At 34.6% G+C, this 57671-nt stretch carries 45 protein-coding genes and 2 rRNA genes (2 of these 47 only partly in view); 24 read left to right on the forward strand and 23 right to left on the reverse strand.

Annotated features, from left to right (window positions below):
- From IPO86_04895 to IPO86_04915, 5 genes are all read left to right on the forward strand, one after another.
- Positions 1-2339 (forward strand): 23S ribosomal RNA (locus IPO86_04895); it begins 545 nt to the left of the window's first position.
- A 151-nt stretch (positions 2340-2490) separates the two neighbouring features.
- Positions 2491-2603, forward strand: a 5S ribosomal RNA gene (rrf, locus tag IPO86_04900).
- 307 nt (positions 2604-2910) lie between these two features.
- Entirely contained in the window at positions 2911-3951 is a 1041-nt protein-coding gene (locus tag IPO86_04905) for an alkane 1-monooxygenase (protein ID MBK9727440.1), read from the forward strand.
- A 235-nt stretch (positions 3952-4186) separates the two neighbouring features.
- Complete coding sequence (locus IPO86_04910; protein MBK9727441.1) at positions 4187-5500, forward strand: adenosylhomocysteinase; 1314 nt, start codon at positions 4187-4189, stop codon at positions 5498-5500.
- Positions 5501-5548: 48 nt separating this feature from the next.
- Complete coding sequence (locus IPO86_04915; protein ID MBK9727442.1) at positions 5549-6544, forward strand: DUF2279 domain-containing protein; 996 nt, start codon at positions 5549-5551, stop codon at positions 6542-6544.
- 137 nt (positions 6545-6681) lie between these two features.
- Here the strand turns inward: IPO86_04915 and IPO86_04920 are convergent, their stop codons facing one another.
- The 3 genes from IPO86_04920 to metF form a co-directional block, all read right to left on the reverse strand.
- A complete protein-coding gene (locus tag IPO86_04920; GenBank protein ID MBK9727443.1) occupies positions 6682-6969 on the reverse strand; it encodes a hypothetical protein in 288 nt (95 codons plus the stop codon).
- 112 nt (positions 6970-7081) lie between these two features.
- A complete protein-coding gene (gene fahA, locus IPO86_04925; protein ID MBK9727444.1) occupies positions 7082-8362 on the reverse strand; it encodes a fumarylacetoacetase in 1281 nt (426 codons plus the stop codon).
- A gap of 3 nt (positions 8363-8365) precedes the next feature.
- Entirely contained in the window at positions 8366-9322 is a 957-nt protein-coding gene (gene metF / locus IPO86_04930) for a methylenetetrahydrofolate reductase [NAD(P)H] (protein ID MBK9727445.1), read from the reverse strand.
- A 362-nt stretch (positions 9323-9684) separates the two neighbouring features.
- On the opposite strand from metF, the gene IPO86_04935 reads away from it, so the two are divergent.
- The gene (locus IPO86_04935) at positions 9685-11940 is read left to right on the forward strand and encodes a CotH kinase family protein (GenBank protein MBK9727446.1); all 2256 of its coding nucleotides are present in this window, start codon (positions 9685-9687) and stop codon (positions 11938-11940) included.
- A gap of 198 nt (positions 11941-12138) precedes the next feature.
- Here IPO86_04935 and IPO86_04940 read toward each other — a convergent pair whose 3' ends face one another.
- A complete protein-coding gene (locus tag IPO86_04940; GenBank protein ID MBK9727447.1) occupies positions 12139-12720 on the reverse strand; it encodes a carboxypeptidase-like regulatory domain-containing protein in 582 nt (193 codons plus the stop codon).
- Between the two features lie 218 nt (positions 12721-12938).
- Here IPO86_04940 and IPO86_04945 point away from each other — a divergent pair, with 218 nt between their 5' ends.
- Positions 12939-14291, forward strand: a complete 1353-nt coding sequence (locus tag IPO86_04945) for an alkaline phosphatase family protein (protein ID MBK9727448.1) — start codon at positions 12939-12941, stop codon at positions 14289-14291.
- A gap of 49 nt (positions 14292-14340) precedes the next feature.
- Here the strand turns inward: IPO86_04945 and IPO86_04950 are convergent, their stop codons facing one another.
- From IPO86_04950 to IPO86_04960, 3 genes are all read right to left on the reverse strand, one after another.
- Positions 14341-16230, reverse strand: a complete 1890-nt coding sequence (locus IPO86_04950) for a type IIA DNA topoisomerase subunit B (GenBank protein MBK9727449.1) — start codon at positions 16228-16230, stop codon at positions 14341-14343.
- A gap of 458 nt (positions 16231-16688) precedes the next feature.
- Positions 16689-17318 (reverse strand): hypothetical protein, encoded by a 630-nt coding sequence (locus tag IPO86_04955; GenBank protein ID MBK9727450.1) that lies wholly within the window; start codon positions 17316-17318, stop codon positions 16689-16691.
- Positions 17308-17730: a BrxA/BrxB family bacilliredoxin gene (locus tag IPO86_04960; GenBank protein ID MBK9727451.1), complete on the reverse strand. Its 423-nt coding sequence runs from the start codon at positions 17728-17730 to the stop codon at positions 17308-17310. The genes IPO86_04955 and IPO86_04960 overlap by 11 nt, the downstream gene beginning before the upstream one ends.
- 272 nt (positions 17731-18002) lie before the next feature.
- Between IPO86_04960 and arsM the strand changes: the two genes are divergently transcribed.
- The 4 genes from arsM (at position 18003) to IPO86_04980 (ending at position 23449) form a co-directional block, all read left to right on the forward strand.
- Positions 18003-18977, forward strand: coding sequence for an arsenosugar biosynthesis arsenite methyltransferase ArsM (arsM, locus tag IPO86_04965; protein ID MBK9727452.1), 975 nt, complete (start codon positions 18003-18005; stop codon positions 18975-18977).
- Between the two features lie 13 nt (positions 18978-18990).
- Complete coding sequence (locus IPO86_04970; GenBank protein ID MBK9727453.1) at positions 18991-20286, forward strand: DUF5103 domain-containing protein; 1296 nt, start codon at positions 18991-18993, stop codon at positions 20284-20286.
- 112 nt (positions 20287-20398) lie between these two features.
- Positions 20399-21823 carry a TolC family protein gene (locus IPO86_04975; protein ID MBK9727454.1) on the forward strand — a complete coding sequence of 475 codons (1425 nt, stop codon included), beginning with the start codon at positions 20399-20401 and terminating at the stop codon, positions 21821-21823.
- Between the two features lie 195 nt (positions 21824-22018).
- A complete protein-coding gene (locus tag IPO86_04980) occupies positions 22019-23449 on the forward strand; it encodes an efflux RND transporter periplasmic adaptor subunit (GenBank protein ID MBK9727455.1) in 1431 nt (476 codons plus the stop codon).
- A gap of 19 nt (positions 23450-23468) precedes the next feature.
- Here the strand turns inward: IPO86_04980 and IPO86_04985 are convergent, their stop codons facing one another.
- The 5 genes from IPO86_04985 to IPO86_05005 all read right to left on the reverse strand — a co-directional run bounded on the left by IPO86_04985 (position 23469) and on the right by IPO86_05005 (position 30086).
- Positions 23469-25007, reverse strand: coding sequence for a GH3 auxin-responsive promoter family protein (locus IPO86_04985; GenBank protein ID MBK9727456.1), 1539 nt, complete (start codon positions 25005-25007; stop codon positions 23469-23471).
- Between the two features lie 187 nt (positions 25008-25194).
- The gene (locus IPO86_04990; protein ID MBK9727457.1) at positions 25195-26091 is read right to left on the reverse strand and encodes a lytic transglycosylase domain-containing protein; all 897 of its coding nucleotides are present in this window, start codon (positions 26089-26091) and stop codon (positions 25195-25197) included.
- A 147-nt stretch (positions 26092-26238) separates the two neighbouring features.
- A complete protein-coding gene (locus IPO86_04995) occupies positions 26239-28059 on the reverse strand; it encodes a M2 family metallopeptidase (protein MBK9727458.1) in 1821 nt (606 codons plus the stop codon).
- 269 nt (positions 28060-28328) lie between these two features.
- Positions 28329-28568: an ATP synthase F1 subunit epsilon gene (gene atpC, locus IPO86_05000; GenBank protein MBK9727459.1), complete on the reverse strand. Its 240-nt coding sequence runs from the start codon at positions 28566-28568 to the stop codon at positions 28329-28331.
- A 3-nt stretch (positions 28569-28571) separates the two neighbouring features.
- The gene (locus IPO86_05005) at positions 28572-30086 is read right to left on the reverse strand and encodes a F0F1 ATP synthase subunit beta (GenBank protein ID MBK9727460.1); all 1515 of its coding nucleotides are present in this window, start codon (positions 30084-30086) and stop codon (positions 28572-28574) included.
- A 52-nt stretch (positions 30087-30138) separates the two neighbouring features.
- On the opposite strand from IPO86_05005, the gene IPO86_05010 reads away from it, so the two are divergent.
- From IPO86_05010 to IPO86_05025, 4 genes are all read left to right on the forward strand, one after another.
- A complete protein-coding gene (locus IPO86_05010) occupies positions 30139-31545 on the forward strand; it encodes a hypothetical protein (GenBank protein ID MBK9727461.1) in 1407 nt (468 codons plus the stop codon).
- 244 nt (positions 31546-31789) lie between these two features.
- Positions 31790-33088 carry a hypothetical protein gene (locus IPO86_05015; protein MBK9727462.1) on the forward strand — a complete coding sequence of 433 codons (1299 nt, stop codon included), beginning with the start codon at positions 31790-31792 and terminating at the stop codon, positions 33086-33088.
- Positions 33089-33310: 222 nt separating this feature from the next.
- On the forward strand, positions 33311-34417 hold the full coding sequence (locus tag IPO86_05020; GenBank protein ID MBK9727463.1) for an AAA family ATPase: 1107 nt from the start codon (positions 33311-33313) through the stop codon (positions 34415-34417).
- A 32-nt stretch (positions 34418-34449) separates the two neighbouring features.
- A complete protein-coding gene (locus IPO86_05025) occupies positions 34450-36669 on the forward strand; it encodes a hypothetical protein (GenBank protein MBK9727464.1) in 2220 nt (739 codons plus the stop codon).
- Positions 36670-36740: 71 nt separating this feature from the next.
- Here IPO86_05025 and IPO86_05030 read toward each other — a convergent pair whose 3' ends face one another.
- Positions 36741-37502: a segregation/condensation protein A gene (locus IPO86_05030; GenBank protein MBK9727465.1), complete on the reverse strand. Its 762-nt coding sequence runs from the start codon at positions 37500-37502 to the stop codon at positions 36741-36743.
- Positions 37503-37829: 327 nt separating this feature from the next.
- Between IPO86_05030 and IPO86_05035 the strand changes: the two genes are divergently transcribed.
- Both IPO86_05035 and IPO86_05040 read left to right on the forward strand, forming a co-directional pair.
- Positions 37830-38537 carry an SAM-dependent methyltransferase gene (locus tag IPO86_05035; protein ID MBK9727466.1) on the forward strand — a complete coding sequence of 236 codons (708 nt, stop codon included), beginning with the start codon at positions 37830-37832 and terminating at the stop codon, positions 38535-38537.
- A 7-nt stretch (positions 38538-38544) separates the two neighbouring features.
- A complete protein-coding gene (locus IPO86_05040; GenBank protein MBK9727467.1) occupies positions 38545-39435 on the forward strand; it encodes a glycoside hydrolase family 16 protein in 891 nt (296 codons plus the stop codon).
- On the opposite strand, the gene IPO86_05045 is transcribed toward IPO86_05040, so the two are convergent.
- Complete coding sequence (locus IPO86_05045) at positions 39414-40079, reverse strand: polysaccharide deacetylase family protein (protein ID MBK9727468.1); 666 nt, start codon at positions 40077-40079, stop codon at positions 39414-39416. The genes IPO86_05040 and IPO86_05045 overlap by 22 nt on opposite strands.
- Before the next feature lie 133 nt (positions 40080-40212).
- On the opposite strand from IPO86_05045, the gene IPO86_05050 reads away from it, so the two are divergent.
- Both IPO86_05050 and IPO86_05055 read left to right on the forward strand, forming a co-directional pair.
- On the forward strand, positions 40213-41742 hold the full coding sequence (locus tag IPO86_05050) for a glutamate--tRNA ligase (GenBank protein ID MBK9727469.1): 1530 nt from the start codon (positions 40213-40215) through the stop codon (positions 41740-41742).
- Positions 41739-43157, forward strand: a complete 1419-nt coding sequence (locus tag IPO86_05055; protein ID MBK9727470.1) for an MBL fold metallo-hydrolase — start codon at positions 41739-41741, stop codon at positions 43155-43157. Before IPO86_05050 ends, IPO86_05055 begins: the two co-directional genes overlap by 4 nt.
- Before the next feature lie 8 nt (positions 43158-43165).
- Here the strand turns inward: IPO86_05055 and IPO86_05060 are convergent, their stop codons facing one another.
- Genes IPO86_05060 through IPO86_05070 form a run of 3 tightly spaced genes read right to left on the reverse strand, consistent with a single transcriptional unit; the run spans position 43166 to position 45573 of the window.
- Complete coding sequence (locus IPO86_05060) at positions 43166-43915, reverse strand: metal ABC transporter ATP-binding protein (protein ID MBK9727471.1); 750 nt, start codon at positions 43913-43915, stop codon at positions 43166-43168.
- A complete protein-coding gene (locus IPO86_05065) occupies positions 43912-44898 on the reverse strand; it encodes a zinc ABC transporter substrate-binding protein (protein ID MBK9727472.1) in 987 nt (328 codons plus the stop codon). The genes IPO86_05060 and IPO86_05065 overlap by 4 nt, the downstream gene beginning before the upstream one ends.
- A 12-nt stretch (positions 44899-44910) precedes the next feature.
- Positions 44911-45573 carry a metal-dependent transcriptional regulator gene (locus IPO86_05070; GenBank protein MBK9727473.1) on the reverse strand — a complete coding sequence of 221 codons (663 nt, stop codon included), beginning with the start codon at positions 45571-45573 and terminating at the stop codon, positions 44911-44913.
- Between the two features lie 58 nt (positions 45574-45631).
- Here IPO86_05070 and IPO86_05075 point away from each other — a divergent pair, with 58 nt between their 5' ends.
- Together IPO86_05075 and IPO86_05080 are read left to right on the forward strand one after the other, a co-directional pair.
- Entirely contained in the window at positions 45632-46210 is a 579-nt protein-coding gene (locus IPO86_05075; GenBank protein MBK9727474.1) for a nitroreductase, read from the forward strand.
- 146 nt (positions 46211-46356) lie between these two features.
- Positions 46357-48654 (forward strand): CotH kinase family protein, encoded by a 2298-nt coding sequence (locus IPO86_05080; GenBank protein MBK9727475.1) that lies wholly within the window; start codon positions 46357-46359, stop codon positions 48652-48654.
- Positions 48655-48677: 23 nt separating this feature from the next.
- On the opposite strand, the gene IPO86_05085 is transcribed toward IPO86_05080, so the two are convergent.
- The 5 genes from IPO86_05085 to pssA all read right to left on the reverse strand — a co-directional run bounded on the left by IPO86_05085 (position 48678) and on the right by pssA (position 53190).
- Positions 48678-49982, reverse strand: coding sequence for a hypothetical protein (locus tag IPO86_05085; GenBank protein MBK9727476.1), 1305 nt, complete (start codon positions 49980-49982; stop codon positions 48678-48680).
- A gap of 2 nt (positions 49983-49984) precedes the next feature.
- Positions 49985-51406 (reverse strand): MBOAT family protein, encoded by a 1422-nt coding sequence (locus tag IPO86_05090; GenBank protein ID MBK9727477.1) that lies wholly within the window; start codon positions 51404-51406, stop codon positions 49985-49987.
- Between the two features lie 92 nt (positions 51407-51498).
- On the reverse strand, positions 51499-52212 hold the full coding sequence (gene rsmI, locus IPO86_05095; protein MBK9727478.1) for a 16S rRNA (cytidine(1402)-2'-O)-methyltransferase: 714 nt from the start codon (positions 52210-52212) through the stop codon (positions 51499-51501).
- 23 nt (positions 52213-52235) lie between these two features.
- The gene (gene purS / locus IPO86_05100) at positions 52236-52493 is read right to left on the reverse strand and encodes a phosphoribosylformylglycinamidine synthase subunit PurS (protein MBK9727479.1); all 258 of its coding nucleotides are present in this window, start codon (positions 52491-52493) and stop codon (positions 52236-52238) included.
- A complete protein-coding gene (gene pssA, locus IPO86_05105; protein MBK9727480.1) occupies positions 52480-53190 on the reverse strand; it encodes a CDP-diacylglycerol--serine O-phosphatidyltransferase in 711 nt (236 codons plus the stop codon). Before pssA ends, purS begins: the two co-directional genes overlap by 14 nt.
- A 186-nt stretch (positions 53191-53376) precedes the next feature.
- Here pssA and IPO86_05110 point away from each other — a divergent pair, with 186 nt between their 5' ends.
- The 3 genes from IPO86_05110 (at position 53377) to IPO86_05120 (ending at position 57503) form a co-directional block, all read left to right on the forward strand.
- Positions 53377-55479: a gliding motility-associated C-terminal domain-containing protein gene (locus tag IPO86_05110; protein ID MBK9727481.1), complete on the forward strand. Its 2103-nt coding sequence runs from the start codon at positions 53377-53379 to the stop codon at positions 55477-55479.
- Positions 55476-56042 carry an LPS export ABC transporter periplasmic protein LptC gene (gene lptC / locus IPO86_05115; protein MBK9727482.1) on the forward strand — a complete coding sequence of 189 codons (567 nt, stop codon included), beginning with the start codon at positions 55476-55478 and terminating at the stop codon, positions 56040-56042. Before IPO86_05110 ends, lptC begins: the two co-directional genes overlap by 4 nt.
- Before the next feature lie 225 nt (positions 56043-56267).
- Positions 56268-57503 (forward strand): HlyC/CorC family transporter, encoded by a 1236-nt coding sequence (locus tag IPO86_05120; GenBank protein ID MBK9727483.1) that lies wholly within the window; start codon positions 56268-56270, stop codon positions 57501-57503.
- Positions 57504-57593: 90 nt separating this feature from the next.
- On the opposite strand, the gene IPO86_05125 is transcribed toward IPO86_05120, so the two are convergent.
- A protein-coding gene (locus IPO86_05125; GenBank protein MBK9727484.1) for an SET domain-containing protein-lysine N-methyltransferase crosses the window boundary here: on the reverse strand, positions 57594-57671 show its 3' portion. Its footprint extends 345 nt past the window's final position; 78 of the gene's 423 nt are visible here — the last part of the coding sequence; its start codon lies beyond the right edge, outside the window; the stop codon is at positions 57594-57596.

Below are 57671 nucleotides of genomic sequence, written 5' to 3' on the forward strand. Positions count from 1 at the left end.
AGCGGTAGGAGTCCTCTATATGGGGATGACTGCGTGCCTTTTGCATAATGAGCCTACGAGTTGCTCCTCACTAGCAAGTTTAAGCTCCTCAGGAGCGGAGGCGTAGCGAAAGCGAGTCTTAACAGGGCAAATAGCTAGTGGGGGCAGACGCGAAACCGTGTGATCTACCCATGAGCAGGTTGAAGGGGCGATAATCTCGCCCTGGAGGACCGAACTAGTTGACGTTGAAAAGTCTTTGGATGACTTGTGGGTAGGGGTGAAAGGCTAATCAAACTCGGAGATAGCTCGTACTCCCCGAAATGCATTTAGGTGCAGCGTTGGAGTGGAGTGTCACGGAGGTAGAGCTACCGATAGGGCTAGGGGGTTTCACCACCTACCAACCCCTGACGAACTCCGAATGCCGTGACATATATCCAGCAGTGAGGCGGTGGGTGCTAAGGTCCATCGCCGAGAGGGGAACAACCCAGACCATCAGCTAAGGTCCCTAAATATACGTTAAGTTGAATTAAACGAAGTGGAGATGCTATGACAGCTAGGATGTTGGCTTGGAAGCAGCCATTCATTTAAAGAGTGCGTAACAGCTCACTAGTCGAGCGTTTCTGCGCGGAAAATGATCGGGCATCAAACGTATTACCGAAGCTATGGATTGATACCGTAAGGTACCACTGGTAGGGGAGCATTCCAGCGACTGTGAAGCTATATCGTGAGATGTGGTGGAGTTTCTGGAAAAGAAAATGTAGGCATAAGTAACGATTAATACTGCGAAAAACAGTATCGCCGTAAGAATAAGGTTTCCTCGATCTATGCTAATCAGATCAGGGTTAGTCGGGTCCTAAGGTATAGCTGAAAGGCGAAGCCGATGGAAAGCCGGTTAATATTCCGGCACCTATACATATTGCGATGGGGTGACGAAGGAGCGTAAAATCCGCCAACTTACGGAATAGTTGGTTGAAGTGCGTAGGTGTTGATCCGGTAGGCAAATCCGCCGGTGAACTGAAACACGATAGTACACTGATCCTTTCGGGGTGATGTGATAGTGATTCCAAGCATACTTCCAAGAAAAACCTCTAAGCTTCAGATATGTACAGCCCGTACCGCAAACCGACACAGGTATTCGAGGAGAGTATCCTCAGGCGCTCGAGTGAGTCATGGCTAAGGAACTAGGCAAATTAGTCTCGTAACTTCGGGAAAAGAGACCCCCTGAGCAATCAGGGGCGCAGAGAAATGGCCCAGGCGACTGTTTAACAAAAACACAGGACTCTGCAAAATCGAAAGATGACGTATAGGGTCTGACACCTGCCCGGTGCTGGAAGGTTAAGGAAGGAGCTCAGCGCAAGCAAAGGTTCTGACTGAAGCCCCAGTAAACGGCGGCCGTAACTATAACGGTCCTAAGGTAGCGAAATTCCTTGTCGGGTAAGTTCCGACCTGCACGAATGGTGTAACGATCTGGGCACTGTCTCAGCCATGAGCTCGGTGAAATTGAAGTATCGGTGAAGATGCCGGTTACCCGCCACGGGACGAAAAGACCCCGTGCACCTTTACTACAACTTCACATTGTGCTTGAATATAAAATGTGTAGGATAGGTGGGAGACTTTGAAGCGGTCACGCTAGTGATCGTGGAGTCGTCCTTGAAATACCACCCTTTTTATATTTAGGTTCTAACCCTATACCCATAGGGGACAGTGTGTGGTGGGTAGTTTGACTGGGGTGGTCGCCTCCTAAAGAGTAACGGAGGCTTGCAAAGGTGCCCTCAGCATGGTCGGTAATCATGCGAAGAGCGTATTAGTATAAGGGCGCTTGACTGAGAGACGGACAGGTCGACCAGGTACGAAAGTAGGCTAAAGTGATCCGGTGGTTCCGCATGGAAGGGCCATCGCTCAAAGGATAAAAGGTACGCCGGGGATAACAGGCTGATCTCCCCCAAGAGCTCATATCGACGGGGAGGTTTGGCACCTCGATGTCGGTTCGTCACATCCTGGGGCTGGAGAAGGTCCCAAGGGTTCGGCTGTTCGCCGATTAAAGTGGCACGTGAACTGGGTTCAGAACGTCGCAAGACAGTTCGGTCTCTATCTGTGGTGGGCGTTGTAACATTGAAGGGAACTGACTCTAGTACGAGAGGACCGAGTCGGACGTACCGCTAGTGTATCTGTTGTGCCGCCAGGTGCAGCGCAGAGTAGCTATGTACGGACTAGATAAGCGCTGAAAGCATCTAAGCGCGAAGCTATCCTTAAGATGAGTGTTACTGGGGTCGTAGAAGACGACTACGTTGATAGGCTATAGGTGAAATCATAGTAATATGTTCAGCCGAGTAGTACTAATTACCCCTAAACTTCCTTTTTTTTTATCTTCTGCTCTTTTTCTCATCCAACCTTTTTTTTTTAAAAAACCTTAATTCATTTTAAGGCCAATTGACAACGGTCAATTAATTTTGCTATGCTAAATACACTTTTAGTATTCCTAAAGAAATACGAGTCTTGTACTCAAAAGAATTAGGTGGCTATAGCGAGGGGGTTCCACCTCTTCCCATTCCGAACAGAGAAGTTAAGCCCTTCTGCGCCGATGGTACTGGACGCAAATCCGGGAGAGTAGGTCGCTGCCGTTTTTTTTCTAAAAGCCCTGCACGTAAGTGACAGGGCTTTTTTTATTTGCAAAATTTCAATATCAAAAATTCAAATAGAGAAATCTTTCTACTACATTTCTGTAATAACCCTTCGCCCATAATTAAAAAATAAGAGAATAACTAGTCGCCAATCCGGGAGTCCTGCAAAAAGGCAGGATAAAATCCGGTCGCTGCCGCTTTTCCTAACAAAAATTATACATGCAAATTTGCTCATCGTTTCAATTGAGAAATTAGAGTTTTGCAAACTACTATTTCATTTTTCTTATATTTGACTATCAAATTGCCTCCAATGCATCGCACCGATCTCAAATATTTACTCGTATGGTTGGTACCAATATTTGGCTTTGCAGGCTTCTATTTCCAATCCTGGATGTCCCCTGGAAGTTTTTATCTTGCATTTATAGGCATCCCAATTCTAGAATCCTTCCTGCCTGTTGCACATCTTAATTTTAAGGAAAACGATAAAGTCATCAGAGCGCAATCTAAGCTGTTTGATGTGCTGCTTTATCTAAACCTTCCAATCCTTTATGCCCTACTATGCTATTTCGTTTATATTTTGACTACACAGTCAATCCATGTTAGCACCTGGATATTTTTAGTATTAAATATGGGTATTTTAATTGGCGTTATCGGGATCAATGTAGCACACGAATTAGGCCATCGCAAACATTGGTTCGACCAACTCATTGCACAATTATTGTTAACGCCTGCACTCTACATGCATTTTACACAAGAACATAATTATTGGCATCATAAATATGTTTCTACACCAGATGATCCATCGTCAGCTCGTAAAAACGAAACCGTTTATGTATTTTGGATTCGAAGTATTTTTGGCGTTCTAAAAAATGCTTTCAAACTCGAAAATAGACGATTAAAAAGTAAAGGATTTCATTTTTTTCATTGGAGTAATAAGTTATTTATTCAAATTTTAATTCAATCAACGTATTTAATCCTGGTTCTCTACTTTGCAGGTATTACCCCTTTAATTTCAGTTATACTCGCAGCATTCATAGGAATTCTTCTTTTGGAAACTATTAATTATATTGAACATTATGGCCTTGTACGCCACAAGCAAATAAATGGATTATACCAAATCCCAGATAATAGCCATTCCTGGAATTCCGACCATACGCTTGGAAGAATATTCTTGTATGAACTGACTCGCCATGCTCATCATCATGAAAAAGCAGATGTAAAATATCAAAATCTGGATAGTTTGAAAAGGAGTCCGCAATTGCCGTATGGCTACCCTGCTTGTTTATTGATATCATTGATTCCGCCCTTTTGGTTTAAACTAATGAACCCGCGAATTACCAGTACTAAATAATGCTATTGAATCCTGTTTTTATGCTTTGATGAGCTACTCTTTGGAGATGTAAATACATTCAAAATTTACTGTGGTAAGCACTCGAATTCTAACTGTTTGGTAATGAAAATAAAATCTTTGTAAGTCTGCAAACTATTTTTTGTTTTTTTCGTTTATTATCTCGTTAAGAAGCTTGTAATCAACAGCTTATTTTATATAAATTATTTAAATACCTTTGCAAAAAAATTTTAAAAATATGGAGCAAGTAGCAATGCATCTAAAGTATAGAGTGAAAGATATCAGTTTGGCTGATTGGGGACGTAAAGAAATCGAATTGGCAGAAGCAGAAATGCCTGGATTAATGTCATTAAGAGAAGAGTTTGGCAAGACGAAACCTTTACAAGGAGCTAGAATTGCAGGCTGTCTTCACATGACAATTCAAACAGCCGTTTTAATAGAAACCTTAATAGAATTAGGGGCTGAAGTAAGTTGGTCATCTTGTAATATATTTTCAACGCAAGATCACGCGGCCGCAGCAATAGCAGCTAAAAATATTCCTGTATTCGCTTGGAAAGGAATGAATGAAGAAGAATTTAATTGGTGTATCGAGCAAACAATTTTTGCATTTAAAGACGGACAGCCATTAAATATGATTTTAGATGATGGCGGGGACTTGACCAATATGGTTTTAGATCAATATCCTGAGTTAATTTCAGGTATTAAAGGTATTTCAGAAGAAACGACCACAGGAGTTCTTAGGCTCTATGAGAGAATGCGCAATGGAAGTTTGCCTTTGCCATGTATCAATGTGAATGATTCTGTTACAAAATCAAAGTTTGATAATAAATACGGGTGCAAAGAATCTTGTGTGGATGCAATTCGTAGAGCTACGGATATTATGATGGCTGGAAAAGTTGCCGTGGTAGCTGGATATGGGGATGTTGGTAAAGGTTCAGCAGCTTCCTTGCGGGGTGCTGGTTGCAGAGTAATTATTACAGAAATTGATCCAATTTGCGCCTTACAAGCTGCAATGGACGGTTTCCAGGTGATGAAAATGGAAGATGCTGTTAAATTGGCAAATATCATTGTGACTGCAACAGGAAATTGTGATATTCTAACAGAAAAACATTTCCGTAAAATGAAAGATAAAGCAATCGTTTGCAATATTGGCCATTTTGATAATGAAATAGATGTTGCCTGGTTAAATAAAAATTATGGTCAACAAAAAATAGAAATTAAACCGCAGGTAGATAAATACACAATTGACGATAAGGATATTCTGCTCTTAGCAGAAGGTAGACTCGTAAATTTAGGTTGTGCAACCGGTCACCCATCTTTTGTTATGAGCAATTCATTTACCAACCAATGTTTAGCTCAATTGGAATTGTGGCATCATGCAGAGCGATATGAAAATAAGGTTTACACTTTACCAAAAAGTCTGGATGAGAAAGTAGCCAGACTTCACTTAGCTAAAATTGGCGTTGAACTTGAAGAGCTAAATACAAAACAAGCAGATTATATTGGGGTACAAAAAGAAGGTCCTTATAAACCTGAGTATTATAGATATTAATCAAATAGATTTTTTTGTGGAAGGATTTCACCGAACGAATTATTTTAAATGATTTTACAGCAAAGATTTAATAAAATTTTATTAAGTCTTGTTGTTTCATTTAGTCTTTCTGCTACGGCATATTTGCAATCCAAGGTTCAATCCTTTTTAACACCAGCGGATTCCTTTAATTCAAAACGCGCTTGGTTAGCTGGCAGCTTTGGTGCAGCAACGTATACTGGTTTTTCATTTGGACTCTATAATGCGTGGTATAAAAAATCTAAATTAACAACATTCCATTTTTTTAATGATTTTGGTGAATGGAATCATCTCGATAAAGTAGCGCATAGTTATAATAGTTATATTCAAGCATCCAATAGTTTTGATGGCGCAAGGTGGTGTGGATATTCAGAAAAAAATGCGCTGGTTTGGGCCGGTACAATTTCTTTTCTTTTCCAATCCACCCTCGAATTTATGGATGGACTAAGTCCCGATTACGGCTTTAGCTGGGCAGATATGAGCTTTAATTTATTAGGTTCTGGTATGTTTGCAGGACAACAATTGCTATGGCATGATCAAAAATTAAAACTTAAAATATCCGCATTTCCAAAATCTTATCCAACACAACAAATTATAGGTGATTTGGGTACTCAAATTTCAATTAAGGATCGTGTAAAAGATCTTTATGGTGAAAATTATTTTAGTCAATTTTTAAAAGATTATAACGCACAAACATTTTGGCTTTCCTTTAATCCTCGTTTATTGTATCCAAAATTAACTTCGAAATGGCCGCTATTTTTAAATTTGGCTATTGGTTATGGTTCCGATGGATTATACGGAGGTTTTAAAAATGAATGGATAACAAATGGCGAACGATTTCAATTACATTCGATCTCTCGGGTTCATCAATATTATCTTTCTTTAGACCTGGACTTAAAAAAGATTCGCACAAAATACAATTGGCTAAATACAGCTCTTGGAATTTTAAATATAATTAAAATTCCGGCTCCAACTATAGAATTTAATTCAAGAGGTCATATAAAAGGCCACTGGTTGTTCTTCTGAAACAGCGAAAGAAAAGTTTATTGTATGCAAAATGAATGCATTTTTGTTCAATATAAAATATCCCAAGTAAAATTATTTACAGGAATTGGGTTCTGTTAGGATTTAATAACAGGAAAGTTTTAATCCCCAATATAAAGCTAATTTACAGTAGCAAATTTTGATCTAACACATCCATTTCCATCTGTAACGGTGACGCTGTATTTGCCGGGTTTAATGACATCAATTGAATTACCACCGGACCCCGTAGACCAAACAATTTTAAATGGTCCCAAGCCATTAAAGGTTTGGACAGTTAATAGATTGTCCTGGGTATCATGTGTTAATTCAATATAGAAATGAGCACATAATGGACTTTCTTCTTTTTTACAAGTAAATGAACTTATACAAAAGTAAATAAGCATTGCAGAGATTATTTTAATTTTCATAGCCCAGATTTTGAAAGGAAGATTTAAAATTATTCATAAATTTCGGTGCGACTTGATCGCCAATCAAATATAGTGAGTATTTAAATAAAAACAAAATGCAGGAATTACAAAGTTAGGCTACTATCCGTCCTGAAACTTCTCCAAAGCCAATGCGATATTGATCATGTTGTGCAAATCCCTTAATGAGCACGGTATCTCCATCCTGTAAAAAACTACGGGTAGTGCCGTCTTTCATCAATAGAGGTTTTGTGCCTTTCCAGGCAAGTTCCAACATAGATCCAAAAGAATCTGGAGTCGGACCGGAAATCGTGCCAGATGCACAAATATCCCCAATTTGCATATTGCAACCATTACTCGTATGGTGTGCCAACTGTTGAGAAATACTCCAATACAAATACTTCGTATTGGATTTGCAAATCAAATTTTCAAGGCCATCTGATGTAATTAAATAAACTTCAAGTTCTATATTAAAATTAGCTGCTTTTTCGATTTTTAAATAATCCAATAGGGGTACTATAGGCTCAGGTCCTTTAATTCTAAAAGGTTCTAATGCATCCATATCAACAAGCCATGCAGAAACACTGGATGCAAAATTTTTGCCTAAAAAAGGTCCCAGTGGAACATATTCCCATTTTTGAATATCACGGGCAGACCAATCATTAAAAATAAGCAATCCTTGAATATGATCTTCCGCATTTTCAATTGGAATTGGATGCCCCAATTTATTTTCTTTTCCAATTACAAAAGCCATTTCAAGTTCTATATCCAATTGCTTTGTAAGTCCAAAAATGGGTGCTTCCCCTTCCTTTAATTGCATTTGTCCATGCGGTCGTTTGATATCTGTTCCAGAAACTACGATAGACGAAGCGCGACCATGATATCCAACAGGCAAATGCAACCAATTTGGAAGTAGCGCATTTGCTGGATCGCGAAACATGATGCCAACATTCGTCGCATGTTCCCGGCTACTATAAAAATCCGTATAATCACCGGCCTTAACAGGCAAATGAAGTTGGACATTTTCCAAAGGGTATAAATGATTTTGGATATTGGTACGATCAATACTATGATTACTTTCAGAAAATACGTTTGCAAGATCTTTGCGAATTTCTCTAATTGTAGACTTACCTCTTGCCAATAAGGTATTCAAATATTCTGCTCTCAAATCAGATATTTCTAAATCCTGACAATAAATAAAACCATCTGAATACATACCAAATAAATCAATCACCTGATTGCCAATAATCGAACAAACTTTTTTTAATCCATCTTTATAAGTGAAAATTCCTAATGGAAGATTTTGGATTGGAAAATCACAATCAGCTGAATATTGGATCCAGGATTTTAATTGTGGATCTATGATGAGCGGTTTATTCAATTTATTTAGATTCATTTTTTAAAGCACTTTTTCAACAATCTTTCGAATGGAATGACTATCCCCCATAGTATAAAAATGAAGACAAGGTACACCTTGCTTTACAAGTTCCCGACATTGAGCAATACACCATTCAATACCTATTTCTTTTACCGCCAAATCAGTTTGCGCTTTTTGAATTTCTTTTACTAGTTCTTCTGGTATATTGATGTAAAAATGTCTTGGTATGGAAGCTAACTGATATCTTTTTGTCAGGGGCTTAATACCAGGAATTATAGGCACATGAATTCCTTCTTTTCTGCATTGATGGACATATTCAAAATACTTATTATTATCAAAAAACATTTGTGTGACGATGTAATCAGCACCAGCTTCCATCTTTTTGCGCGTAAACTTTAAATCGGATTTCATATTGGGCGCTTCAAAATGCTTTTCAGGATATCCAGCCATTCCCACACAAAAATCTGTCCGGCTACCATTTTCTATCGAAGGGTCTAAGTACACTCCTTGATTCATTCTGCCGATTTGTTGCACAAGGTCTAATGCATATTCATTACCTCCTGGTTCAGCAATGAATTTTTCATCAAATTTTCGGGCATCTCCGCGCAAAGCCAATACATTTTTTATATTTAGAAAATGAAGTTCGATTAAAGCATTTTCAGTGTCTTCCTTGGTAAAACCTCCGCAAATTAAATGAGGAACCGCTTCGACTCCGTAATGATGCATAATCGCAGAACAAATTCCAACGGTACCTGGCCGCTTACGGATTGCTATTTTCTGGTAATATCCACTTGGCTGTATATTATATAAAAACTCCTCTCTGTGATAGGTTACATCCACAAATGGTGGTTTAAATTCCATTAATGGATCCAAACTTTGAAAAATAGCATTGATACTCCCACCTTTTAATGGGGGTAATACTTCAAAGGATATGAGGGTTTTCCCCTGGGTCTGTTGGAGGTGGTCAGTGACTTTCATTCAAAACGATGATGATTGCAAAAATAACAAATAATGGACATTTACTTCAAATAAGTATTTAAGATGTAAATGCCTATTTTTCAATTGCTTGACTAAGATTATTTGAAGTATCTTTCGATCCAGATAAAGTGTGATGCCCAGAGGAATGAAATGGCTGATTTAACTGCAAATTGAATTCATCCTAGATTTCAAAATTTGCTTAAAAAAGCTTTACAATAATTTAATCATGAGTTAACTATTCATCTCAGATTTCGTATAGTGAATTATATTTGTTGTTGTCAATATGTATTTAGAATACCTTTATTTCAGTCTGATTTCATTTTTAGAGCATTTTTTAACCGCATCCTTAATATTTTTTGATTATGCAAAAAGCAATCTTTAGGTTCCTGTTTCTAATCCTTTCTTTAAATGTAATAGCCCAGGATGATTTTTATAAAATAGATAAAGTTCAGGAAATTAAAATTGTATTCGGATATAATGACTGGGATTATCGATTGGATACTGCGAAAGCTGGGAAAGAAAATTATATCATTGCAGCCTATTGCACTGTGAATGGTGTCCGATTTGATAGTGTCGGCGTAAAATATAAAGGGAATAGTTCATATCGTGCTTCAAATGTTAAAAATCCATTGCATATTAAATTGGATTTTGTCAAAAACCAGGACTATAATAAAATTACAAGTATAAAACTTGGAAATAATTTTGCCGATCCATCTGCAGTCAGAGAAGTTTTATCTTATAAAATTTTATCAAATTATATGGATTGCTCGCGCGCGAATAATGCAATCGTTTATATTAATGGAAGCAAGATAGGATTGTATACGAATGTTGAATCTGTAAATAAGAAATTCTGCAGTGATCATTTTGGTTCATCAGATCATGTTTTTGTAAAAGGAAATCCAGATCGTCCGGGCACAAATTCTACTAGCAATCTTAAATTTATAAGTTATGATAGTACGAAGTATTATACTTATTATGGTATGGAAAATACCTATGGATGGTGGAAATTGATTGCGCTTATAGACAGCTTGAGAACAAAGCCAGATGCAATTCCAAAGATGGTGGATGTGGATCGGAGTCTTTGGATGCATGCTTATAATAATGTATTGGATAATTATGATAGTTACACGGGTTCGTTTTCACAAAATTATTATTTATATGAAGATAATTATGGTAGATTCTTACCTATTGTTTGGGATTTAAATATGTCTTTTGGTGCTTTTCCTGGGATTTCTGGAGGTGCCACATTAGATAAAATTCCAATCTTATATCAGTCCACAAATTTAGACAGACCACTTATTTCAAGTTTATTGAATAATGCCACTTATAAGAGAATGTATCTCGCACATTTAAAAACAATAGCGGAAGAAAATTTTGTGAATAATCAATATGAAACAGATGCAAAGGAGATGCAAAAAATCGTGGATACTTTAGTTAAAAATGATCTTAATAGTTTAACAACTTATGCTGCTTTTCAAACCTCTTTAACAGCAGCTATTTCTGGTGGCGGTGGAGGTTCTACACCAGGTATAGTAACTTTAATGAAAGCACGTTTAGCGTTTTTTAATACAACCAATGAATATAAAGCAGTTTCGCCGAATATCGGTAATTATGTTTTATTTCCGGAAAAGCCCAGTGTTAACGATAGTGTTTGGGTTCAAGTTTCAATTTCAAATAGTAATTCTGCATTTGTCGGATATCGTAAGAATAAATATGCAATATTTGAGAAAAGAATTTTATTTGATGATGGAAATCATCATGATAATTTAGCAGGTGATGGAATCTTTGGTGCCTATATTATTGCCGACACCCGGAAAACTCAATTTTATATATATGCAGAAAATAATAATGCCGGTTTGTTTTCACCACGCCGCGCAGAATTTGAATATCATGTGATTGAAGCAAGTGATTTGATTGCAGATATTCAAGCTGGCGAATTGGTATTGAATGAATTTATGAGTTCTAATCAGTCGACTGTGAAAGATCCAAGCGATGATAAATATGAAGATTGGTTGGAAATCTATAATAACAGCAACAGAACCTTGGATTTAAGCGGACTGAATTTAACAGATGATATTCATAATATTCAAAAGTATGAATTTCCAGCGGGTATTACCTTAGCATCTAAAAATAGAATGATGCTTTGGTTGGATGAAGATAGTAAGACACCCACAGAACTTCATGCTAATTTTAAGCTTTCTGCATCCGGAGAAACTTTAATACTTTCTAGACAAGATGGGCTGGTTTTGGATAGTTTAACGTTTGGGGCAATTCCAACAGACAAGGCTATGGAGCGCTGTCCAGATGGTACAGGATCATTTAAAATTACAGCAAAGCCAACTTATAATTTACCAAATTGCGGGATCGTACAGAATACAGATGTGGTATTACAATCTCATTTTAAACTAAATCCAAATCCGGCAAGAAATTTTGTTGAACTGATATCAGAGGTTCATTCAGAAATACAAAATATTAAAATTATAAATCAATTGGGTAGTATCGTGATGAAAAATCAGAATGCAATCATGAATATATCCAACTTGCAAAATGGTTTGTATTTTGTCCTAGTTCAGGATGGAACGAATACAACGCATATATTAAAACTGTTAAAACAATAATTTGAAAATTTTATTTAGAACTATCCATTTACGGGAATCATAAAGGTTTGCTATTTTTTATTTTAAATAAGTGCAAATCCGATTTTTTTTTGAAAAATAGTTTAATTAAATTGGGAGCATGGGATTTACATTTTCAACGACCAATATAGATTGCGCTGTTAAATTGCAAAAAAAGATTGTTGTTACAAATAGCGTAGCTTATTTTTTCTCTGGCTCTTTCTTTTTCTTCTTTTTAAAGTCACCTCTTTTTAAAGCTTTAAAAAATTCAATCCAGGCGATAGGACTAAATATCAATTGCGGTTTAATTTGTCCATCATAATAGGCTTTTTGCGCTTCTTGAGCAAAATACAAGCTTACCGCTGATCGGCCATCGGAAGGCACACCAGGAGCAATTCTAGCCAACACATCTGCTGCCAGATTTTCATTAGCAATTTCATTCATTTTATTGCGAACGTCCATTTGTAAAAACTCCTGTTTGAAATGTTCTTTAGAGGGTATGGGGTAGACGATAGCACGCTCCAGTGTAAAGGTGTCTTGCTGTAAAGTAAGTTCGATAAAATAATTTTCAGAAGGCAGCTGAATAGGTATTGCATGGTACTTTAATTTGTATCCAAGTGCATTGATAAGAACCGTATCCCCGGTTTGGCTAGCCATGGAGAAAAAACCATTTTCATCTGAAAAACTACCGCGATGTGTTCTTAAAATGCGGATACCGGCATAAGGGACAGGTGTTTTTATTCCTTTGGATTCTGAGTATACAAAACCGGAGAATTGAATCATTGTTTTTTCCTGTGCATTTACCAAAGACACTATACACAGAGCGTAAAAGATCCATAAGATTCGTACCAGACTATTCAGATTTTGACGATTAGTTAATTTCACTATTGTTTAACGATAAGCGAAGATAAATGAATACCTATTTATAATTTAATTATTAAATCTTCCAAATCCGATTTTCCATTCTAAATTAGGAGCTACCTTTGAATAAAGATTGAAAGATGTTAAAAAAGTTGCATGCAAGTTTGGTTTTGTTGTTATTTGGAGCCATCGTATTTGGACAGTTAAAAAGTGGGCCGATGCTGGGTGCCATTGAGTTGAGAACCGCTTATATATGGTGTGAATTGAATGCAGCATCTCAAATCAAATTAGAGTATTGGAAATTGGGTGATCGCAGAAAAGTCTTCCATTTAATACCAAGCAATTTTGATCGGTTTAATTTTAAAATAAGAGAATTTTTCCTTACTGAATTAGAGCCTGGTACAAGTTATGAATATCAAATTGTGGTAGATGGAAAATTTAGACCCAATCATGCCGCCGGTACATTCACCACTCAAAAACTTTGGAAATGGAGAGAAGATGCTCCGGATTTCAGCTTTTTAGCAGGTAGTTGTGCATATTTCAACGATTCGATTTTTGATCGGCCCGGAAGAGCTTATGGAGGAGATTCTAATATTTTTTTATCGATGGCAAAGGAAAATGCTGCAATGATGCTTTGGTTAGGGGATAATTGGTATTACCGTGAGGTTGATTTTGATAGCGAATGGGGTCTTTGGTATCGCGCTTCAAAAGACCGAAGCTTCCCTACTCTTCAGCCCTTTCTAAAAGCAATGAGTCATTATGCAATTTGGGATGATCATGATTATGGACCTAATAATGAAGGTGTCGCTTATATTTTTAAAAATGAAGCAAAACAAATATTTACAAACTATTGGTCAAATCCTGCAAAAACACAATTGCAAAAGGGTGTTTACACCAAAATGAGCTATAGCGACGTAGATTTTTTCATGATGGACGGAAGAAGTTTTAGATCTTCTGATGATATGAACGATAGCCTAAAGGCGAATCCCAATCCTAACAAAGTAATGTGGGGTCTTGAACAAATGAACTGGCTCAAAAATCAATTATTGAATAGCCGGGCAACTTTTAAATTAATAGCAAATGGAAGTCCAATATTAAATCAGTACAATAAATATGATTGTATGGTTCATTATATAAACGAGTTTCAAGAATTAATAGACTTTATTATAGAAGAAAAAATTTCTGGGGTCCTGTTTTTTACAGGAGATCGGCACCATAGTGAAATAACATCCCGGAAGCTTTCAGATTCCTATACTACCTATGATATTACGTCCTCCTCATTAACCTCTGGTATTTATAAGTTGAATGATTATGAAAAATCAAATCCGGATTTATTGGTAGACCTGTTGATAGATCAGAATAATTATACAAAAGTGAGTGTTCATGGGAAGCCGAAAGAAAGAAAACTTAAAGTTGAATTCATGGATATAAAAGGAATGAAACTTAAAGAATGGGAAGTACATGAAAACCAATTGAAGTTTTTAAAATATTAAAGCGAATACTATGGATTCTAGACGGCTTTATTTTATAAACCATATAAAATCAATTTAAGTCTTCTTCAAGAATTTCAAGTTCTTTGGGGACGAGCTGATCCAAATCTGTTCGTAAATTTTCAATTATAAATTCCTGACGATCTCCTGTGTTTTTTCCCATATAATATTCAAGTATTTTTTCAATATGAGAATCTTCATTTATAATCACAGGTTCCAAGCGAATATCTTCTCCGATAAAAGCAGCAAATTCATCCGGACTAATTTCACCTAATCCTTTGAACCGTGTAATTTCTGCTTTGCCGCGCAATGTATTTATAGCTTGTTGTTTCTCTTTTTCAGAATAACAATAAAACGTTTGCTTTTTATCACGTACCCTGAATAGGGGTGTATCCAAAATAAACAAATGACCTCCTCGTACTAATTCTGGAAAGAACTGTAAAAAAAAAGTAAGCAGCAATAAACGGATATGCATCCCATCTACATCTGCATCGGTAGCAATTACAACTTTAGAATATCTCAAATTTGCAATTCCATCTTCAATGTCTAATGCATGTTGAAGTAAATTTAATTCTTCATTTTCATAAACCACTTTTTTGGACATACCAAAACAATTTAGTGGCTTTCCACGAAGGCTAAAAACAGCTTGCAATTCTGGATTCCTTGATTTCGTAATCGATCCACTTGCAGAATCACCTTCCGTGATAAACAAAGTAGTTCTTTCTAATATTTCTGGTTTTACTTTAGTATCTGTCAAATGATATTTGCAATCTCTTAATTTTTTATTGTGAAGATTGGCTTTTTTGGCGCGTTGGTTTGCAAGTTTTTTTATTCCGGCGATTTCTTTTCGCTCTCTTTCAGATTGTAATATCTTACTGAGTAATTCTTTTGCAGCTTCAGGATTTTGATGTAAATAAAGATCAAATTCCTTACAAATAAAATCTGATATAAAGGTTCGTAAAGAGGATCCTTCCGGTGCAATGGTAGTAGAACCTAATTTGGTTTTTGTTTGAGATTCAAATACAGGTTCTTCAATTCTTACAGAAAGGGCTCCGATAGCACCTGCATGAATATCTTTTGAGTCGAAGTCTTTTTTATAAAAATCACGAATGGTTTTTACAATGGCCTCGCGAAAATAATTTAAATGCGTGCCTCCTTGAGACGTGTATTGTCCGTTTACAAAACTGTAATATTGTTCGCCATATTGTGCACCATGGGTAAAGACACATTCAATATCTTCACCTTTTATATGTATAATTGGATAATTCAAAGTTTCTCCATCGGTGCGTCGTTCCAACATATCCTTAAGGCCATGTTTGGAAACATAAGTTTTGCCATTGTAATGTATCCTTAATCCGGCATTCAAATAAGCATAATTCCAAATGCGACTCTCTACAAATTCTTGAACGAAACGATGTTTTTGAAAGATTTTATCATCGGGTCTGAAAGAAATGATAGTACCATTTACCTCATCTGTGTTTTTTAAATTGTAATCTTTAATGAGGGTGCCTCTTTCAAATTCAGCAATTTTGGTTTTCCCATCCCGGATTGCCTGTACTTTAAAATAATAAGAAAGTGCATTTACAGCTTTGGTACCAACGCCATTTAATCCCACCGATTTTTTAAATGCTTTACTGTCATACTTGCCTCCTGTATTAATTTGAGAAACACATTCAATCACTTTTCCTAATGGGATTCCACGGCCATAATCACGGACCGTTACAATCCCATCTTTTATATCAATATCTACTTCCCTGCCATAACCCATGACATATTCATCAATACAATTATCGATTACTTCTTTTAAAAGAATATAGATTCCATCATCAATGGAAGTGCCATCTCCTAATTTGCCAATATACATACCAGGCCGAAGTCGAATATGTTCTTTCCAGTCGAGGGAACGGATATTTTCTTCTGTATAATTATGAGCCTGAGCCATGTGTTCCTATTTTCTGATAAAGTGTAAAGATAAAAACATATTATGATTAAGTTTAATTTGAAAATTAATAATTCAGAAACTTCTTTTCAAACTCTTTTAAATTTATAAAGCGGTATTAGCTTATGCTGGCATCCCCGAATAGCATATGAAACCTGGAAATGCCTTTGTGGTAACTGGAATATCTGTATTTCTGAAAATTCAGCTTTTCTTCGGATGCATGAAATGAATACGTAATAATCTTGAGCATTCAACTAGAATTTGTATCGATCCTGAATGTCCATTGCCTGGAATTGTGGAATGTCAATATTGCGGTACCATTATTCTTAAATAGAATCCTTACCTTAGACAGGATGCTATATAAATACAAATGTTGATGGAGGAATCGGATAGGAGACTTCTTATATCCAGAGATTATTCAGCTGATCTGAATTTCCAAAGGAATAACTTCTGGTAATGCTTCATTTCTTTCCGGTCTCTTTTTTCAGGAGTGCGATCTCAGCCAGCATTTCAATTTTAAAGGCTGCAAATTCGTTGGATACAGAAACATAGTTTTCCGGTTTTGTTTCTGCGTCAAATTCTTTGATACTCGCTAATTTATTCAGTATAATTTTCTCATTGCGTATCACATTAATATAATTGCTGAGCGTTTCTGATTCAGCCTTTTTCTGTAATATTTCTTCCTTACTTACGCGAACCACCTGATCTTTTAATTCTGCATTATATACTTTTGGTTTATCCTCACCAGCGGCAGGATTTGTTGAAGGATTAGTAGAAGCAGGAGGCAACAATTTTTTACTTCTTTCAGAAATCCGATTGTTTAATTCAGCATGTTCTTTTTCAAGTAACTTAATTGTCTTTTTAAAAACGATATTTAAATAATCGGGATTTTTTTGTTTCACTGCACGATTCCAGTCTTTAAATTGCGCATCGACAGTTTTAATATCTTTGAGTTCTTTTTTAAGTTCTTTTTTTGAATATTTAATTTTTACTTTTACCGAGGTGTCAGCAGGAAAAGCAAAGGCATTCACGGAATAAAAAAAAGCAAAAAAGACAAAAAGTAAATAGGAATATCTCATTTTAATTTTCATTGCAATAAGTTGAAAATGCAGATGCTAAATTATCAGCAATCATTTGTGCAGAACGACCTTCTATATGATGTCTTTCTAACATATGTACTAAGCGTCCATCTTTGAATAAAGCAATTGCTGGTGATGAAGGCGGGTATGGAATTAAAAATTCTCTGGCTTTAGCTACAGCTTCTCTATCTACGCCAGCAAAAACAGTGACAAGATGATTTGGTTTACTGCCCTGTTCCAATGCAATTTTTACACCTGGCCTGGCATATGCAGCAGCACATCCGCAAACTGAATTTACAACTAAAAGCGTTGTGCCTTTTTGATCTTTTAATGCCTGATCAACCGCTGAAGCATCTGCTAAAGATTGAAACCCAAGATTTTCTAATTCACGGGTCATTGGAGCAACTAATTCTGGTGGGTACATAAACTTGATATTTAATTGATTTTCAGCTTTAACAACGCTAAAATGCAAGATTTTGTTCTGTTGACTTAGCGAAAAAATATAAAATTTAAAGTTTTGGTGCTACCAGGATACTGCAAACTTGATCCTAGGTGTTTTTTATAGCACGTTCATTTTGATTAAACATGTACCAAGATTATTTGTTTTAATGGCTTGTATTCAAAATTGACAAAAGAGCGCTATAATTGAGTATCGTCTATTATTATTCCATTTCTTAAATCCTTAAATTGCTACACATGAAATCTTATATAGAAACCACTAAAAACGTTTATAAAGAGGCTGCTTTGGACCCTGAAGTAGGTTTATGCTGTACCACTACGCCTATTTGGAGGTTTCCGGAGCTGGAAATCCCCCAAAAAATGCTTGAAATGAATTATGGTTGCGGTTCAACCGTTTCTCCCCGGGACTTAGTTCACAATCCTTCAATATTATATGTAGGGATTGGAGGTGGAATGGAACTCCTTCAGTTTGCCTATTTTAGCAGAAAAGAATCTGCAGTTATAGGACTTGATGTTGTCGATGAAATGATCGTCGCCTGTAAAGAAAATTTGCAAGAAGCGGCTCGTTTGAATGCCTGGTTCAAACCTGAATTTATTGACATAAAAAAAGGCGATGCTATGGACCTCCCGGTTCCAAATGAATCCATTGATATTGCCGCTCAAAATTGCTTGTTTAATATTTTTGATAGGGAAGATTTAAATAAAGCGCTTAAAGAAATGTATCGCGTTCTAAAACCGCATGGTAAGTTAGTGCTTTCGGATCCAATTTCTGATACCGAAATTCCGGAATTTCTTAGAAATAATGAATACCTAAGAGCCATTTGTTTAAGTGGCTCTTTAAGTTTAAAAGATTATATTAAAATGATTACGGATGTAGGATTTGGCACCATTGAGATAAGAGCTAAACGACTTTATCGCATCCTAAGCACACTTCAATATCCCGAATTAAAAGAGAACATCATTATTTACAGTATTGAATTGTGTGCCATTAAAGATCCTATGCCAGCGGATGGGCCTTGTATATTTACTGGAAGGTCTGCAATTTATTTTGGAAATGAAGATTTTTTTGATGATCAGAAAGGGCATATTTTAAATAAAAATCAAGCTTTATCCGTTTGTGATAAAACGGCCATGGCATTGCAAACATTATCAAATCCACATATCTTCGTTTCTGAATCTACCAATCATTATGATGGTGGAGGATGTTGCTGATTAATACCTGAATATGAATCGTGAAAATATGAGTATTCGTCGGGGCATTTCTGTTGCTTTATTGTTTTTGTTTTCTGTTTTGATTTTGAATCCATCAAACATTTCAGCACAGGATAATATATTTGATTTACCCGCAATAGATACAGTATATGAACCGGCAGTAAAAACCGTTTTATTTTATAAAAATTCACCTGAAGAAACCCTCCCGGTTTTAAGCTTTTCACAAACAGATTATTTGCAACTTGAATTTGATTTGCTAGAAGGGAGTCCAAGAGAATTGTATTATTCCATTTTTCATTTTGATCAAAATTGGAATCCTGATGAATTAAGACCTGAAGAATTTTTAAAAGGTTTTCAAGAAGAACAAATTATGCAGTTTGCTTCCTCCAGAAAAACACGGATTCCTTATATCCATTATCAACTTACACTGCAATCAGAACTCTTTAATTTAAGTGGAAATTATTTAATTTGTATTTCAGATCGGTTTAAAAATGTTTTATTTACCAGGCGCTTTTACCTTTCTGATAATAAAATTCTCGTGAGTGTAAAATTTAAAGATCCAGCGGATGCATCAAAATATAGAAGCCATCAAGCGCTGGAATTGGCTATTAACACAAATACTTTAAACATTCAAAATAACAGTAAAGAATTAGCGGTTTATATTTTTCAAAATGGAGATCCAAACTCAAAGGTTTTTAGAAATATTCCAAACAGCAATATTGGAAATTTATTTTATTTCAATAAAACGGATGATATTTTGTATAAAGGCATAAAAGAATTCAGACATAAGGATATTCGAACGCTTCGTTCCACTACACAGGATATTCTATATTGGGATGAAAAAAGTGATTACTACCATTGTTGGTTATTACCAGATGAAAGCCGACTCTACAAATCATATCTAACGGATTCGGATATAAATGGACGTTTTATTAGTTTAAATCGAGAGGAGGCAAATGCAGCGCTCGAATCTGAATATATTTTAGCACATTTTGTTTTAAACAAAAAGGAACCTCTTGAGGAAGCCGTTTATATTTATGGAGGAATTACAGATTGGCAACTAAAACCTGACTTTCTAATGGATTATGATCCTACCCGAAAGGCATACTTTGCGAGTGTCTTAGTTAAAATGGGCTATTATAATTTTATGTATGCAATCAAAGATCAAAATCAAATACCCGATACAAGTCCACTGGAAGGGGATTGGTATGAAACGGAAAACGATTATAATGTGCTTATTTATTTTAGACCATTTGGTAGCCGGTATGATCAACTTTTATTTGTCGGAACCTTTAATTCTAACCAATAGATTCATTTCTATCTGTTAAACTACAGTTTTCGTCTGAATTTTTAGTTAATTTCTCGATTCCTTTAAAACCGTATTTACTGAAACCGTAATATTGTAATCATTTTTAATTATTATGAATGTATTTCGTGAGAATTTATGGATCCTATTATTCTGTTCCGTTTTACATGCTCAGGAGCAATGGAGTTTGGCCAGTTGTATTGATCATGCCATAAAAAACAATGTGAGCCTTCAACAAACCAAGTTGACAGTTGACCTGGCAGCAATCAATGTTGTAGAAAGCAAACATAAAAGACTTCCCGATCTTGGTGGAAGTTTAGGTGGAGGTATTAATTTTGGTAGAGGTATTGATCCAACTACGAATAGTTTCACCACGGAAAATATAGTATATACCAACTACTCCCTGTCATCAGGAGTTGTGTTGTTCCAAGCTGGATTCGTCCGAAATTCAATAAAACAAACTAAATTAGATTATCAAGCAAGTGAAAAGGAACTCCAACAAGCTCAAAATGATCTGGGTTTAGCAATTGCTACGTACTATCTGAATGTGTTGTTGTCACAAGAGCGATTAGACATTGCATCTAAAACTGTTGAAAGTGTAAAATTGCAATTAGTTCAAATTCAAAAATTGATCCGGAATGGTATGAAGCCAGAAGCGGATGCAATTGAAATTAAATCTCAATTGGCAAGAGCTGAACAATCTTTTGTCGTTGCAGAAAATTCATTAAACCTTGCATGGCTTAGCTTAAAACAAGCAATGCGATTAGATCCGGCAGGAATCATTTCATTAGAAAAACTTACACAGGAGCAATTAAATTCGATTCAATTGAATAGCTATACTTATGAAACTTTATACGAGAATGCAAGTAAAACGCTTCCTGGATTAATCGCTTCAAAAATTCGATTGAAATCTGCAATAGTAGGTGAGAAATTAGCAAGAGCCATTTATTTTCCTTCTATCTATTTAAGTGGAAGTATCGGTTCGAGATTTTCAAATGCCGCTATCAGACCTGCGGAATATGCACTTTCAAAAGTATTAGTTCCAGGCGTTTTTATTGACGGAAACCCAGCCAAATTTGAACAAGAATACCTGCTTGTAAAATCTACAGAAGTAGTACCCTTTGCAACGCAATTTGATCAGTTTTTAGGATATGGCGCCGGACTTACGATCAACATACCCATTTATAAAAACTATGCTACAAAGGCAAATGTTCAACGAGCCAAATTAACAACTAAACAAAATGAACTGAGGGTTCAAATTGAGGAAGAAAATTTAAATCAGAATATTTATCAGGCGATTGCTAATGTAAGTGCAGCGAGAAAAGAGTTTGAAGCTTCACAAAAGGCATATGATGCATCAAAATCATCTTATGAAAAAACGCAAAAAAGATTTGATATCGGAGCAGCAAATACATTTGAATTAAATCAAACACAAACAAATATGCAAAATGCAGAAACAGCTTTAATTATTTCAAAATATGATTTGGTATTTAAACAAAAAGTATTGGATTATTATGCTGGAAAACAGATTCGCTTATAATGCTAAATAGATTGTAGGATCATTGTATGATAGAAACATTCATTCAGGTGTTTAAAGGAAGTAGAAACAGTCCATTGAAAAATTTATGTTCCATGGCAGATGTAGAAAATGTATAGTATATAAAATTAATTTGTAACATATTTTAAAATAGTTGGCCTTGAATCTAAAACGGGTACCAAAAATTACGATATTCATATGAGTCAAAAATCAAAATTAAGGTGGTGGTGGTGGTTGGTAATTGTACTAATCCCAATACTCGTTATTGCTGCTATATTTAAGGCAAAAAGCAAACCAAAAGGAGCGGAAGTTAATATTGAAATGGTCCAAAGCAGAGATCTTATAGAGACTGTTTCAGCAAGTGGTAAAATATTTCCGGAAACAGAAATTAGAATTTCTTCAGATGTTTCTGGAGAAATTGTAGAACTCTATGTTAAGGAGGGAGATAGTGTGAAGCTAGGTCAAATTTTAGCTAAAGTAAATGCAGATGCTTATACCTCAGCGGTTGAACGAACTACTGCAGGTGTCAATGTAGCACGCACTCAAGCAAAGGCATCCGGAAATTCAATTGAGAATGCAAAACAACAATTGGCGCAGGCAAAATTGCAGTATGAGAATGCAAAAAAAATGTATCAGCGCAATCAGCAATTATATAAGGATGGAATTGTTTCCCAAGTAGATTTGGAAGCTTCTGAAATTTCTGTAAAAAATCTTGAAGCTGCATATCGTTCTTCTGAAACCAGTGTTAGCACAGCAATGAAAAATACGGAGTCAGCAGGATATCAGGTGATGGATGCTGAAGCCTTATTGAAAGAACAGAGAACTAATTTGGGTCGTACCATTATCAAAGCACCTGCAACAGGAATTGTTTCTAAATTAAATGTTGAAAAAGGAGAGCGCGTTGTTGGAACGATGCAAATGAGTGGCACTGAATTAATGCGAATAGCGGATCTTCATGCTATGGAGGTGCAAGTAGAAGTTAGTGAAAATGACATCGTAAATGTAAAAACTGGAGATGAAGCAGATATTGAAGTCGATGCATATCAGAATAAAAAATTTAAAGGAAATGTCACAGAAGTTGCAAATAGCGCAGCGAATATCAGTTCGATAGCTGGTAATAACTTATCGACAGATCAGGTAACTAAGTTTATCGTCAAAGTTCGGATTGATAAAGCATCCTATCAGGACATTTTACTGAAAAATCAAGCACCTTTCAGGCCCGGAATGTCAGCAACAGTTGAAGTTAAAACCAATCGGGTTGAAAAAGCTTTAAGCGTACCCATTCAATGTGTAATCGCCTATGATCCAAATGAAGAAGCAAGAAAAAAACAAGAAAAATTAGATGCAGAAAATAAATCTCAAAATGTCGCTAAACAAGAAGACAAAGCCAAAATAGAGGAGAATCAATTCAAGGAAGCTTTATTTATTATGCGAGGTGATACGGTTTCGCGGGTTGATGTATTAACTGGAATACAGGATGAAAATTATATAGAAATTAAAAGTGGTGTCAATTTAGGTGATGTCGTTGTGACTGGACCCTATGTAGCATTGTCGAGAAAATTAAAGAATGGAAGCAAGGTGCATAAAAAAGTTGAAAGCAAAGAAGAGAAAAAGAAAACGGAAGAATAAATCTAAATTTTTTTAGAAATTAGTTAGAGACTGCATCCTTACTTGATATCATTTTTTTCAAATCTTCAAGATATTCCCTGTGGTTTGCTAATCTTGGAACTTTTTGTTGTGCACCAATTTTATTTCGGGATTTCATCCAATTAAAGAATGTAGAAGGCGCAGCAATATTTAATTTTAAGCGCTCTAGAGCAAGATCATTATATCGTTTTGCTTCGTAATCAGAATTTACTTTTTTAAGATTTTCGTCAAGTATTTCTGCAAATTTATTTGGGTCTGAAGGGTTTTCATTAAACTCAATGATCCATTCATGACCACCTTTTCCAGATGCTGTTAAAAATATGGGAGCTACTGTATAATCTATCACTTTTACGCCAAATTCCAAACAGGTTTTTGAAAGTGCAGCATCTGTATTTGAGACCATTACTTCTTCTCCAAAAACATTTATAAATTGTTTTGTTCTACCTGTTATAAGAATTTTAAATGGAAACGTAGATGTAAACTTAACAGTATCTCCAATTTGATATCTATATAATCCAGAATTGGTTGTGATCACCAGAGCATAATTTTTATCTACTTCAACGTCTTCTAAGGAAATCGTTTTTGGATTTTCCTTATCCCATTCTTCCATCGGAATAAACTCATAAAAAACACCGTTATCCAAAAGCAGCAACATGTCATTTGAAGACTTGTCCGATTGCACTGCAAAATATCCTTCGGAAGCATTGTAGGTTTCGATGTAACTAAAATCAGAAGATGGAAAAAAATCTTTAAAAGGCTGTCTGTAGGGTACAAAACTCACAGCTCCATGAACAAATACCTGCATCTTAGGCCAAATTTCCAGGATATTTTGTTTGCCTGTACTTTCCAATATTTTCTTGAATAATACAACAGCCCATGTTGGTGTACCTGCAACCATACGAATATCTGCAGACACACTTTCTTTAGCTATAATATCTAATTTTTTTTCAAAATCTGGCAGTAGGGCAATATCCTTGTTTGGATATAAACGATTTACTACAATTGGGTTGATCTGTTGGTAGATTATTGCAGAAACATCTCCTACAATACTACCTGGGAATTCTTTTAAATCACAGGAAGAACTACCCGCTAATAAAATACTTTTCCCTTCAATAATTCTCGGATCTGCCACATTATCATAAATGCAGGTGAGTAACCTCCAGCCTCCTTTACTATGACAATTCTTGTGATTTACGTCTGTAACCGGAATGTATTTACTTTTATCACTTGTTGTACCAGATGATTTAGCAAAATAGCGTACTCTTCCAGGCCAAAGTACATCTTGTGCGCCTTTCATCATTCGATGAATATCAGATTTAATACTTTCGTAATCCTGCAAAGGAAGCATTTGATTCCAATTTTGAGTTTTTTTAAAACTACTAAAACCGTATCTTTTACCCCATTCTGTGTCTTTAGCTGTTTTGATTATTTTTTGTAACTCTTTTTGTTGGCTTTCAATGGGATAATTGATGAATTGCTCCATCTGTGCACGATGAATTTTGAGATATTGACTCCATAAAGAATTAAACAACTTGTTCATATTATTGAAATGGCTTCGAAAGCAAAAATAACAAATATGAACACAGATAGGATGAGGATCTGGAGTAGATTAAAAGATTCCAGGAAAATCAACAAAACTTTATTATAAATTTTAGCTTAATTGTCTCTTTATTAATAAGATAAATATTAAATTTATTTTTAATATGAGTTAATTTAAATGTCCGCTCTTATTTTGGGATTTTAATTATATACTTTTTTCCAACTGGAACGATTAATTCTGATTTTAAAAGCCAGGGATTAAATAATTTTAACTGCCGGTAGGTAATATTTTGTTGGTGAGCAAAATCTGCAAGATTGCTTATGGATGTATCAATTTCAAGGGTTTTATAGTTGTTTAATTCTGAATAAAACTCATTTTTTCGAATATAGAAGCCAAATTTTTCTGGATTTTTCATAATCTCCTTAATCGCGATTATGCGAAAAACATAACGGTTTGTTTCTTCACTTAAGTTAAGGTCGAAATAATTTGTTTCTTTTTGTTCATTCAGAGCGCGTTGTAAAGCGGTTGGGCCCATATTATAGGCTGCGGCAGCAAGTGTCCAGTTTCCAAATCGTTCTTTTTGTTTTTTGAGATATTTACAAGCAGCCAAAGTAGCTTTTTCAGGATTATTTCGTTCGTCAACAAAAGCATTAATATCCAAATCTAATTCCTTTGCAGCTTCTTCTTTAAATTGCCACATCCCTTTAGCACCAGCCGAGGATACAGCATTTCTTAAGGAACTTTCAGCAACCGCAAGATATTTCATATCATCTGGTACCCCTTGTTCTTTAAATACTTTTTCAAACAATGGGAAAAAACGCATCGCGAGTTTGAGATGCAATATTGTGCTGCTATGTTGATATGTATTTAACAAGAGTTCCCTTTCTAATCGTTCCGTAATATCAAAATAATCCATTGGGATGGCTTCTCCTGCAAAATCATACGAGTCTGCAAGCTTTACAGCATGTATGGTTTGTGGTAGAGGGTCATAACGATTATTAAAGGGAAGGTCTCCTGAAAAATTTAATACAAAAACAGCCATAGCACCTAAGCAAATGCCAAAAGAAACTAAAAAGACTTTCATCCAAACCGGTTTTCGCATAAAAATTAAACGTATTAATACAAACTTAGGTATACTCTATTACTTAAATGTTGCTTTTTAAAATCTAAACTTAATTAAATACAGCAATAGAATGCACTTTAAATTTTAGTAATTTTTTATATTTAAATATTATAATGTTTCTGGCAATGTATACTTTCTGCCTTTATTTACTTCCTTTAAATACACCATCAACGGTTCAAAATATCGCAACATTGCTTTTGCATTTAAATCTTCACCTGTATTATCTTTCAAAAGTTTTTTCCAATCCTGTGTTGCACCTTGTGAAAGTATATGATGTAGAAATTTTCCTACTTCTTTATTTCCAAAATAATTAGTTGCTTGTGGTTCTTGTTTTAAAATAGTTCGCGCTATATGATCATGCATTTGAAATAATAAGACATACGATAATGCATAGTCATAATATTGTGCAGCATCATCATTGATATGTGTTTTTGTTGCAGCATCGCAATACTTTTCATCCCTTGTTGAAGGCGCAGCGATACCTTGATATTTTTGCACATAATCCCACCAGGATTTATTCCATTGGTCTGGATTCAAATTATGATGGTACAAATCATATTCGAAATGTGTCATTACACCAGCGCTCCATGGAATAAATACAATGTAATTTAAAGCTTCTTTTAACAGAAGTTGTGTATGATCTACCTTCGTTTTTTCATCCACCAATCCTAAGTTTTCCAGAAATGGTTTTTGCATTGCAGCAAGTCCCAGCATACTTCCAATCGCTTCATGATATGCTCGATTTGCACCTTTTCGAAGTACCGGTGGAATTTCTGATTTGGAATATTCTAAATAATAATAAATATGTCCTAATTCATGATGTGTTGTTTCATACCATTCTGCATTTGGGATAATGCTCATTAAAGATCGAACATCCTGATTTAAATTCATATGCCATGCAGATGCATGTGTATTTTTTTTATAGGGTGTACCATTTGCCAATGCATATAAATCAGATTTTTGATAAAATGTTTCTGGTAATGTGTCAAATCCTAAACTAACATAGAATCGTTCAGCTTGTTCGACGCACCAAACATCTCCTTTTTGTTTAATAATTTTATCTAAATCAAATCCAGAAACATTCACCAGAGAAGACCAATCTTGTCCCCAACGATTTGGCATCCAATGCGCTGGGAGTAAATCAGGAACAGCCTGAATTCCATATTTTTTAGCATATTCATATCGTGCAAACGTATGTAATTCCCGATAAAGAGGCCAGGCATCGCGGATCATATTTCTACAATCAACCAACATTTCATCAGCATTCATTCCATATTCTGATACTTGATAACTAAAAAAATCAGCAAAGCCAAGTGCTTGTACTGTTTTATTTCTTAGATCTCTAAGATTTGTTAATCCAGGTTTTAATTCTTTCCCAATTTCTTTTGATGCAGTCCAGGCATTTAATCGTTCATTTAAATTTTTACTTTCTTTTAAGATATCATCAATCTTATTTGGATCTACTTCTTTATTATTAATTTTAAACTTATAACCATATAATTTTTCAGTTTGTGCTGCTTCTGCTGCAATGCGTTGTTTTACTAATTCTGCAGCAATTGCTGGTTTGTCACCTGCATAAAAAAGGATGCTTTCCAATTGTAAAACTTGTATTGGTTCCAGGGAATCTTTAATTCCAAGAAATTTTTTACAGTATGAAATGTTCTTTTCACTTCCCGTAAATTTGGCCAAAGCTTCATTAGCCGCTTTCGTTCGAATCGAATTTGTTGAATCCCCTTCGACGATATGTGTTTGAGAAGCCCACTCAGCATCTTGAGCAGTCGTATATAATTTTACATATTCCTGATTGTATTCTTCAAGAAATGTTTGTGCTTCTGTTTGAATTGAAGCTTTTGATATTTTTGTTTCTAATGGCTTTTGATTGCAAGAAAATAGAATACTAATTAAAAAGAATGAAATTATAGTTTTCATATTCATAAATTATTTCAGTAAAATTAACTGAAAAACAGTACTTCACAAAATCGGAGTTTGATCTTTAATAATGAAGATCTCCTGTTCAATTAAAAAATACATTTTTTAAAGTGACCCGCCCATGCTTTTGCTTCATTTAAAACTGGCATTATAGAACTGGATCCTGCCTTTTGATTTAGGTTGTGTATTTGTTTAAAGGAAATTCAAAGAATATTCTATTCTTAAAAATTACAGTTTAAACTGGCTATTAAATCCTGGCTAAAATACACTTATACTCTCACCAAAACATTCACTTCATTCTTCATGACTTCTACAAATCCATTATGGATTTCAAAGGAATGTTTCTCTCCTTTGCTATCTGTAAGTTTTACAGTACCTTTTGAAAGTGCAGAAACAATGGGTGCATGTCTATCAAGGATTTCAAACTGGCCTTGTAATCCAGGCACTTTAACAGTTTTAGCATCCCCTTCGTACAAGGTCTTTTCCGGAGTTAAAATATACACTTTCATGGCTTAGTTATTGGCTTCTGCCATTAATTTTTTACCTTTTGCGATAGCATCATCAATAGTTCCTACAAGATTGAATGCTGCTTCAGGATATTCATCAACTTCACCATCCATAATCATGTTAAATCCGCGAATCGTTTCATCGATTGGAACAAATACCCCTTTTATACCGGTAAATTGCTCAGCAACATGGAAAGGTTGTGAAAGAAAACGTTGAACTCTACGAGCTCTATGTACCACTAGTTTATCTTCTTCAGATAATTCTTCCATTCCAAGAATCGCAATAATATCTAGCAATTCATTATATCTCTGTAAAATTCCTTTGACCTTTTGTGCTGTATTATAATGATGGTCGCCAATAATTAAGGGGTCCAAAATTCTGGAAGTAGAATCCAATGGATCTACCGCCGGATAAATTCCTAAAGCTGCAATTTTTCTGCTTAATACTGTGGTTGCATCCAAATGGGCAAAAGTTGTTGCTGGTGCTGGGTCGGTCAAGTCATCTGCAGGAACGTAAACTGCCTGAACAGAAGTGATGGATCCTCTTTTTGTTGAGGTGATCCGCTCTTGCATTAAACCCATCTCCGTTGCAAGTGTTGGTTGGTAACCTACAGCAGAAGGCATCCGACCTAAAAGTGCCGATACTTCTGATCCAGCTTGTGTGAAACGGAAGATATTGTCAATAAAAAATAAGATATCTTTTCCTCCAGCAGGATCACTTAAATCTCCATCACGAAAATATTCTGCTACCGTCAATCCTGATAAAGCAACTCTGGCACGGGCTCCTGGTGGTTCGTTCATCTGGCCAAAAATAAAGGTAGCTTTGGATTCTTTCAGCCCTTCCATATTGACTTTGCTCAAATCCCAGCCTCCTTGTTCCATACTATGTTTGAAATCTTCCCCGTAATTAATAATACCGGCTTCGATCATCTCTCTTAATAAATCATTTCCTTCCCGGGTACGTTCTCCAACGCCTGCAAATACGGAAATACCACCATAACCCTTCGCAATGTTATTGATTAACTCCTGGATTAATACCGTTTTTCCAACTCCTGCACCTCCAAAAAGTCCGATTTTACCACCTTTTGAATAAGGTTCAATCAAATCAATTACTTTAATCCCGGTAAATAATACCTCAGTTTCTGTAGATAAGTCTTCGTACGTAGGTGGTTTTTTGTGGATGGAATATTTATGTGCCATAGACACATCGCCTAAGCCATCAATAGCCTGGCCAACTACATTAAATAATCTGCCTTTGATATCTTCACCAACGGGCATAGAAATCGTTTCATTTAAATCAATGACTTCAGTACCTCTCGCTAAACCATCTGTTGAATCCATTGCTACTGCCCTCACACTATCTTCTCCAAGATGTTGTTGGACCTCCAGAATTAAGTCTTCTTTACCTGGACGCTTGATACACAATGCAGTATAAATTTCTGGTAGGAATGAATTCTCACCTGAAAAACTAACGTCCACCACCGGACCGATGATTTGAGATACGCGACCTGTATTTGCCATGATATATTTTTTCTATGTATTTTTAAAAAGACGCGCAAAGATATGTACATCTTTGTGTAGAAACAAAAATATTGACAATCCCTTGACAGTTCCAGAGCAAGAAAATATTCCTGAAAATGAATTAAAGTTCCGACTTTTAGGAGATTTAAAGGAAGAATTACTATATGGCGTGCCTGAGGAACAGAGAGAAACGATAAAAGCCCAATTACTAGAACTCGGTTTAGTTTATAAAGCTGCAAGCTTTATAAAGTCAAAAAAGGAACCTAATCCGGAAGCCCCAGAACAATGGCATTGGCCTCAAGTGCATTTTTTTATAAAGGCCTTAATAGCTTTAAATGAAAAAAGCGTTTTCTATGAATGGTCTCATGTATTGGAAAAGAGACAAGCTTGTTTTCCAGGGAATTGTATCTATGAACTCCTGGAATGGGGCTCCAAAGATTTAGATTTTGCAGAGATGATCCTCCCTAGTTTGGGTGAATTATGTCAGTTTTTAGCTCCCTTCTATTCGGAATTTAGTATTTTCTCTAGAGATCTTCAAAAGCAAGCGTTTTTATTTCCTAAAAAGGAACAAAAATTATTTGCATTTAAACAATTTAGAAAGCAGAATCCAAAGGAGGCATTTGAATATTTTAAATTGCAGTTTCCAAATTTAAAAGGAACCGAAAAACAAAATGCTTTATGGATTCTAAAGTATGGATTAACAGAATCTGAAATTATAGAATTGAGAACGGTCTGTGATACCAAAAAACAAGTCATTTTATTGGAATTGATCAAACTTAATTTATGCTTGCCTGAAACTGCTTTTTATAAAACCACCAAATCTAATTTTCAAACTAAACTTGCTCAGGGCAATCTGGATCAATTTCAATTTGAAAATTTTTCTATTAAACAAACGGAATGTACCATTGAGCAAATCATTAAAGTACTCCCATTAAGCCTTATCCAAAATGAGGAAGAAGCCTTAAAATATATAGATTGGATTGAAAAAAATGATCAGGAAAATGCACTTTTAAATGCAATGAAAAGCTATCCTGATTCTAATTTTTCATATTGGTATTTTAATATTTTACTAGCACAAAACCGTTTGAATGAAAACTTTCCAACAGCCTTGTTATCAAGCGGCTTAGATCATATTAAATTTACGAAGGCATGTATAAAGTGGATCGATGAAACAGGAGATGCCCTGGATGTTGAAGCATTTCTCCATTTTATAAATTCTGAAAAACACTTTTGGTCTGATGAACTTTTAGTAAAAATAATTGGTTTGCGAAAAAATCTAGCATTAGATCGGAAATATGATTTTGATATTTTTTGGCAATTATTACCTTACAAACTAAATCCAAATTCAAATTATGTTATAAGTATTCCTTCTGAGTGCAAAATACATTTTAATAAATTGATTCATTTTGATACGATCATTTCTTTTCGCAAATTAATTCGGAATATGAAGTCAAATTAAAAATCTAATTTGAAGGGATCTATTAGCATTTTATCGGACATGCATAGGTCGATTTCTAGAAGATCTATTAAAACGAATAGTGTCGGCAAATTTAATAATATCTTAATACGCTATGAAAGCAAAATGGAATTGAATTTATTAAACTACTTTTGCTAAATGCGACGGTGCATTTAGATGGAATCAACCAATAGCCAATAAATTTTCACTGTACTATTTTGCACTTTCCAACATGAAACTAGAGATTATGAAATATTTGTCCATATTGATTTTATTTTGTGCTTGTTCAAATGTGTCATTTGATCAGAAAGCTTCAACATTCAGTAATAAAGGTATTACCAGCGATGCATTGCTTGATGCTAAGGGTAACTTTTATATTTGTGGAGAAACCTCCGTATTTACTTCTGGAAAACCAAGCCAAGCTGTCAATAAAGATGCATTCTTTGTATATTCAAATGATTTTGGAAAAACATTTCATGGTTATTCCTATGGGGAAGCAAATCAAGCGGAGCGTTTCGAAAGAATCTTGACCTATGATAATTCATTGATACTTTCAGGTTTTTATGGAGATTCTAAAAGCAAGTTCCTCTTGCGGGTTTTACCGGAGGGCAAACCTGTTTGGGCAATCCAATCTGAAATCTATAAAACCTTCGATCAAGGTGATGTTGCTGTTGATCCTACAGGAAATATTTTGTTAAGTTCTAAAAATCCTACCGATGATGCTTATTTAGGATTTATGCATCTTATTGATAAAGAGGGAAATTGTAAATGGTCAAAGCGAATGTCAGCTATGGAAATTATGCAAGATATTATTTGTACCAGGGATTCCCAGTTTATTATAAGTTATAAACAGAAAGGTGCATTTATCGATGGTTCTACAAGGAAGAAATATTGGATGAATAGCTTTCATAAGATCAATAAGGAAGGTTCCTTTATTTGGTCTAATAAGTTTCATATTGAAGTGGATCAGGCAAGTGATTGTGTTTTTAATAAAGTACTTGAAGACCAAGCAGGAAATTTGTATTTTATAGGAAGAATAGAATTGTTAAAATCTAAAGGGCACGATTTGTTTATCATTAAAACCAATTCAACCGGAACTATTCTTTGGAGCTCAATCTATGCTACCTCAAATGAATTTGCATTTAAGAATGCATGTTTTCATGAGTCAGGCAATTTACTACTCGTTGCTGATGGATATGGTAAAAATGGTGGGTTGGTGTATATGGAAATGAAACCAGATGGTGTTATTTCCTGGTCAAAAATTAAAGCTACTGCAAATTATGAGCAAGTCATTAATATTTTGCCAGGAAAAAATAAGTATGCAATTGTTTGGGATAAATTATTGAATTTTTCAACATTCACCATGGATGCCAAAGGAAATTCTTGTTATACTGATGTCAAAGAGCAAATTATTGAAAGGCAAAATTTTCCAGTACTTTTAGATACCTATCATGGTTCCTGGGATCCAGCTGTTTCAGATTGGAAAAAAATAGAAATTAGCCTCCTTCCACATTCGGAAATTCCATTGACTAATGAATGCAAATAAATGGACGAATAAGCTTCATTTTATATCAAAGGAATAGATATTTTTAGGATTTCAAGCATATCCAGAAGGACCTCTAAACGAGTGCATTAGTATTTTAGAATTGAGTTTATATTTGGGTTTAAAATTTTCAGCTTCGCTATTTTTGGAGAATCTTTTTTATATTTTATAATTTTAATCATTGTAAATCTCTTCAATAGTTTCAACTTTGTAGAACAAATGGGTATGACATTAAATGCTATTTTAAGACCCCATGCAGAAAATGCATATGCTGTAGAATTAGAAGCCCTAAAGAATTTAGATACCCGGGACAAACCTGCAAGTTGGAATTTATCGCCCTGGAGTGTTTTGTTATATATAATGGGTGGCAAATTGGAGGATGGGACGCTTATCACACCAAAGTATATCGGGTCTAAAAATTTAGTAGAAGTTGCCATTGCAACCTTATTGTCAGATAGAGCTTTATTATTAATTGGAATTCCTGGTACAGCTAAAACCTGGATGTCAGAACATCTTGCGGCAGCGATCAGTGGGGACTCTACACTTTTAGTGCAAGGTACTGCGGGTACAAATGAAGAATCTTTACGTTACGGATGGAATTACGCACAACTTATTGCAAAAGGGCCGAGTCGGGATGCATTGGTTCCAGGGCCTGTAATGAAAGCTATGAATACTGGCAAATTAGTCCGAATAGAGGAACTAACCAGGATACCAACGGAAGTTCAGGATGCATTAATTACAATACTCTCTGAAAAAACCTTACCAATTGCAGAATTGAATGAAGAAGTGCAAGCGATCCAGGGATTTAATGTAATTGCTACCGCAAATGATCAGGATAAAGGCATTCATCCACTGTCTTCTGCATTGCAACGACGATTTAATACCCTGGTAATGCCATTGCCTGAAACGCTGGAAGATGAAGTTCGAATAGTGCGACAAAGAATTCATCAAATGGAACAAATGATGCAAATAAATTTAGAAAAATTAAAAGATCAGCATACTGAAAAACTAGTCCGGATGTTCCGGGAGTTAAGAGAAGGTATCAGCCATGACAAGAAACAAAAAATTAAGCAAAGTAAAGCTACACTCAGTCCGGCAGAAGCAATTTCTATTGTGCATCATGCACGTATTCAACATCATTTTTTTTCGGATGCAGCAATTGGTCCAGCTCAAATTGCATCAGGATTTGTACATTCTGTAATTAAAAATGATCCTGAAGAAAAACTAATTTTACAAGAATATACGGAAGCCATTCTAAAAAAGCGACCAGAATTTAAAGATTGGTATGAAGCAATGCACCATTTATTATTGGATACTAATAAACGTTTGTAAGTTATAATCTATCAACATTTGTTATTGCTATTTTGACACAGATTAAAATATTTGGAATTCGGCATCACGGAGCTGGTTCAACGAAACGATTACTGCAAGCTCTTGATCAATTTCAACCCGATGTATTAGCAATAGAATTACCGGAAGAAGCAAAACAATTAATTCCATTAATAAATGAACAAACCATTGTGCCTCCAATTGCTTTTCTTTTTTATGATGCGAATAATCCGGACCATTCAATATATCTTCCTTTGGCTGTATTTTCTCCAGAATACCAAGCGATTTTATTTTCAATAAAGCATACTATTCCAATTTTTCCAATAGATCTTCCTGCAGGAATTTCAATGCAGCATTCAAATTTTAGTGCAAGTCCGGAAGCAGATTTAGATAAAAGGCAAAAAAGTATGATCCATGATCCTATCGGTTTTTTAGCAAAACAAGCTGGTTATAAAGATAGTGAGCGATGGTGGGAAATTCACTTTGAACAATGGACAGATCATGATAAACTATTTGATTTTATTCAGAATTTAATGGGCGAATTGCGCCATAAAAGTCTTGGATTGGATGATTCGGAAACATTGATTCGCGAACAATTTATGCGAATCCAACTCCGAAAATTAATTCAAAAGAAATTTAAGAAAATTGCTGTCATCTGTGGCGCATGGCATGGTCCGTTACTAATAGAAGAGGAACTTAAACGAACAGAAGAAGAAACCCTCAAATCCTTAAAATCGACGAATATAAGAACTTGCATTATTCCCTGGACCTATAAAAACATGAGTCTTGAAAATGGATATAGTGCAGGCATTCAATCTCCTATTTGGCACGAAGCATTATTTAATAATGCTCAAAATGCTAGTTCTGAATTTTTAGTAAAGGCTATTCATTATCTTCGAAAAGAAGGTATCGATTTAAGTCCAGCTTCTGCAATGGATGCAGAAATGCTTGCAACAAATCTGGCATTAATACGGAATTTACCGTTTCCCGGACTGGAAGAATTATTGGAAAGTGCAAACTGTGTTTTTGGCAAAGGAAGTTTAAAGAATAGTGCTACCATTCGGGAACATATTTTATGTGGTGAAGTAACTGGAAAAATAGAAATTGGAAAACAATCCCTTCCATTTATAATTTGCTTTCATGAAGCATTGAGAAAATTGCGGTTGACTCGATTTTGGAAAGATGGACATCAGGAACACCTAGACCTTGACTTAAGAAAAGAGAATCATTTATTGATTTCACAATTTCTGCATTTTACCCAGCTGGTTGAGTTAAATTGGGTTAATACCAAAGTGATAGAGGTAAATGCACTTGGTAATTTTCATGAAAACTGGTGGTTTCATTGGAGACCAGAATTGGAAATTCAGCTTATACAAATAGCATTGTGTGGAAATAGTTTGAGAGAGGCGGCATTAAAATATCTGATCCGGAAATTAAATGGTCCAATAGAATTTTACAAAATTGGCCAATTTTTAGATAGCGCTTTAAAATCAGGTTTCCATGAAGTCTTGCCATTGTTAAAAACTAAAATTGAAAACATCATTTTGCAAAATGCAGATGTTATTCAGTTGAGTACGATGATTCGTCCATTATTATCGGGAATGGATTATGGTGCGATCCATCAAACGGATTTAGATTTTATTAAATCGGTACTTGAAACATTAATTTCAAAAATCGTAATTGCTTTTCCAGAGGCAGTGCATTTTGTAGACGCTAAAAGGAGTAAAATGCTCCTGGAGGTGTTATTCGTTATTCAATTGTATTTTGATAAATTTAAGCAACACGATTTAGCAAGTTTTTGGAAGGAACAACTGGCGCATATTATTTCAGATGACTTGGCACATCAACTGATAAAAGGTAAAATATGGAATTTAATGCTTGAACGAAAATGGACTGGAATGGATGAATTTATCCATGCGTTTGATTTGCAATTTTCATTACATTCTGAAATTCCACAAGCAGCGCAATGGTTTGAAGGTTTTTTATATAATCAATCTGCTTTTTATTTAATGCATCCTGATATACTTAGAAGTCTGGATTTCTGGATTCAATCATTAGATGAAATTCATTTTAATGAACATCTGCCATTGTTAAGAAGAACATTGGATAGTATTACACCTGGCGAGCGTCAGCGTATTTTTAAGCTTTTAAAAAATCAGACTACAATTAAAATAGAGGAACCGGAAGTTGAATTGTTTATCGATCTGAGAAGGGTAAGTTTAATTGAAAAATATCTTGAAAAACTTAGCAACTAGTTTACAGATCTTATTTATATTACTGTGATGATACCTATTGTGCTTTGAATACCAATGGAATAAAATTGAATTTACTCCTCTTCTCCGGATTCATCAGAAGGCTTTTCTTGTAACCAGAAAGTATTCATAGATTCTCCTTTTAAAAGATGTAATTGCTGAAGATTGATGAGTTCTAGAATTCCAAGAAAAATTACAATTGCATGAATTCTATTTTCACATCCTTCAAATAACATATCAAAACTTGCTTTCCCGTAATTCTTGATTTTCTGAATTACCTTTTCTTGTTCGTCAACAATTTCATATTCATAATTATAGATCTGATGAACAATTGCTTTAGGTCCTTCCGCAAAACGCATCATGACTTTTTGAAAAACCTTCATAAGGTTAAACAAATTCAAAGTTTCCCATTCTGCATCTACTAATGCTTTGCTGGCAAGAGATTCAAATTCTTTTTTAATATTTCCTCGGGGAATTCTAAAATAACGATCATCCTCCATGAGGCTCATTTCATCAATTACCTCGCGGATTGCTTTATATTCCAATAATTTTTGAACGAGCTCACGACGGGGATCGATTTCCTGATTATTTTCATCCAACTCCTTTCGAGGAAGTAACATCTTTGCCTTAATTCTAATGAGGGTGGCAGCAACTAATATAAATTCGCTGGCCAAATCCAGATTCATGGATTCCATTTGACGAATATATGCAAGAAAATCTTCCGTAATTTTGGCAATCGGGATGTCAGAAATTTCAAGTTCATCCCTTTCAATAAAGAATAACAGAAGGTCAAAAGGACCTTCAAATTGTTGAAGCTTAATTGTATATGTATTCATAATGACTCGAAAGGGCCTGCGAAGGTACGGCAAAAGGTTTTCCTTTCAAAGAATACATCCATTTTATTGATTTGGGTATTTAGAGCGAAACAACTCATCCAGATGGAGTGTCTAAAAGATATTCTAATTGACTTTTAATGTATTCAGCAGAGGGCTTTTTTAAATTCTTATGATGAAGTTCACTGAATTTTGGTTTTTGATAAGTTTTAGGTCTATTTTTCAAAGAAAGCAAACAGACAATCATCGAAGCGATTAGCTTATGATACAAAACAATTCTTCATTTTTAATTCTTCAATTTTAATTTTTCTTTTCCCTTACCTTCGTCCCATGAATAAAGGTATTCTTCATTTAATTCCGGTTCCATTAAGCGGAGGGAATTCCACCTCACTATGTGATGCATCTATTCAAGCAGCAAGGAGTTTAAATATATTTGTTGCAGAGCGGGCAAAAACTGCCAGACAATTTCTAAAAGAAATTAAGCATCCTGTTCCATTAAATGAATTGACCATTTATGAGTATCCACAAAAGGAAGTTCCAGAATTTGAAAAGGGTATTATAGATTTAATATTATCTGGAAGTAATATGGGATTGGTTTCAGAGGCTGGACTTCCATGCATTGCAGATCCAGGTTTTGAATTAGTCCAATTAGCACACGAACATCAAGTTCAAATAGTGCCATATGCAGGACCAAATTCAATGATAATGGCATTAATGGCCAGTGGTTTTAGCGGACAAGAATTTCATTTTCATGGTTATCTTCCTGCAAAGAAGGAAATTTTACGAAGCAAGTTAATACAGCTAAGTCAGGAGTTGAAAAGATACGGAATACCTCAAATTTTTATGGAGACCCCATATAGAAATAAACAAGTTTTAGAATTAGTAAAGCATAATGTTCCGGCGGATTTAAAATTATCAATTTCCTGTTCGTTAACAACGGATGTTCAATCCATAAAAACAAAGCGGGTTAGGGATTGGAATATGGCAGATTTTACAATCTATTTTGATCAACCGGCGATTTTTATTTTGGGCAAATAAAACAACTATGAATTCAATTCAATACATTTTAGTTCTTGTTTTTATAAATTCAATTGTAATTGCACAATCAGCAAATATTTTGGAAATAAAATCAAAGCAAAATTCTGTTTGTAATGATCAGACATGGAATTTAGTTTGGCAAGATGAATTTGATGGGAATCAATTAGATGTTTCAAAGTGGTTTAGTTATTATCCATATACTAATACTGGGATGGATACCTGTCTTCAATGCAGATCACTCGGTGGCGATCTTTTTATTTCAGATAGCAACCTGGTTTTTGAGGATGGAGTTCTAAAGATTATGGCGAAAAAACAAAAAGCTTCTTGGTTTGGAAAAGAATTTGAGCATACTTCTGGAAATTTGTTTTCAAAACAAGGATTCCTATATGGTAGATTTGAAATACGTTGTAAACTTCCAAAAGGACTTGGTTTGTGGCCTGCGTTTTGGACTTTAGGCGAAGGTGTAATTGAAGAAATTGATGTTTTCGAGATTAAAGGGAATCGAATGCGCAGATTTCAATCTAATTATCATCATTGTTATGATAAAGATAAAAAATGTCAAGACCTCGAATGGCACAGTTCGCCAGATTTAAGTTCTAAATTTAATGTTTTTGCAATTGAATGGGATCCTTATTTTATAAAGTGGTTTATAAATGACAAATTAGTAAGGACTTTAGGAGGTTATCAATCGATTAAATCAGAAAAGAGAATAAAAAATTGTACCCTTAAACCAGGAAATTATGTCCTCATAGAGAATTATCCAAAACATAAAGCGAGAATTATTGCCGGATTGGGAATAGAAGGAACAGGCCGTAAGAAGAAACTAAAGGATTCTTTATTTCCTGCTGCATTAGAAATAGATTATATCAGGATCTATCAAAGACCTGCCATAGAATAAACTAAATCCTGTGTTGCTGGACTTAAAATTCGATGATCAAGTGCTTTAAATGTGTAGCCCTGTAAAGTATAGTATTCTAAAACCTGAGGCAAAACAGCATATAATTTTTCAGCCGATTTTAAAGAATCATGAAATACAATTATAGAACCCGGTTTTGTATTTTTAAGTACATTTTGAAAGCAGTCTTCCGCGCTAATATGCGGGTCAAAATCACCACTCAAAACATCCCACATAATAATTTTATAATGATGTTTTAAAAGTCTTGTTTGCGAAGGTCTTAGTCTACCATAAGGGGGTCTGAATAATTTAGAACCGGATATCGCTGCTGCTTTTTTAACATTATTGAGATATACAAGATTGTCTGTTTTCCAACCCGATAAATGGTTATAAGTATGGCTCCCTATACTATGGCCACTTTCTATTATTTGCTTAAAGATTTGCGGGTGTTTTTCAATATTTTGACCTACACAGAAAAAACTGGCTTTTGCATGATATTGTTCTAATTGCTTTAATACCCAAGGAGTTACTACAGGTATTGGGCCGTCGTCAAAAGTTAGATAAATATCTGCTTCTTGGCTATCGACACGCCAAATCAGATCAGAAAACATATTCTGAAGAAACCGAGGAGTGAAACTCAGATACATGGATAAGCACAGGTTTATAGGTACCTACGTGTAAAGATGGAAAACGGATTCCAACTTTTTAACATTATTTTCATGATTAACAATATCTTATGAGCTGGAGTACAGATATTTGCAATCAATTATAATAATTTCTATGGATAGTTCTGTGCGATTGCGATTTGCCCCAAGTCCTACTGGTCCCTTACATATAGGTGGAATCCGGACAGCTTTATATAATTATCTTTTTGCAAGGAAGTATGGCGGAAGCTTTATTCTGCGGATCGAAGATACAGACCAGGGACGTTATGTTCAAGGTGCAGAACAATATATTATAGATTGTTTAAATTGGGTGGGTTTAGTGCCAGATGAAGGCCCTGGATTTGGAGGACCTTATGGACCGTATAGGCAATCGGATCGCAAACCTATATATGTAGAACATGCCTTGGCATTAATTAACAAAGGAGAAGCCTATTATGCCTTCGACACAGGAGAAGAATTAGAAAATTTAAGAGCAGCCAACGGAGGGAATCAAAAATATGATTTTGTTACCAGAAATCAAATGCGCAATTCATTGGTTCTTTCAGAGGATGAGACAAACCGATTGCTTAAGGCAGGATTGTCTTATGTGATCCGATTGAAAGTTCCTGAGAATCAAGAAGTGCAAATTGAAGACATAATTCGAGGGCAAGTAATTTTTAAAACGACGGAGCTTGATGATAAAGTTTTAATAAAATCAGATGGAATGCCAACCTATCATATGGCAAATGTGGTAGATGATTATTTGATGAAAATAAGCCATGTAATTCGAGGCGAAGAGTGGTTGTCTTCTACGGCACATCATGTTTTATTATACAGAGCATTTGGTTGGTTGGATCAAATGCCAAAATTTGCACATTTACCTTTAATTATGAAACCTACAGGAAATGGTAAATTATCAAAACGAGATGGTGCTCAATTTGGATTTCCTGTTTTTCCAATAAGCTGGCAGCCAAAAGAAGGGGAGTCTTTACTAGGTTTTCGCGAATTTGGATTTGAACCGGAAGCTTTATTAAATTTTTTAGCCTTACTTGGTTGGAATAATGGTACAGAACAAGAAATCTATTCAATGGAAGAATTGATTCAGGCTTTTTCATTAGAAAAAATTGTAAAATCAGGAGCTCGTTTTGATTTTGAAAAAGGAAAATGGTTCAATCAACAATACTTGCATCAAAAATCCGGGTTTCCTTTTATTCAAAGAATCAAAGACGATTTTATAAACAATGGAATTCAAGTTTCAGACGAGATCGCTGTGCAAATTTTTGATTTATTTAAAGACAGAGTATTGTTTTTTAAAGATTATTTGCAATTAGGAAAAGTATATTTTTTGGAATTAGAGTCCTATGATTCTGAATTCATAATAAAAAAGTTTAAGCCAGAATTTATTTCAGTTTTGCAATCCGTTTCTGAAATTTTAAATCATTTGGAATTTTGGAATCCGGAGCAAATTGAAGTTGCATTAAAAGAATTTTTAAAATCTGCTGCGATTAAACCTGGAGAATTGTTTCCGTTATTACGTGTTTTAATTAGTGGTATTCCAACAGGACCTGATGCTTTTAAAATGATTTCATTTTTAGGTCGGGAGAAAATGGTTATCAGAATTTATAAATTTATTGAGTTCATAAATACTAAAAAGCAAGAAGCATGAAGATTAAATTTTGTGGAGCGGCACGAGAAGTAACTGGTTCGTGTCATTTAGTAAGCTTGGATAATGGTTATAAAATTTTATTGGACTGTGGTTTGTTCCAGGGAGGTGTTGAGAATATTGATGAGTTGAATGCGACCTGGAGTTTTCAGCCTGCTGAAGTGGATGTCTTAATTTTATCACATGCTCATATTGATCATTGCGGTAGAATCCCAAAGTTAGTGAAAGATGGATTTCGGGGAAATATCATATGCACCCATGCAACGCGTGACCTGGCTTCGATTATGTTGATGGATACAGCACATATTCAGGAGCGCGACGCAGAGTATAAAAATAAACGAATAGACAAAAAGAGACAATTTCATCCAAATTCGAATGCGCCAAAAGTGAAGCCAATTTATAATGCAGCCGATGTTGCATTAGCAATGAAACTATTTGTATCTGTTTCATACGATCGTTGGATTGATGTGGCGAAAGGGATTAAAGTTTTATTTACAGATGCGGGTCATATCTTAGGCTCAGCAAGTATAAATCTTGTAATAAATCAGGGAGGTGATGATTTTAGACTTGCATTTTCTGGAGATATTGGACGGCCCAATAGACCTATACTAAGAGATCCTCAGGATATGTTACCTGCAGATGTGATTATTACAGAATCAACTTATGGCGATAAATTACATCTTGAGAAACCTGCTGAAAAAGAACGATTCTTAAGTATTATACAACAAACATGCTTTCAAAATAGAGGTAAGTTAATTATTCCGGCCTTTAGCTTGGGAAGAACGCAGGAATTGGTTTTTATTTTGGATCAATTAGTGAATGAAGGTAAACTGACGAATTTACCCGTATTTGTGGATAGTCCATTGGCAGTAAATGCAACGGATATTTTTAAAGCCCATTCTGAATGTTTTGATGATGAATTGCACCGATATATTATTAAGGATCCCGATCCATTTGGGTTTAAACGTTTGAGTTATATAACAGATGTAAATGAATCAAAAAAATTAAATACAAGTAAAGAACCCTGTATCATTATTTCTGCTGCTGGAATGTTAAATGCAGGTAGAATTCAGCATCATGTTTATAATACTATTGAGAATCCTAAAAATACGATTTTGTTAGTAGGGTATTGTTCTCCTCAAACTCCAGGTGGGCAATTGCAAAGAGGAGCGGATACGATTCGATTATTTGGGGATGATATGAAAGTCAATGCAAAAGTTGAAATCATGGATTCTTTTTCTGCACATGGTGATCAAAAGGAAATGCATCATTTTTTAACAAATCAAATGAATACTTGTAAACAATTATTCCTTGTACACGGAGAATATGAAACACAAAAAGTTTACAAAGATTATTTAAATAATCATGGGTTTGCGAAGATTGAAATTCCTGAATTAAAACAAGAAATCGCGCTCTAGTTATTTAATTAATTTGCTGTGTATTGTAATAAATTGGATTGACTTGAATAGGTAGCAGAAATATTTTCTTTTGTAAACACCTTTTGGGTGTCGCCATATGCCATTAATTTTTGATTAATTAATATGACTCTGTCAAAATAATTTAGAACGCTATCTAAATCGTGATGGACAACCATTACCGTTTTTCCATCTGCAGCCAATTGTTTCATAATTTCGATAATCTTTTTTTCCGTTTTGATATCTACACCTACAAAGGGTTCATCCATTAATAAGATGTCCGCTTGCTGGCATAAAGCACGAGCAAGAAAAACGCGCTGTTGTTGGCCACCTGATAATTCTCCGATTTGTTTGTCTTTTAATTTTACAATATCCAATTGTTCTAAAGCATACGAAATGATTTCATGATCCTTGGTATGCATACGTTCTAATAGTTTCTTATGTGGAAATCTACCCATGGAGACAATATCATAAACAGTAGCTGGAAATTGCCAATCTACATCATCTTTTTGTGGAACATATGCAATATGTGTCAACATATCTTGTGCTGGGGAACCTAAAATTTTTATTTCTCCAGAGCTTATTGGAACTTCTTGCAAAATAGATTTAAAGAGTGTAGATTTTCCTGCCCCATTGGGACCAATTAATCCATAAATTAAACCTGCTTCAATTTTAAGATAAATATTACTCAGGACCCTTTTATGCTCGTAAGCAACGGACAATCCATTGACTTCAATTGAAAATTCAGCGGGATTTTTCATTTGCGTCTTTTAAGAATTAAAATAATTAATAATAGAATTGTCAATATACCAGGAATCCAATAGAATAAGATTTTATTTGAATCTGATTTTGCAGGTATAACATTTTCTTGTATACTTTTGCTGAGAGCTTCTGCGATCGTATTTGCATTATTTTTCAACATCTGGATATACGTTCCAGCGGGTCCAGTGGTATCGCCAAGGGAGTCTGCAAATAATTTACCTCCGATGGTAATATTATTTTCTTTACTCATTTGCTCCATGAGTTTAGGATTTATGGTGCTTTCGATAAAAATAGCGGGTATTTTTTTCTCTTTTATTAAATGATTTACTCTTATAAAATCTCCAGTCTGCACATCAGCTTCTGTGGAAGTACCTAATAAAGATTCCACTTGTAAACCGTACCGATTTCCAAAATAATGAAATGCATCATGCGAAGTTATTAAAATGCGTTGTTGTTCAGGAATCGTATTTATTTTTTGTTGAATATATTGATTTAATTCTTGCAATTCCTTTTTGTAAATATCTAAATTGAATTGGTATTCTTTATCATGTAAAGGATCTAAAGCGATGAGTGCTTTTGTTATGTTTTCGGCATAAATAATTCCATGTAAGGCATCCATCCAGGCATGAGGGTCTGTAGAATTTTTAAATTGAGGATTCGTTATGGGAGTGATCCCTTCTGTTATAATGATAGATTTTGCTTTTGATCCGGAGGAAGTAATTAATTTTTGAAGCCAGCCTTCAAACGTAAAACCATTAATTAAAATCAGGTCTGCAGCATTCACTTTACGAATATCATTGGGTGTAGGTTCATATAAATGTGGGTCCGACCCAATGGGCACGATCACTTCCACATCAATCAAATTGCCTCCAAGAACGCTTGCCATGTCCGCCCACATAGATGCGGTTGCAAGAATTTTTGGTTTCGCCATTCCAGTTGTATAGAAAATTAAAATAAGGATAAAAGAAATATATTTTTTCATACTAAAATAATATTATGGTTTTACGAAAATATCTTGAGAAACTTGATGTGTAATTAAAACTTCTTGCTGATTATCTACTGAAAGCTTTAAGGATTGATCATATGCGCCAATTTCAAGAATTTGAATCATGGATCCAGGCTTTAATTGAATACTATCTAAGTATTTTAAAAAATCAGAATGATGCTTTCGAACGCCAAGCATAAGCACTGTTTTGCCGGGTTCTTTAACAGAAGCAAGGGCTACCTGATTTCTATATGTAAAACTCCCATTTTCGTTTGGAATTGGATCGCCATGAGGATCAAATTTTGGAAACCCAAGAAAAGCATCCAGTTTTTCAATTAATTGAATAGAATGAATATGTTCTAATTGCTCCGCCACTTCATGGACTTCATCCCAGGTAAAGCCTAATTTATCATGTAAAAATGCTTCCCAAAGTCGATGTTTTCTCAACAACATAATAGCAGTTTTCTGACCATCACGGGTTAAGTTTACGCCGTAATATTTTTCATAGGTAAGCATATTTTTATCAGAAAGTTTCTTAATCATATCTGTTACAGATGCACTTGTAGTGCCTAACTCATCAGCAATCGCTTTTGTATTAACGTTCTGATCTGCACTGTTTTGGGCAATTTTGTATATTGCCTTCAAATAGTTTTCTTCTGATTGGGTAAACATAGAGTAAAATTTAGGCAAAGCTAAAATAATATTTAAATATAACAAAATAAAAATAATAATGAATCAAAAATTTACAATTTTAACTGAAGTGATACGGTCGAGAAGGGCTATTTTTCCTCAATTTTATGAATCCGGGCAGATTTCTGATGATATTTTGGATTCAATTCTCGAGAATGCTAGGTGGGCTCCAACCCATAAAAAAACGGAACCTTGGCGTTTTGTAATTATTAAAAATGAAAAATTACAAGATTTATCCAATTTCCTGGGGGCATTTTATAAGTCAAAAACTACCGATGAAACGTTTGATCCTATTAAAATGAAAAAAGCAGGTGAAAAAGCACTTCAAGCTGCCTGTGTTATAGCAATATGTATTCACCGGAGTCCGGAAACATTGATTCCAGCCTGGGAAGAAACAGCTGCACTTGCTTGTGCTGTTCAAAATATTTGGTTAAGCTGTGCATCACTTGATATTGGCTCGTATTGGAGTACACCAGAGGCAATTCAGTCTTTGAATTTATTTTTAAATCTGGATCCCAATGAATCCTGTCTAGGTTTATTTTATATGGGTTGGTCAAAATATCAACCACCTGCTTCAATTCGGAAACCCTTATCTGAAATTGTAAAACGAATAGGCTAATCCAAATTGATTTAATTTATAGAGAAATTTTTACTTCGATATTATTTTCATTAAGGAGGAAGTTTTAAAACTGAAATAGGAAGTAATTTTACAAACTATTAAACGTTTCATAGTTTATTTGGTCTAATTGTATGATCCCTGATTTTATGAAATATTTTATTCTTAGTATCCTACAGTTGGTTTTGCATAGCTTTATAGAAGCACAATCATTGTATGACCTGTACACGATTCAAGAAGTTAAAATTACCTTCCCATTTAGCAATTGGGATCAAAAATTGGATTCTCTACATACGGTGGATTCGGATGCTCGGTTAATTGCAACAAAGCTCGAACTCAATGGAATAGTATATGACAGTGTTGGCATTCGTTATAAAGGAAATTCTACTTATAATGCAAACAGAAATAAAAATCCATTTAATATTAAACTGGATTTTATTAAGTCAAATCAAAAATACGATGGGCACAATACTTTAAAACTCTCCTCAGGGTTCATGGATCCAAGTTTTTTACGGGAAGTCATGGCGTATAAAATTGCAAGACAGTATCTTCCTGCATCCCTGGCAAATTTTATCAATGTTTATGTAAATAATATACTTGTCGGATTGTATTCAAATGTAGAAGATGTTGATAAGGATTTTTTATCCAATCATTTTTATTCTTCAAATAATGCATTTTTTCAATGCGATCGAATTGATAAGCAAATACAACTTCCTGGAAGCTGTCCGCCAGGTATGGTTGGATCTGCTTTGAAATATGTGACCCCAGATTCAGCTTGTTATTTTAATAATTATGAAAAAGAATCCGAAACAGGATGGAATGAGTTATTAAACATGATGTTTCATTTGAATCAGGATCTTGCAAACCTTGAAAATTACCTCGATGTGGATCGCGCTTTGTGGATGCTTGCTTTGAATAATTTTTTTGTAAATCTGGATAGTTATAGTGGATCTGGGCATAATTATTTAGTATATGAAAATAAATTGGGGCGATTTAATACGATACCCTGGGATTTAAATGAGTTTTATGGAGCTTTTACAAATGCTGGTGTTGGAGGGCAATTAACGGTGCTTCAAATGCAACAATTGGATCCATTACTTCATTTAAATAATTTAGAGCGCCCTTTAATTTCGAAGTTATTTTCTATTCCTAAATGGAAAAAAAGATATTTAGCACATTTATTTACAATCTTAAATGATGCAAAAAATGCAAATGCTTATGAACACGATGGATTGGTTTTGCAAAATCAAATTAGCGCCTCAGTATCAAATGATCGGAATAAGTTTTTTACAGATGCAGCGTTCATTGCAAATTTATATACTGATTTCACAAATTCAGGTGGAATGGGTGGGGCAAAGACCTATCCGGGATTAATTTCTTTTACAAATGCAAGAATTTCATTTTTATCAAATCATCCAAGCTTAATTGTAACAAAACCAAGTATCGAGCAAATACATAGTTTTCCTACAGAAATACATAAAAATGAAATCGTTTATATTGCTGCCAAGATATCTAATGCAAGCCTTAGCAGTTTATTTTACAGATATGGTCCAGAAGAAATTTTTAAAGAACTTATGATGTTTGATGATGGATTGCATCAAGATGGGATTGCCGGAGATAGTATATTTGGTGCAGCCATAAATATGCTTAACTATAGTTCTCTGCAATATTATTTATATTCTGAAAATGCAAATTCTGCATCCTTAATGCCTCCTAGAGCAGAGTACGAATTTTATACTTTGCAAGTGCAAACGGATACTTTTATAAAAGGAGATATTCTTTTGAATGAATTGCAAGCTTCAAATACGATTCTTAAAGATGAACATGGTGATTTTGATGATTGGATAGAGATTTTTAATAGCACAGATCATGCAATTTCTCTCAATGGCTTGTACTTAACGGATAATTTCGATAATAAATTAAAATGGAAATTTCCAGATACTGCGATTAATGCTAATTCTTTTTTGATTATTTGGGCCGATGAAGATGGTGGAGATGAAGGCTTACATGCAAATTTTAAATTGTCAAAATCTGGTGAACGCCTTGGCTTGTTTACTATAGATAGTGTTTCATTAGATGAAGTTGAATTCCCTGCATTGAATGATAATCAATCGTATGGCCGTTGTTTAAATGCCTGGGAGTATACAAGGAATCCAACATTTGGAATTCCAAATGATTGTAACATAACATGGGTTGCAGAATCGCCAAAATTTGAATATGTATTCTGTTATCCAAATCCTATTGATCAGCGTATTCAATTAGTGTTTAACAATGCAATTCCAAATTTAATTATTGCAACTGATATTTTAGGAAATATTATTTACAAATCTAAAACTATAGATTCTAAATTATTTACAATTATTTCTGATTCTTGGAAGCCCGGTCTGTATAATTTGCATTTCATATTTTCGGACATTCAAACATTTCAGAAAATAATTAAAAAATAAGGAAACTATATTTTAACGATTCCTTATTTTTTTGATTCATGTTCTATCAACCACATTGCATCTAATACGACCATGCTATCTATGGAAATACCTTTTTCTAGCGCTTTTATTCTTATTTTCTGAATCCAGGCTGAATCAGATGGAATATATTTTATTAAATTCGCTAAACGTTCTTCAAAATCTAAGTTTTGATATTCATTATTATCTACTAATCGACTTGTCCATTCAATAAATCCCCAGCCAAGATTTGTAAGATTTGCATCTGTTGAAATTATAATAAACACATCTTGATTGCGCAGTGCCTGTTTAAGTAAAACCTGATTTGCAAGCATGGACTTCTGTTTGTCTGGGCTATAAATTTCTCGATAATAATACCAAAAAGAACTATTTCCAAACGCATTTGGCAAACCCATTTTATAAATTGTCCAGTAATAGCTATCTGCAATTACCATGATATTAGATTTATTTTTTGTAGCAAAGTTTTCAAATGCTATTTGAGGATAAGCCAGCGCAGGACCTTTTAAAGGGAATATCAAATTGAGCCCTTTTTCAATATCATTATCTTCAAATCGCGCTTGTTCTTTGTCAATCTGATTCCATGACAATTCCGGAAGGTCAATATTTCTTGCGGATTCAATATAATGGATCAGTGAGTCTGCTACTAAACAAGCGCCATAATAACTCCAGTGAATGCCATATTTTGTATATAATGGATATGGTGCAGTGTTTTTATTTTGTAAAAAATAAGCATTAAAATCTATAAAATTAATACCAAGTTCATTCGCTAATTTTAAATGCCGTTCGTAATTCGTAGTAGTTCGAACAACATTTGAAGAATCTGGAAAATATTCTGGATAAAATTGACCTTTACTAGCAGCAAATACCAGGAGTACCAATTTATTTTTAGACGCTAAAGAATCTTGAATTTTTTTCAGATTTAACATTCTCGTGCGAATGCTATCTTCGCCAATAAAATCCTTACCAAAGTATGCTCTTAGGTAATTGATTTCAAAAAGATAATTTTCTTTTCCTCTGATTACAGAATTTGCATTCACTTTATCAAAAAGCGAAAAATCTATTTGATTGTTCAAACGAACAAAAGAGGGCTGGAATCCAAATTTGCTATTTAAATAGGATGCTTTTGCATTTTGAAAATGGCCATCAAGCCAACTTTTTTCATTTAGTATTGGATTGAATTTTTTTTCAATACTGCCACTTAATTCACGAACCTTAATAAATTGAAAACTACCTTGTAACCAAGGTATAAAAAGGATCGTTAGGATTACCCAAAATATCACTTTTCGTGGATCTGATTTTTTAATATCCATTCTTAAAATCTGAAATAAATAAATGGATTAAATCCAGTTGAACTAATCATAGCAATGCAAATACAAAATAAGATTAAGCTGCAAATCATCCAGATATAATGCATTTTTATAGAATATGTTGTAAAAAATATTTTATGCTGAATATCTTTTCCTGATTTGGTAATTGTAAAAAATGCAAAAATAAAAGCTATCATTGTGTAGAAGTAAAATTCTACATCCAAAGGAAGCGTATTTCCGGTTTGAAAACCAAACATATTTTGTAAAAATAAAAATGCATCTTGAATATCTTCTATTCTAAAGAATACCCAGCCAATCATTATTAAAAGAAAAATAATTGGGATGGTAATCCAATATCCAAGTCTGGCATAAATCGTAAGCAAGAAGCTTCTTTCTAAAATGAGAAACAAACCATGATAAGCACCCCACAGAATGAAACTCCAGGACGCACCGTGCCAGAGCCCGGAAGCTACAAATACTACCCACAAATTAAAGTATAAACGACTTGGCGTAACTTGATTTCCTCCTAATGGAATGTATAGATAATTTCGCATCCAATTTCCTAAACTTATATGCCACCGCCTCCAAAAATCTGTGATACTTTGGGCGGTATACGGGTTGTTAAAATTTTCAGGAAATTTAAAACCGATCATTTTTCCAATTCCAATGGCCATGTCTGAATATCCACTGAAATCAAAATAAATTTGAAATGTATAGGAAAGGATCCCTATCCACGCCATTTGAGTACCCATTCCTTCATAATTTGATTGAAATACCTGATCGGCATAAGCACCTAAATGATTTGCGATAATTACTTTTTTAGATAAGCCCAATACAAATCTGTAGAATCCTGTTAGCCGATTTTCATAGCATTCATTTTCGGAGCGATCTTGTATTTGATCTGCTAATTCATGATATCTGATGATAGGACCTGCAATGAGTTTTGGAAAAAGTATGATATAGGTTTGATAATCCCAAAAGTGATTTAAAGGTTTATGAATTTTTCTATAAACATCAACAACGTAGGTAATTGTTTCAAACGTATAAAATGAAATCCCAATGGGCAGTATTAATTTTGTCCAGTGAATGGATTGTGTGCTCACCAAACCGAGGACAGCATTCAAATTTTCAATAAAAAAATTTGAATATTTAAAATAGATTAATAAACCTAAATTCAAGGATAAAGAAACAATCAATAAAAGTTTTCGCTTCATTTCATTTGCGGATGAATCCATCCACTTTACAAGATGAAAATCGATATAGGTTGTAGCTAAAATTACAAAAATAAACTTTGGAGCTCCCCAACTATAAAAGAAAATACTAAAAATTAATATGATAAAATTCTTATAAGGCTTACTAACTAAATAATAACACAGTAAAAACAGTGGCAGGAAATAAAGCAAAAACACTACACTGCTAAAAACCATAAATGAATAGGAAGTTTAAGATTTATAATTTACTTTGTTCATAAGCTAGGAATTATTTTATTACGCGAAGCTTTTAAAATAGTTATGTTGCGTTATTTTTTCTTAGTGGATACCGTTTCATTTCCTGCAATACAGATCACCCATTCACCAACTATTTTTTCACTTTTAAGTTGCTCTTTTATTTCTAAAAAACTACCTGTAAAATAGCGTTCATAGATTTTAGAAATTTCTTTGGCAAAACAAGCTAGATGTTCTGGTCCAAAATGTTCCATAAGTTCATCTAAACATTTAAGGAGTCGATGCGGAGATTCATATAAAATTATTGTACAATTTAAATTAGCTATGAACTTTAATTGACTACTTCTACCTTTTTTTTGTGGAAGAAATCCATTAAAAAAAAATTTATCACAAGGTAAGCCAGAAGCAACAAGCGCCGGAACAAATGCGGTAGCACCCGGCAATGCAATTACAGGAATGTTTTCTTGCCTACAACTTCTCACCAATAAATAAGCAGGGTCCGAAATTCCTGGAGTGCCAGCATCGGTGACGATTGCTATGGATAGACCTTGTTTTAATTTATCGATGATGGCTTGAAGTGATTTATGTTCATTCTGGCTATGGAAACTTTTCAAAGATTTGTGAATATTAAAATGCAATAAAAGTTTATTGCTAACGCGGGTATCTTCAGCTAGAATTAAGTCAACTGATGATAACACGCTCAGTGCTCGAGGTGTCATATCAGTTAAATTTCCAATCGGTGTTGGAACCAGGTATAAACAAGGTTTAATTTCTTTTTTTTGTTCCATTCTGGAAAATCTCGTTTCCCTAATTATGATTGTTCAGATAGAGAATAGGTAAAAGTTTCTGTTATCATATTTGTGAGTAATTTCTTACAACTATTTTCTACAAGTTCTTTCGCAGCTGCTTCACTTTGAGCTTCAAATTGCATTTCTATATGTTTTCCGATACGCACATCAAGAACTCCCTGAATATCCAAATGCTGCATATTTTTTGCAACGGTTTTACCTTGGGGGTCTAAAAGCTCTTTATGAGGTAAGATGTCAATTTTTGCTTTATAAATTTTCATGTATTTTATTTTCGTTTTGAATAATATTATAATAGATGCTAACTAAAATATGAATAAGAATAACAACACTTAGGGCGACTGGACCAATCCAAATCCAACTTCCTAAAGCGATCAATTCAAGTACCAGAAGATAGCCATATTGGCGTAACCAGATTTTTGAAAAATGAATTTTTAATATTTTAATTTGACTGATCATTAAAAAGGAAAAAAGCAATAGAATACTGGTAAAGATATAGGGTTGCATTACCATGGATTGCAATTCATTTTTTTGCAAATTTAAAGCGTACAAACCTAAAAAAAACAAGGCATTTGCTGGCACCGGTAAGCCTGTAAAGAACAAATCCGTTCCTTTACTTTCTACATTGTATCTGGCCAATCGAAAAGCAGCCATAATTGCTACTAAAAATCCGACGTATGCCATATAACCCTGGTGTGGAAACCCGATGTTTAGGATTTGAAAACAAATGAATGCGGGAACAACTCCAAATGAAACGACATCAGATAATGAATCTAATTGAACCCCGAGTGCCGAAGCTTGATTTAATTTCCGGGCAATAAACCCATCAAAAAAATCAACCAGTGCAGCTGTCAAAATTAGAAAAATCGTAGCTTCAACCTGCCCTCGGTGAAGGCTCACCAAGGCACAACATCCAAAAAAGAGATTTAAAGCTGTTAAGATATTTGGTATCGTAAACATTTTATAAGCATAACGCGCAAATTTAATAGATAAAGCCGTGATAATGAAGCTGAATGGAATTCATCCTTTGACTAAAGTGGAATTTTCTTAGTTTTAAGCTGGAATTCAGCAATTTTAAATCACTTTTTTTATCTTAAAGGTGTCTTAATTGTATAAAATTGCGTTAATATTCTATAAATTCTTCGAATGACCAGGTTTTTAGTTTTAGTTCTATTCCTACTTATTTCAGGTTCCCAGCTATTTGCGCAACCCACCAATGATAATTGCAATACCCCTATTACTTTAACAGATATTACGAATTATTGCAGTAGGGTTGGTGAATTTACAAATGTTGATGCAACCCCCTCAGGATATGGTGCTGCCACCTGTTGGCCTAGTACTGGAAGAGATGTTTGGTTTAGATTTAGAGCTTTTTTCACAGATGTTAATATCACCATAATTGGTATAAATAATAGAAGTGGGGTTCCGGGAGGTACCTTATCCCGCCCGATGGTAGCATTATATCGGGGTGTATGCGGTGGAACTATATCAGAATTAAGATGTGGTGCCGATCTTGCTGGTAATGGAGCTTTAGGAATCTATCAAGGTGGACTGGTTGTTGGAGTTGATTATTATATCCGGGTGGATGGGATAAATAATTCAATGGGTACTTTTCAATTGTGCTTAAATAATTTTAATCCACCGGCACTACCTGGTCAAGATTGTAATACCGCTGGTGTACTTTGTGATAAAACGCCATTTGTTGTTCAAAAAGTTACAGGTGGGGGTAGGGATCCAGATGAAGCTGCAGCCTCCTGTCTTGGTGATAACAGTGCTAAAAATTCAGAGTCTTCTTCTGTTTGGTTTACCTGGATCGCTGCAAATGATGGGACCTTGACGTTTACTTTAAAGCCTTTAAACCCTTCTGATGATATAGATTATGCATTGTATGAATTACCCAGTGGTATTCATAAGTGTTCTGATAAAATACTTTTACGCTGTAATGCAACTGCACCACCATGTGCCGGACCAACGGGCTTAAATCTGACAGATCCTGATATTTCAGAGAATTTAGATTGCAATTCCGGAGAAAATGGGTATTGTAAATTTATTGATATGCAAAAAGATCATACCTATACGCTAGTCGTAAATAATTTTACCGATACCGGGATAGGCTTTTCTGTAGAATGGGGTGGGACAGGAGAGTTTGCAGGTCCGGTTGCAAATTTTGGAGTTGATCCACCTACCGGATTAAAATGTGAAACCGATTTTGTAGTTGCAGACTCCTCGACATTTGTTTCCGGAAGTATTCTTCGCTGGACATGGAATTTTGGTAAAGATGCAATACCTCAAACTGCTGTCGATAATGCAGCGGGTGTAAAACATTCGGTCAGATATAATTCCTTTGGTGAAAAATATATTTCGTTAACGATTATTACAGATATTGGTTGTCAAATAACAGAAATCAGAAGAATTTATGTGGAGCCATGCTGTGAAGATTTACCAACCCTTAGGATAGGAATTGATAGTACCAGAAACCTGAGTTGTTTTGAATCAAATGATGGAATGATCGCCTTCAATGGGAATCAAGGAACTCCTTTTGATGAAGATATAAATGGTGTTAAATCATTTTATTACCAGTATAGTTTAAATGGTCAAGATTTTAGCCCAACCAGCCGTTTTATTAATTTACCAGCAGGAACCTATACCGTTTACATACAAGATAGAAAAGGATGTACAGATTCTATTCAGGTGGTTATAACACAACCCGACAAAGTAGTTCCAAATGCTGGTTCAGATCTAGAAATTGATCTGGGAGATTTTATTGATTTAAATGCGACGGTAGTACCTGGAGGGATTTATAATTACAATTGGGAACGGGGTACAAATATAGATTGTATTAATTGTCAAAATACCAAGGCGTTGCCGATCAATGATGGCTATTATACAGTCAGAACTACAAATGAAAATGGATGTACTGGATTGGATTCATTTTTTGTGCGAGTGCGAAAAAACTATGATGTTTTTACACCGAATGTATTTAGCCCAAATGGGGACAATATTAATGATTTCTTTTTTGTAGGTGGAAGTAAATCCATTGCAAATGTTGACTTGCTTCAAATATTTGATCGTTGGGGAAATTTAATTTATGAAGGTAAAAATTTACAACCAAATAATCAATCTATCGGTTGGAATGGACGATTTAAAAATCAATCCTGTAATCCTGGTGTTTATGTTTATTTAATAAAAGCCCGTTTTTTAGATGATCATGTTTTAACTGAAAGCGGCGATCTTTCTTTATTAAAATGAGCAAACTTAAGTTTCCGTATTTATTTTCATTTTTACTAATTTTTCTCTTTCATTGTACGGAGGAACGCAAAGAAATGTCTGATAATGATGCAGGAAAATTGATTAATAAAGAAGTCCTAAATGATGTAAATGTTATTTACAGTGATTCTGCAAAAATCAAAATTCGCATTGTTGCAACAAAGATGATTCGCTATACAGAGACAGGACAAGAAAAAGAAGAATTTCCAGATGGTTTTCAAGCATTTTTTTATGATGATCAGCAACAATTAGTAAATACCTTAGCTTCAAAATATGCAATGAGAGTGCGAAGTGAAGGAAAAACATATATGAAAGACAGTGTAGTTTTTACAAGTATAAATCAGGAAGTCTTAAAAACTTCAGAACTTATTTGGAATGAAACCTTAGGACATATCAGTACTGACAAATTTGTACGAATTATTAGAAAGGATGAAATGTTACAAGGCTATGGTTTTGAAACCGATCAAAATTTTAGATCGGGTACCATTAAATCTATTGATGCAATTATTCCTTCTGAGAAAATGTACAAAGAAGAAGACAAGTAAACCAATCAATAAAGTCTTCCAGACGATTAAGAAAGGAACATAAAATTGTAAACAACAGGCTTTTAGTATTGCATTTTATGGTTCTGGGATTCAATCGTTTTTAATATCATTTGGTATCCAAATTAAGGTACATTTTTGTATTTAAAATTGCTTTCTAATGGAATTCAGGTTTTTTAGACATTTGGATACACTCATTCAGAGTTCCTTGTATCTTTGCTTCGAGTCATGATGATCTTTTATATTCTACTTTTTCTATTACTAATTGCCTTATTTTCAGGAGCGGAAATAGCGTTCATTACAGCTAATAAATTAGCTGTGGAAATTAAGAAAAGCAGAGGCAGTGGAAGTGGTTCCATACTCTCCAAATTTTTTGAACGTCCGGATGACTTCATAGCAACCTTATTGGTTGGAACGAATATTTCAATCGTAGTACTCACCTATTTACTTACGGATTATTTGCATGGACCCTTGACTTTGATTGGTTTGAGTCCGGGACTCTATATTTTTATAAATACCCTGATTGTTACACTCATTATTTTAATTTTAGGTGAATTTCTTCCAAAAGCATTTTTTCGATTATATTCTAATAGCTTTTTGCAATACACTGCTTATCCTTTATTATTTTTTTATAAACTACTTTTTATACCATCTCGTTTTTTATCGAAGATTGCGAATTATGTAATCGTTAATTTATTAAAACAACCCATCAATAAAGTTCGTCCCAGATTTAGTTTGATTGATTTAGAAAATTACTTGCACGGGCCGATTAGAATGGCAGATGATGAAATTGATACCGACATTTTCAAGAATGCTTTAAATTTAAGGCAAATTCGAGTGATAGAATGTATGGTTCCTCGAACAGAAATGGTATATGTTGATTTAAATGATTCATTGGATACTTTAATTAACACATTCGCCGAATCCAAATTGTCGCGCATCATTGTAATAGATGGAGATATTGATTATGTAATGGGCTATATTCATCATCAACAAATGTTTAAGAAGCCAAAGGATATTAAATCCATTGTAATGGATTTGCCTTTTGTACCGGAAACATTGAATGTATATGATTTAATGTTGCGAATGAATAAATTGCGCTTATCCGTTGCTTGTGTGGTAGATGAATTTGGGGGTACTTCTGGTATCATAACTTTAGAAGATATACTGGAAGAAATTTTTGGAGAAATTGAAGATGAGCACGACAAAGAAGAATTACTAGAGCAACAAATTTCTGAAACAGAGTTTATTTTTTCTGGTAGGTTGGAATTGCAATATCTAGAGAATGAATACAATATTAAATTGCCAGATGGGGAATATCATACACTTTCCGGATATTTGGTCACTACCACAGGTTCTATTCCAGAGCAAGGTGAAGAAATAGATCAGGATGGATATAAATTTATACTGGAAATGGTAAGTGATACTAAAATTGAAACGATTCGGATGATTCAAAATTCTTAATTCCTCTTGGATCCTTTGATTTAGATTCAATAATTTTATTATTTAGCCATTCTCAGGCAGATTGATTCTTTAAGCTTATAATACTTTGCTTTAGGTCGGATTGTATTTGATTCGTTTAATTCGTTTTCCCTTTTTGTCAAACCAAAGTTCATCCTTACAATCTGGATC

The sequence above is a fragment of the Saprospiraceae bacterium genome, assembly GCA_016717265.1.
In the GTDB taxonomy this organism is placed as follows: domain Bacteria; phylum Bacteroidota; class Bacteroidia; order Chitinophagales; family Saprospiraceae; genus Vicinibacter.

Bases quoted from the DNA above. Each gene is read 5' to 3' on its own strand.
- IPO86_04905 (MBK9727440.1), top strand. From the start codon at position 2,911: ATGCATCGCACCGATCTCAAATATTTACTCGTATGGTTGGTACCAATA.
- IPO86_04910 (MBK9727441.1), top strand. From the start codon at position 4,187: ATGGAGCAAGTAGCAATGCATCTAAAGTATAGAGTGAAAGATATCAGT.
- IPO86_04915 (MBK9727442.1), top strand. From the start codon at position 5,549: ATGATTTTACAGCAAAGATTTAATAAAATTTTATTAAGTCTTGTTGTT.
- IPO86_04920 (MBK9727443.1), bottom strand. From the start codon at position 6,969: ATGAAAATTAAAATAATCTCTGCAATGCTTATTTACTTTTGTATAAGT.
- fahA (MBK9727444.1), bottom strand. From the start codon at position 8,362: ATGAATCTAAATAAATTGAATAAACCGCTCATCATAGATCCACAATTA.
- metF (MBK9727445.1), bottom strand. From the start codon at position 9,322: ATGAAAGTCACTGACCACCTCCAACAGACCCAGGGGAAAACCCTCATA.
- IPO86_04935 (MBK9727446.1), top strand. From the start codon at position 9,685: ATGCAAAAAGCAATCTTTAGGTTCCTGTTTCTAATCCTTTCTTTAAAT.
- IPO86_04940 (MBK9727447.1), bottom strand. From the start codon at position 12,720: ATGATTCAATTCTCCGGTTTTGTATACTCAGAATCCAAAGGAATAAAA.
- IPO86_04945 (MBK9727448.1), top strand. From the start codon at position 12,939: ATGTTAAAAAAGTTGCATGCAAGTTTGGTTTTGTTGTTATTTGGAGCC.
- IPO86_04950 (MBK9727449.1), bottom strand. From the start codon at position 16,230: ATGGCTCAGGCTCATAATTATACAGAAGAAAATATCCGTTCCCTCGAC.
- IPO86_04955 (MBK9727450.1), bottom strand. From the start codon at position 17,318: ATGAAAATTAAAATGAGATATTCCTATTTACTTTTTGTCTTTTTTGCT.
- IPO86_04960 (MBK9727451.1), bottom strand. From the start codon at position 17,730: ATGTACCCACCAGAATTAGTTGCTCCAATGACCCGTGAATTAGAAAAT.
- arsM (MBK9727452.1), top strand. From the start codon at position 18,003: ATGAAATCTTATATAGAAACCACTAAAAACGTTTATAAAGAGGCTGCT.
- IPO86_04970 (MBK9727453.1), top strand. From the start codon at position 18,991: ATGAATCGTGAAAATATGAGTATTCGTCGGGGCATTTCTGTTGCTTTA.
- IPO86_04975 (MBK9727454.1), top strand. From the start codon at position 20,399: ATGAATGTATTTCGTGAGAATTTATGGATCCTATTATTCTGTTCCGTT.
- IPO86_04980 (MBK9727455.1), top strand. From the start codon at position 22,019: ATGAGTCAAAAATCAAAATTAAGGTGGTGGTGGTGGTTGGTAATTGTA.
- IPO86_04985 (MBK9727456.1), bottom strand. From the start codon at position 25,007: ATGAACAAGTTGTTTAATTCTTTATGGAGTCAATATCTCAAAATTCAT.
- IPO86_04990 (MBK9727457.1), bottom strand. From the start codon at position 26,091: ATGAAAGTCTTTTTAGTTTCTTTTGGCATTTGCTTAGGTGCTATGGCT.
- IPO86_04995 (MBK9727458.1), bottom strand. From the start codon at position 28,059: ATGAAAACTATAATTTCATTCTTTTTAATTAGTATTCTATTTTCTTGC.
- atpC (MBK9727459.1), bottom strand. From the start codon at position 28,568: ATGAAAGTGTATATTTTAACTCCGGAAAAGACCTTGTACGAAGGGGAT.
- IPO86_05005 (MBK9727460.1), bottom strand. From the start codon at position 30,086: ATGGCAAATACAGGTCGCGTATCTCAAATCATCGGTCCGGTGGTGGAC.
- IPO86_05015 (MBK9727462.1), top strand. From the start codon at position 31,790: ATGAAATATTTGTCCATATTGATTTTATTTTGTGCTTGTTCAAATGTG.
- IPO86_05020 (MBK9727463.1), top strand. From the start codon at position 33,311: ATGACATTAAATGCTATTTTAAGACCCCATGCAGAAAATGCATATGCT.
- IPO86_05030 (MBK9727465.1), bottom strand. From the start codon at position 37,502: ATGAATACATATACAATTAAGCTTCAACAATTTGAAGGTCCTTTTGAC.
- IPO86_05035 (MBK9727466.1), top strand. From the start codon at position 37,830: ATGAATAAAGGTATTCTTCATTTAATTCCGGTTCCATTAAGCGGAGGG.
- IPO86_05040 (MBK9727467.1), top strand. From the start codon at position 38,545: ATGAATTCAATTCAATACATTTTAGTTCTTGTTTTTATAAATTCAATT.
- IPO86_05045 (MBK9727468.1), bottom strand. From the start codon at position 40,079: ATGTATCTGAGTTTCACTCCTCGGTTTCTTCAGAATATGTTTTCTGAT.
- IPO86_05050 (MBK9727469.1), top strand. From the start codon at position 40,213: ATGGATAGTTCTGTGCGATTGCGATTTGCCCCAAGTCCTACTGGTCCC.
- IPO86_05055 (MBK9727470.1), top strand. From the start codon at position 41,739: ATGAAGATTAAATTTTGTGGAGCGGCACGAGAAGTAACTGGTTCGTGT.
- IPO86_05060 (MBK9727471.1), bottom strand. From the start codon at position 43,915: ATGAAAAATCCCGCTGAATTTTCAATTGAAGTCAATGGATTGTCCGTT.
- IPO86_05065 (MBK9727472.1), bottom strand. From the start codon at position 44,898: ATGAAAAAATATATTTCTTTTATCCTTATTTTAATTTTCTATACAACT.
- IPO86_05070 (MBK9727473.1), bottom strand. From the start codon at position 45,573: ATGTTTACCCAATCAGAAGAAAACTATTTGAAGGCAATATACAAAATT.
- IPO86_05075 (MBK9727474.1), top strand. From the start codon at position 45,632: ATGAATCAAAAATTTACAATTTTAACTGAAGTGATACGGTCGAGAAGG.
- IPO86_05080 (MBK9727475.1), top strand. From the start codon at position 46,357: ATGAAATATTTTATTCTTAGTATCCTACAGTTGGTTTTGCATAGCTTT.
- IPO86_05085 (MBK9727476.1), bottom strand. From the start codon at position 49,982: ATGGATATTAAAAAATCAGATCCACGAAAAGTGATATTTTGGGTAATC.
- IPO86_05090 (MBK9727477.1), bottom strand. From the start codon at position 51,406: ATGGTTTTTAGCAGTGTAGTGTTTTTGCTTTATTTCCTGCCACTGTTT.
- rsmI (MBK9727478.1), bottom strand. From the start codon at position 52,212: ATGGAACAAAAAAAAGAAATTAAACCTTGTTTATACCTGGTTCCAACA.
- purS (MBK9727479.1), bottom strand. From the start codon at position 52,493: ATGAAAATTTATAAAGCAAAAATTGACATCTTACCTCATAAAGAGCTT.
- pssA (MBK9727480.1), bottom strand. From the start codon at position 53,190: ATGTTTACGATACCAAATATCTTAACAGCTTTAAATCTCTTTTTTGGA.
- IPO86_05110 (MBK9727481.1), top strand. From the start codon at position 53,377: ATGACCAGGTTTTTAGTTTTAGTTCTATTCCTACTTATTTCAGGTTCC.
- lptC (MBK9727482.1), top strand. From the start codon at position 55,476: ATGAGCAAACTTAAGTTTCCGTATTTATTTTCATTTTTACTAATTTTT.
- IPO86_05120 (MBK9727483.1), top strand. From the start codon at position 56,268: ATGATGATCTTTTATATTCTACTTTTTCTATTACTAATTGCCTTATTT.